This is a genomic window from Nesterenkonia sp. YGD6, from assembly GCF_022565895.1.
Taxonomy (GTDB): domain Bacteria; phylum Actinomycetota; class Actinomycetes; order Actinomycetales; family Micrococcaceae; genus Nesterenkonia.
The window spans coordinates 1-57,671 of record NZ_JAJOYY010000006.1 but is presented as its reverse complement, the minus strand read 5'-3'; the positions used below and the strand labels follow the sequence as shown (position 1 = coordinate 57,671).

49 protein-coding genes and 1 pseudogene (1 of these 50 running past the window's edge) are annotated in these 57,671 nt (G+C 62.1%); 28 read left to right on the top strand and 22 right to left on the bottom strand.

What is annotated here, in order from left to right; translation table 11 throughout:
• Positions 1 to 219: the 5' portion of a winged helix-turn-helix domain-containing protein gene (locus tag LTI14_RS10815; RefSeq protein ID WP_241476516.1), read on the bottom strand. Its footprint begins 126 nt before the window's first position; 219 of the gene's 345 nt are visible here — the first part of the coding sequence; the start codon lies at positions 217 to 219; its stop codon lies beyond the left edge, outside the window.
• A gap of 421 nt (positions 220 to 640) precedes the next feature.
• The gene (locus LTI14_RS10810; RefSeq protein ID WP_241476514.1) at positions 641 to 1,708 is read right to left on the bottom strand and encodes an NAD(P)-dependent alcohol dehydrogenase; all 1,068 of its coding nucleotides are present in this window, start codon (positions 1,706 to 1,708) and stop codon (positions 641 to 643) included.
• A 452-nt stretch (positions 1,709 to 2,160) separates the two neighbouring features.
• Here LTI14_RS10810 and LTI14_RS10805 point away from each other — a divergent pair, with 452 nt between their 5' ends.
• Positions 2,161 to 2,802, top strand: a complete 642-nt coding sequence (locus LTI14_RS10805) for a HigA family addiction module antitoxin (RefSeq protein WP_241476513.1) — start codon at positions 2,161 to 2,163, stop codon at positions 2,800 to 2,802.
• A gap of 581 nt (positions 2,803 to 3,383) precedes the next feature.
• Here LTI14_RS10805 and LTI14_RS10800 read toward each other — a convergent pair.
• The gene (locus LTI14_RS10800; RefSeq protein ID WP_241476512.1) at positions 3,384 to 3,779 is read right to left on the bottom strand and encodes a hypothetical protein; all 396 of its coding nucleotides are present in this window, start codon (positions 3,777 to 3,779) and stop codon (positions 3,384 to 3,386) included.
• A 321-nt stretch (positions 3,780 to 4,100) separates the two neighbouring features.
• Here LTI14_RS10800 and LTI14_RS10795 point away from each other — a divergent pair, with 321 nt between their 5' ends.
• The 6 genes from LTI14_RS10795 (at position 4,101) to LTI14_RS10770 (ending at position 8,539) form a co-directional block, all read left to right on the top strand.
• Positions 4,101 to 4,670, top strand: coding sequence for a DNA-binding protein (locus LTI14_RS10795; RefSeq protein ID WP_241476511.1), 570 nt, complete (start codon positions 4,101 to 4,103; stop codon positions 4,668 to 4,670).
• Positions 4,671 to 4,941: 271 nt separating this feature from the next.
• Positions 4,942 to 5,148, top strand: a complete 207-nt coding sequence (locus LTI14_RS10790; protein WP_241476510.1) for a hypothetical protein — start codon at positions 4,942 to 4,944, stop codon at positions 5,146 to 5,148.
• A 38-nt stretch (positions 5,149 to 5,186) separates the two neighbouring features.
• The gene (locus tag LTI14_RS13355) at positions 5,187 to 5,600 is read left to right on the top strand and encodes a transposase (RefSeq protein ID WP_446740396.1); all 414 of its coding nucleotides are present in this window, start codon (positions 5,187 to 5,189) and stop codon (positions 5,598 to 5,600) included.
• Positions 5,601 to 5,670: 70 nt separating this feature from the next.
• Entirely contained in the window at positions 5,671 to 6,699 is a 1,029-nt protein-coding gene (locus LTI14_RS10780; RefSeq protein ID WP_241476509.1) for a Gfo/Idh/MocA family oxidoreductase, read from the top strand.
• The gene (locus LTI14_RS10775; RefSeq protein ID WP_241476508.1) at positions 6,696 to 7,484 is read left to right on the top strand and encodes a TIM barrel protein; all 789 of its coding nucleotides are present in this window, start codon (positions 6,696 to 6,698) and stop codon (positions 7,482 to 7,484) included. Before LTI14_RS10780 ends, LTI14_RS10775 begins: the two co-directional genes overlap by 4 nt.
• Positions 7,481 to 8,539 carry a LacI family DNA-binding transcriptional regulator gene (locus tag LTI14_RS10770; RefSeq protein WP_241476507.1) on the top strand — a complete coding sequence of 353 codons (1,059 nt, stop codon included), beginning with the start codon at positions 7,481 to 7,483 and terminating at the stop codon, positions 8,537 to 8,539. The genes LTI14_RS10775 and LTI14_RS10770 overlap by 4 nt, the downstream gene beginning before the upstream one ends.
• A gap of 548 nt (positions 8,540 to 9,087) precedes the next feature.
• On the opposite strand, the gene LTI14_RS10765 is transcribed toward LTI14_RS10770, so the two are convergent.
• The 10 genes from LTI14_RS10765 to LTI14_RS10720 all read right to left on the bottom strand — a co-directional run bounded on the left by LTI14_RS10765 (position 9,088) and on the right by LTI14_RS10720 (position 20,514).
• Entirely contained in the window at positions 9,088 to 9,261 is a 174-nt protein-coding gene (locus LTI14_RS10765) for a hypothetical protein (protein ID WP_241476506.1), read from the bottom strand.
• Positions 9,262 to 9,290: 29 nt separating this feature from the next.
• Positions 9,291 to 10,508 (bottom strand): Gfo/Idh/MocA family protein, encoded by a 1,218-nt coding sequence (locus LTI14_RS10760; protein ID WP_241476505.1) that lies wholly within the window; start codon positions 10,506 to 10,508, stop codon positions 9,291 to 9,293.
• Between the two features lie 27 nt (positions 10,509 to 10,535).
• Positions 10,536 to 11,900, bottom strand: coding sequence for a sugar porter family MFS transporter (locus LTI14_RS10755; RefSeq protein WP_342357758.1), 1,365 nt, complete (start codon positions 11,898 to 11,900; stop codon positions 10,536 to 10,538).
• Positions 11,901 to 12,043: 143 nt separating this feature from the next.
• A complete protein-coding gene (locus LTI14_RS10750; protein ID WP_241476504.1) occupies positions 12,044 to 12,919 on the bottom strand; it encodes a sugar phosphate isomerase/epimerase family protein in 876 nt (291 codons plus the stop codon).
• Positions 12,920 to 12,942: 23 nt separating this feature from the next.
• On the bottom strand, positions 12,943 to 13,959 hold the full coding sequence (locus LTI14_RS10745) for a Gfo/Idh/MocA family protein (protein ID WP_241470446.1): 1,017 nt from the start codon (positions 13,957 to 13,959) through the stop codon (positions 12,943 to 12,945).
• A 171-nt stretch (positions 13,960 to 14,130) separates the two neighbouring features.
• A complete protein-coding gene (locus LTI14_RS10740) occupies positions 14,131 to 15,633 on the bottom strand; it encodes a CoA-acylating methylmalonate-semialdehyde dehydrogenase (RefSeq protein WP_241476503.1) in 1,503 nt (500 codons plus the stop codon).
• On the bottom strand, positions 15,630 to 17,609 hold the full coding sequence (gene iolD / locus LTI14_RS10735; RefSeq protein WP_241476502.1) for a 3D-(3,5/4)-trihydroxycyclohexane-1,2-dione acylhydrolase (decyclizing): 1,980 nt from the start codon (positions 17,607 to 17,609) through the stop codon (positions 15,630 to 15,632). The genes LTI14_RS10740 and iolD overlap by 4 nt, the downstream gene beginning before the upstream one ends.
• Positions 17,609 to 18,541, bottom strand: a complete 933-nt coding sequence (locus LTI14_RS10730) for a Cgl0159 family (beta/alpha)8-fold protein (RefSeq protein WP_241476501.1) — start codon at positions 18,539 to 18,541, stop codon at positions 17,609 to 17,611. Before LTI14_RS10730 ends, iolD begins: the two co-directional genes overlap by 1 nt.
• A 10-nt stretch (positions 18,542 to 18,551) precedes the next feature.
• Entirely contained in the window at positions 18,552 to 19,544 is a 993-nt protein-coding gene (gene iolC, locus LTI14_RS10725) for a 5-dehydro-2-deoxygluconokinase (protein WP_241476500.1), read from the bottom strand.
• A 10-nt stretch (positions 19,545 to 19,554) separates the two neighbouring features.
• Entirely contained in the window at positions 19,555 to 20,514 is a 960-nt protein-coding gene (locus LTI14_RS10720) for a sugar phosphate isomerase/epimerase family protein (RefSeq protein WP_241476594.1), read from the bottom strand.
• Between the two features lie 312 nt (positions 20,515 to 20,826).
• Here LTI14_RS10720 and LTI14_RS10715 point away from each other — a divergent pair, with 312 nt between their 5' ends.
• The 6 genes from LTI14_RS10715 (at position 20,827) to LTI14_RS10690 (ending at position 26,455) form a co-directional block, all read left to right on the top strand.
• A complete protein-coding gene (locus LTI14_RS10715; RefSeq protein ID WP_241476499.1) occupies positions 20,827 to 21,561 on the top strand; it encodes a GntR family transcriptional regulator in 735 nt (244 codons plus the stop codon).
• 61 nt (positions 21,562 to 21,622) lie between these two features.
• Positions 21,623 to 22,585 (top strand): 5-deoxy-glucuronate isomerase, encoded by a 963-nt coding sequence (iolB, locus tag LTI14_RS10710; protein ID WP_446740391.1) that lies wholly within the window; start codon positions 21,623 to 21,625, stop codon positions 22,583 to 22,585.
• 211 nt (positions 22,586 to 22,796) lie between these two features.
• On the top strand, positions 22,797 to 23,810 hold the full coding sequence (locus LTI14_RS10705) for a substrate-binding domain-containing protein (RefSeq protein ID WP_241470454.1): 1,014 nt from the start codon (positions 22,797 to 22,799) through the stop codon (positions 23,808 to 23,810).
• Between the two features lie 116 nt (positions 23,811 to 23,926).
• Complete coding sequence (locus LTI14_RS10700) at positions 23,927 to 24,898, top strand: ABC transporter permease (RefSeq protein ID WP_241470667.1); 972 nt, start codon at positions 23,927 to 23,929, stop codon at positions 24,896 to 24,898.
• Between the two features lie 7 nt (positions 24,899 to 24,905).
• Positions 24,906 to 25,841 carry an ATP-binding cassette domain-containing protein gene (locus tag LTI14_RS10695; RefSeq protein WP_446740390.1) on the top strand — a complete coding sequence of 312 codons (936 nt, stop codon included), beginning with the start codon at positions 24,906 to 24,908 and terminating at the stop codon, positions 25,839 to 25,841.
• 224 nt (positions 25,842 to 26,065) lie between these two features.
• On the top strand, positions 26,066 to 26,455 hold the full coding sequence (locus LTI14_RS10690; RefSeq protein WP_241476497.1) for a tautomerase family protein: 390 nt from the start codon (positions 26,066 to 26,068) through the stop codon (positions 26,453 to 26,455).
• Between the two features lie 51 nt (positions 26,456 to 26,506).
• Here the strand turns inward: LTI14_RS10690 and LTI14_RS10685 are convergent.
• A pseudogene (locus LTI14_RS10685) lies at positions 26,507 to 26,680 on the bottom strand (IS3 family transposase); the annotation flags it as partial.
• Positions 26,681 to 27,198: 518 nt separating this feature from the next.
• On the opposite strand from LTI14_RS10685, the gene LTI14_RS10680 reads away from it, so the two are divergent.
• Positions 27,199 to 28,200, top strand: coding sequence for a Gfo/Idh/MocA family protein (locus LTI14_RS10680; RefSeq protein WP_241476496.1), 1,002 nt, complete (start codon positions 27,199 to 27,201; stop codon positions 28,198 to 28,200).
• A 140-nt stretch (positions 28,201 to 28,340) separates the two neighbouring features.
• Here LTI14_RS10680 and LTI14_RS10675 read toward each other — a convergent pair whose 3' ends face one another.
• Both LTI14_RS10675 and LTI14_RS10670 read right to left on the bottom strand, forming a co-directional pair.
• Entirely contained in the window at positions 28,341 to 28,772 is a 432-nt protein-coding gene (locus LTI14_RS10675; RefSeq protein ID WP_241476495.1) for a hypothetical protein, read from the bottom strand.
• Between the two features lie 3 nt (positions 28,773 to 28,775).
• Positions 28,776 to 29,669 carry a dihydrodipicolinate synthase family protein gene (locus LTI14_RS10670; RefSeq protein ID WP_241476494.1) on the bottom strand — a complete coding sequence of 298 codons (894 nt, stop codon included), beginning with the start codon at positions 29,667 to 29,669 and terminating at the stop codon, positions 28,776 to 28,778.
• Between the two features lie 194 nt (positions 29,670 to 29,863).
• On the opposite strand from LTI14_RS10670, the gene LTI14_RS10665 reads away from it, so the two are divergent.
• The 5 genes from LTI14_RS10665 (at position 29,864) to LTI14_RS10645 (ending at position 37,185) form a co-directional block, all read left to right on the top strand.
• The gene (locus LTI14_RS10665; protein WP_241476493.1) at positions 29,864 to 30,469 is read left to right on the top strand and encodes a helix-turn-helix domain-containing protein; all 606 of its coding nucleotides are present in this window, start codon (positions 29,864 to 29,866) and stop codon (positions 30,467 to 30,469) included.
• Positions 30,462 to 31,202, top strand: a complete 741-nt coding sequence (locus LTI14_RS10660) for a B3/B4 domain-containing protein (protein ID WP_241476492.1) — start codon at positions 30,462 to 30,464, stop codon at positions 31,200 to 31,202. The genes LTI14_RS10665 and LTI14_RS10660 overlap by 8 nt, the downstream gene beginning before the upstream one ends.
• 47 nt (positions 31,203 to 31,249) lie before the next feature.
• A complete protein-coding gene (locus tag LTI14_RS10655) occupies positions 31,250 to 32,071 on the top strand; it encodes an EamA family transporter (protein WP_241476491.1) in 822 nt (273 codons plus the stop codon).
• A 2,197-nt stretch (positions 32,072 to 34,268) separates the two neighbouring features.
• Positions 34,269 to 34,919, top strand: coding sequence for a hypothetical protein (locus LTI14_RS10650; RefSeq protein WP_241476490.1), 651 nt, complete (start codon positions 34,269 to 34,271; stop codon positions 34,917 to 34,919).
• A 1,807-nt stretch (positions 34,920 to 36,726) separates the two neighbouring features.
• Positions 36,727 to 37,185 (top strand): hypothetical protein, encoded by a 459-nt coding sequence (locus LTI14_RS10645; protein ID WP_241476489.1) that lies wholly within the window; start codon positions 36,727 to 36,729, stop codon positions 37,183 to 37,185.
• 313 nt (positions 37,186 to 37,498) lie between these two features.
• Here LTI14_RS10645 and LTI14_RS10640 read toward each other — a convergent pair whose 3' ends face one another.
• Complete coding sequence (locus LTI14_RS10640; RefSeq protein ID WP_241476488.1) at positions 37,499 to 41,542, bottom strand: AAA domain-containing protein; 4,044 nt, start codon at positions 41,540 to 41,542, stop codon at positions 37,499 to 37,501.
• A gap of 1,573 nt (positions 41,543 to 43,115) precedes the next feature.
• Here LTI14_RS10640 and LTI14_RS10635 point away from each other — a divergent pair.
• Positions 43,116 to 43,763, top strand: coding sequence for a hypothetical protein (locus LTI14_RS10635; RefSeq protein WP_241476487.1), 648 nt, complete (start codon positions 43,116 to 43,118; stop codon positions 43,761 to 43,763).
• Positions 43,753 to 44,883, top strand: a complete 1,131-nt coding sequence (locus LTI14_RS10630; protein ID WP_241476486.1) for a helix-turn-helix domain-containing protein — start codon at positions 43,753 to 43,755, stop codon at positions 44,881 to 44,883. The genes LTI14_RS10635 and LTI14_RS10630 overlap by 11 nt, the downstream gene beginning before the upstream one ends.
• Positions 44,884 to 45,462: 579 nt before the next feature.
• Here the strand turns inward: LTI14_RS10630 and LTI14_RS10625 are convergent.
• Positions 45,463 to 46,524, bottom strand: a complete 1,062-nt coding sequence (locus LTI14_RS10625; RefSeq protein ID WP_241476485.1) for a hypothetical protein — start codon at positions 46,522 to 46,524, stop codon at positions 45,463 to 45,465.
• Positions 46,525 to 46,824: 300 nt separating this feature from the next.
• Here LTI14_RS10625 and LTI14_RS10620 point away from each other — a divergent pair, with 300 nt between their 5' ends.
• Complete coding sequence (locus tag LTI14_RS10620; protein WP_241476484.1) at positions 46,825 to 48,066, top strand: tyrosine-type recombinase/integrase; 1,242 nt, start codon at positions 46,825 to 46,827, stop codon at positions 48,064 to 48,066.
• 618 nt (positions 48,067 to 48,684) lie between these two features.
• Positions 48,685 to 49,626, top strand: a complete 942-nt coding sequence (locus LTI14_RS10615; protein WP_241476483.1) for a hypothetical protein — start codon at positions 48,685 to 48,687, stop codon at positions 49,624 to 49,626.
• A 32-nt stretch (positions 49,627 to 49,658) separates the two neighbouring features.
• Here the strand turns inward: LTI14_RS10615 and LTI14_RS10610 are convergent, their stop codons facing one another.
• The 3 genes from LTI14_RS10610 to LTI14_RS10600 all read right to left on the bottom strand — a co-directional run bounded on the left by LTI14_RS10610 (position 49,659) and on the right by LTI14_RS10600 (position 51,727).
• A complete protein-coding gene (locus LTI14_RS10610; protein ID WP_241476482.1) occupies positions 49,659 to 50,558 on the bottom strand; it encodes a hypothetical protein in 900 nt (299 codons plus the stop codon).
• A gap of 25 nt (positions 50,559 to 50,583) precedes the next feature.
• The gene (locus LTI14_RS10605; protein ID WP_241476481.1) at positions 50,584 to 51,195 is read right to left on the bottom strand and encodes a Cap15 family cyclic dinucleotide receptor domain-containing protein; all 612 of its coding nucleotides are present in this window, start codon (positions 51,193 to 51,195) and stop codon (positions 50,584 to 50,586) included.
• A gap of 268 nt (positions 51,196 to 51,463) precedes the next feature.
• Positions 51,464 to 51,727: a hypothetical protein gene (locus LTI14_RS10600; protein WP_241476480.1), complete on the bottom strand. Its 264-nt coding sequence runs from the start codon at positions 51,725 to 51,727 to the stop codon at positions 51,464 to 51,466.
• A gap of 907 nt (positions 51,728 to 52,634) precedes the next feature.
• On the opposite strand from LTI14_RS10600, the gene LTI14_RS10595 reads away from it, so the two are divergent.
• The 3 genes from LTI14_RS10595 (at position 52,635) to LTI14_RS10585 (ending at position 54,803) form a co-directional block, all read left to right on the top strand.
• Entirely contained in the window at positions 52,635 to 52,964 is a 330-nt protein-coding gene (locus tag LTI14_RS10595) for a DUF305 domain-containing protein (RefSeq protein ID WP_241476479.1), read from the top strand.
• Positions 52,965 to 53,043: 79 nt separating this feature from the next.
• Complete coding sequence (locus LTI14_RS10590) at positions 53,044 to 53,328, top strand: SHOCT domain-containing protein (protein ID WP_241470492.1); 285 nt, start codon at positions 53,044 to 53,046, stop codon at positions 53,326 to 53,328.
• The gene (locus tag LTI14_RS10585; RefSeq protein ID WP_241470493.1) at positions 53,325 to 54,803 is read left to right on the top strand and encodes a multicopper oxidase family protein; all 1,479 of its coding nucleotides are present in this window, start codon (positions 53,325 to 53,327) and stop codon (positions 54,801 to 54,803) included. The genes LTI14_RS10590 and LTI14_RS10585 overlap by 4 nt, the downstream gene beginning before the upstream one ends.
• A gap of 406 nt (positions 54,804 to 55,209) precedes the next feature.
• Here the strand turns inward: LTI14_RS10585 and LTI14_RS10580 are convergent, their stop codons facing one another.
• Entirely contained in the window at positions 55,210 to 55,437 is a 228-nt protein-coding gene (locus LTI14_RS10580) for a hypothetical protein (RefSeq protein WP_241476607.1), read from the bottom strand.
• Here LTI14_RS10580 and LTI14_RS10575 point away from each other — a divergent pair.
• On the top strand, positions 55,333 to 56,889 hold the full coding sequence (locus LTI14_RS10575; RefSeq protein WP_241476478.1) for a GAF domain-containing sensor histidine kinase: 1,557 nt from the start codon (positions 55,333 to 55,335) through the stop codon (positions 56,887 to 56,889). The genes LTI14_RS10580 and LTI14_RS10575 overlap by 105 nt on opposite strands.
• Positions 56,886 to 57,548, top strand: coding sequence for a response regulator (locus tag LTI14_RS10570; protein ID WP_241476477.1), 663 nt, complete (start codon positions 56,886 to 56,888; stop codon positions 57,546 to 57,548). The genes LTI14_RS10575 and LTI14_RS10570 overlap by 4 nt, the downstream gene beginning before the upstream one ends.
• Positions 57,549 to 57,671: the final 123 nt, after the last annotated feature.

Below are 57,671 nucleotides of genomic sequence, written 5' to 3'. Positions count from 1 at the left end.
GGCGTTGTCGGGGCGCGCGAGTGCGTAGGCGCCCTTCTCAACACGGACAACTTCCTTGACCAGTGGCGGTTGAGAGAGTTGTGCTGCGACTGTCGCGGCGGGGTTCGCTCCCACGCCGGCTCGGAGTCCTTCGACCATTATTCTCTGGGTTATCTCGGTGTAGTGCACGGGCTCGTCGGCGTCCTCCAGCACCTTCTTGATCGCCTCACGCCATTTCATATGAGCCACATCGGTTCCTCATCGTTCTATTCAAGGGCTTTGATCAAGTTCGATATGCCAGGCGCATAACGAACAGTACGTTTCACTGAAGCGCCCCACGCCCTCGGACGGTCGGTCCCTCGCACGGACAGGTCAGGATGCCACCTATTGACGCGGCAGGTCCCGCGGTAGACCGACCCTTTAGAAACCATGCACGCTTCGTCGCCCGAAAGACTTCGTCACGCCGATGGGCGCGGTCGAAAAGACATTCAATGCGGCAGCCCCGGGTTAACGCGCTAAGGTCTCGGTCTCGACCGCGCGTGGCCTCAGGCAGAGTCAGTTGCATCAAGCATGACGTAGAAGTGGCGCTACGCGGCCCTGTCCGCAAACAAGCTCTCATGCGACCCGATTACCCTGGGCCAACTCGCACGGTGGAGGCCCCTCAGGGGCTGACGACGGCCTTCAGCGCTCCAGCGGTGCGGCCGATGGTCAAAGCCGTACCGACGTCGTCCAGGTCGTGCCGGGAGGTCACCAATCCGTCTAAATCGATGACGCCGGAAGCTGCCAGACGGACCGCAGTAGGCCAGGTGTTGGCATAGCGGAAAGTGCCCGTGATCTCCAGCTGGCGGTTCTGCACCAACGGCACCGGCAGCACCAAGGTATCCGTGCCCATTCCCACCATGACAGCTCGCCCGGCAGGAGCTAGGCGATGCAACCCGGAAAGGACCGCCGCCTCGACACCGCTCGCGTCGATGAACACGTCGTAACCGGACCCCGGGAAGGGGTCGGTGGCATCCGGAGCGTTATGGGTCGTGAAGACCTCCGTGGCACCGTAGTCCAGGGCAACTTCCAGGCGCTCTTCACGGACATCAGTGACCACCACGTCGGTGGCGCCAGCGCGACTTGCGCACGCAGCTGCCAGCAAGCCAATCGGACCTGCCCCGGCCACGAGCACCCTCGACCCCAATTGCACCTTCCCGGCGCGTGCAGCTGCGATACCGACCGACAGCGGTTCAAGTAGGGCCGCCGCTTCGTCGGAGACCTCATCCGGGACGGGGTGGCAGAAGGCAGCAGGGTGGACGGCATATTCGGAGAACACCCCATCTACCGGCGGAGTCGCAAAGAACTGCACCGCCGGATCAAGATTGTATCGGCCAGCTAATGTCTCGGCCGAGAACGGCTCCGGTATCCCCGGCTCGAGTGACACACGCTGTCCCACGCGCGCGGGATCTACTCCGGGCCCTACCGCCACAATTCTCCCGGCGGGTTCGTGGCCCAGTACCAGGGGCTTGTCGACCACGAAATCACCGATCCTGCCGTGCTCGTAGTAGTGGGTGTCGGAGCCACACACGCCCACGGCAAGGATGTTGACCAACACCTGTCCCACACCAGGTTCAGGCACCGCGCGTTCCTCTACAACTAACTCCTTTGGCCCATTCAGGACGCTCACGCGCATTGAAGAGGGCAGAGAATTCGCAGAAGGGGTTGATGTCGTGGTTGGGATGTTCATGTCAGTGTGTTCTCCGCTCAATAAGTCGGGGAGGTGATTGCGGTTTCGGCGTCGATACTCAAGTCAGCCGCAGAGAGGTGATCAACTCGGAGGTGCTGGTTATCACGTGGGTGTAGTGCACATCTGGCAGGGTTCACACATCCTGCTCAGCAGACACACACCTAAATATGACGAAGTGACATTCACATTTGGCGTGATCCACACCACTCACGTATGAGATAGTACAGACGCTCACATGAGATTGCCAGGTCGAGGCTTCCCAGTGCCGGACGGTAAGCAGAGCGCAGAGTTCGCAACAGTGGCGGATGGGCGTATCGCCTCGTTCTGGCTGAAATACCAGTGAAACCCTGAAGCCCCGTTGACACCCGTATGTCCTGGCACCCTGAAAAACCCCCTGAGACTGTGCTGACACTCCCCTTCCGGTGGGCGATCCCCCGCGCGATATTGGTCTGATGAAGCGCCCCGAGAACCCCACCGAGCGATGGCTGGCGATGAGCGAGCTGCGCCGGCACATCCTGTCTGCGCAGGTCACCGTCGCGCTGAATGAGCAGCTGGGCCGACCTATCCCGGACACGGTGCGGCGTCTGGTCGAGATGAAAGTCCCCACCGAACGCGATCTGGCACATGCGCAGTACGGGCCGGAGCTTCCTCGGGTGCAGGCGCTGAAACTGTTGCATCGAGACATCCTCACGGCGCAGGTCAGAGTGGCTCTGGACGAGTCCCTGGGCGACACCACCTCGGGCCCCGTGCTGCGCCTGGCGAACATGGAACTCCCCGACCGGGCTGAGTGCGAGCGTGCGCGTGCTTACGACGAGGCCAGCCGTCCGCAGAAAGGCGCCGTGGAACCCTCCACGCATCTGATCCATCCCGGGGTGATCCTGCTGGAGGAGTTCATTGAACCTCTAGGGCTGGCACCGGAGCAGGTGGCCCAAGAACTCGGTCTCAACCCGGCGCAGTTCACCTCGATCATCCAGGGCGCCCAAGACATCACCGCCGAGGTGGCAAGGCTGCTCGCACAGCGCTTCGATCTCTCTGCGCGCTTCTGGGTGAACCTTCAGGCGACGTATGATCGCGCGCTGGCGGCCGATCGCTGATCCAAGAACGCGTCTCTGCCGGGATAGCAGGGAAAGTCTGCCAGCATCGTTCCCCGGAAACCCTTTGAGACCCCCGTGACACCTCCCGACGATGACATGTGACTCACCCTAGAGCAAGCCTCCAAGGTCGTCGGCGTCTCGCTCTCTACCCTGCACCGTCGACGCAAAGACGGGTCCCTCCAAGCCGTGGGCGCTCACCTGGGCACCGACGGGGCATGGAAGATCCCGCGCCAGGGTCTCGCGCGGCTGGGATACGCCGAGCTGGTTCCCCGGGGGGGGGCCGACCAGGATTCTCTGGGTGATGGGTCGACACCCTGAAACAGGTCTCAACACCACTGCCAAAGACACCCTCTGCCACCCAGGAAAAACCCCCGTTTGGCGCCGCATCCCCAGTATGTAGTTCACGCAAGCAACTTTTTTCTGCTTTACATTCTTTACAGATTCTACGAGTTATATAGGTTGCCGGCGACTGTCCCTCGCTGTGGCGTCCACGTCGATCACCCTCGATGCGCAGGATCGTGACTGGATGATGATTGCTGCCGGGTTAAATACGGCAGGGCGCTGAGTGGCACGGGCAAGACTCATAGCTCAGCGAGATCAGCTGCTGCCTTGGTCATGAAGTCGGGGTCTCCGGTGTGCATTGCTGGGGTGTCGCCGTCGAAGCGCGGTGAAGGAGTCGCCGCCCAGAGGGTGAAGGACCTGCCGGTGGTTCCCTCGTTCTCCAGGATCCCCGCCATGGTCGAGACCCATTCCCAGGTCTCTCGATGCACCGTGTCGATCTGGAAGGCGGGGTAGTAGGTCTCCCCAGCGTGCCTGACTGAGATGAGTCGACCCTTGCGCGCTGAGTCCGAGGGCCAGTTGCGGGCCTTGTCGACGTAGTCGGCCATCTCCCCTGCAGTGAGGAGTCGGGCCTGCGGGTTTTGGTTCAGAAGGTCGAGCTTCTCTTGGGCGGAGTCCTTGTGTCGCATCTCCACCATGTCCCGCACCTTCCGTTGCGACCGGGCAAGCCAGTCAACGAATTCTAGTGCTAGGCCTGCAGTCTCACGAGGGCCCTCGACACTCTGCCTGCATCTCTGCGGTGTGCACCGCTCGGGCCGGCGGTCCAGGGTGGGGCGTCAGCTCGTGGAGGGGTCATTCGTAGCAGTGAACAGTGTCAGTAGCGGCGTTGGCCTCGATCGCACTCACTGCGCGGGTCAGCGGCTCGGATTGGGGTCGGTGACTGCGCTCTTCGAAACCAGATAGGAACAACTAGAAACGTTAGGTACGTACTTTGCGTACTTCCATGTTACGCTAGAGGCATGGTCACTGAACAGAACGCATCGAACACACCCACCCCGGCACAGAGCCGTGCCGCCGAGGCTGCCGAGGCGCTGGCCACTGAAGGCCAGCCCGTGACTGCTCGTACAGTAAGGGTGCGTGCCGAGGTTGCAACGAACGTAGCGGCTGAGGCAGCGCGGAAGTGGAACGAGAGCACCGCCTCGGCAGTCCCAGAGACTCCGATCCCGGACAACGTGATGGCCCGCTACGCGGCCGCATGGCGCGAGTCTCAGGCTGAAGCGAGTGCCAAGTTCGCTGCTGAGCGCGATGCTTTCATGGCCAAGCTCCAGGCCTCGAACGATGAGATCCGGGAGCTCACCGGTGACCTCACCGAGGCCGAGGCCAAGATCGAGGAACTCTCGGCGGCCGTCGCCGATGCCAAGGCAGCCCTTGCCGACGCTGAGCGGGCCGCAGCCGTCCGGGCTGACGAGCAGGCTGCGCTGCTGTCCACTGAGCGAACCCGTGCGGATCGGGCAGATGTCTTGCTGGAGGCGGTATCGGCCGAACGTGACCGACTGCTGGAGACTGTGCGTTCGATGACACGCGACTGATGTTGGCCGGCGGTTCGGTCTGGGTGGGTCTCGCCTCACATGGGTGTCTCGGTGCGTGCTGCCGACTATGACCGTATGCCCGCTGTCACGCATGATCACCCGCACCCATGCGTGCGTGCTACCGCCCAGACACGGGCTCCCTGGTGAGGGGGAAGTCCATCTTCGGGTGGACTGCAACGTACGTACGCCGCAGCCCACGCTGCAAGCCAACTTACGCATGTTGCACTCGGGTCTGCCACACCGATAGGTGACAGTTTGACGTGACCTATCGGTGCGGCAGACTCGAGGTCATCTGCGGAACCGGATCAAGAAACACAACCCACGACTGGCCGAACGGGTCACCGTAGAGATCTTCACCGCCGTGGAGTCACAAACCGTGGTGGTCGCTGACACCGAGGCGTCCGCGACGATTGTGCCGATCCTCGCCCAGCAGCTGCAAGACCTGACCCGGCAACAGGCCGGAGCCTCACCCAAGTAGAGGCTGGTGGAGGCCCCCTCTTTACGACCGCGGCCAGGATCCTCACTGAGTTCAAGACCGCAAGCCACCTGGCCTCCTACGCCGGCACTGCGCCCACGACTAGGCGTTCCGGGACTTCCATCCGTGGAGAGTTCGCCGACCGTGGCGGGAACAAGCGACTGAAATCCAGCCTCGACAACTCAGCGTTCGCGGCACTGCACCACCCGCCGTCGAGTGCGTATTACGACCGGAAGATCGAGATGGGGAAGCGGCATAAGCGGGTCATTATTGCGCTGGCGCGCCGCCGTCTGGACACGCTCTACGCCCATGCTGCGCGACGGGACCCTCTACCAAGGCCCAGCCGTGCGGCCGCATCAGAGCACTCCCTGGCCGTACGACGAAAACCACAGAGGCAGCCCCGCCCTGTGTTGCCAATCACACTAATACGTACTAGTGTTCCTGCCAAGAGTTGATCCAGCCGATGCAACACCGGCCACGGACCCCCTTTGCCCACAATCAGCCCCTGACTCCAAGGAGCACTTCATGGCTCAGTCCCGCATTCTGAACATTGGCCTGATCGGTGCTGGCCGCATCGGATCTAGCCACGCCCAGCTGATCGCTCGCGCCGTCCCGAACGCGCGACTGGCCGCCGTGGCCGACCCTGTGGAGGGCGCGGCCGCGCGTCTGGCCGAGGAGCTGAAGGTGGATGCGGCGTACACGGACATCGCTCAGCTGTTAGCTGATCCGGAGATCGACGCGGTCGTGATCACCGCCCCTGCCCGCTTCCACGCCGGATTGGTAGAACAGTCGGCCGCGGTGGGCAAAGCGATCTTCTGTGAGAAGCCGGCCGGAATGACGCTGGATGAGATCGACCGGGTCCGGCGGGCGGTGGAAACTCACGGGGCGTTGTTCCGCATCGGATTCAACCGCCGATTCGCCGACGGCTTCCCGCAGGCCCGCGCAATGATCGACGCCGGCCACATCGGCACCCCCCAGCTGTTGAGATCGACCACCCGGGACCCGGGACTAGCCAACCCCGCGGCAGTCGCACCCTGGACGATCTTCCTCGAGACTCTGATCCACGACTTCGACACGCTGAACTTCCTCAACCCGGGCGCCCGGGCGGTGCAGGTGCACGCGGTAGCCGACGCCCTCGTGGCCCCCGACTTCAAGGACGCCGGGTTGCTGGACACCGCTGTGGTCACGATCCGCTATGACAACGGGGCGATCGCCACCGCCGAGGCCAGCTTTTCGGCCGCCTACGGCTACGACACCCGTGCCGAGGCCTTCGGCTCAGCAGGCATGGTCACCGCGGGAGACCTAGCGGCCTCAAGCCTGCGCTATTACGGCCCCGCGGGCCTCGCCGGAGACACCGTGCGCGCAGACACCCAGTCCATGCGCGGCGCCTACACCGCGGAGCTGCAGGCCTTCACCGACACCGCCCTTGGGCAGCCGACCGACGGGCCGGGAGTCGAGGCGGCCGGAGAAGCGTTGCGGATCGCGCTGGGGTGCATCGAGTCCTGCGGCACCGGGGCGCCCGTGACGCTCGACATCGTCGAGGCCATCCGATGAGCCGTTTCACCCTGGCAGCCAACGCCGAGATGCTCTTCGTCGATATGCCCTTCGAGCAACGTGTCCGTCGACTCCACCAGGCCGGTTTCGAGGTTGAGATCTGGGACTGGAGCAACAAGGACCTTCCGGGCCTTGCGGCCACCGGGGCCAGGTTCGGGTCGATGACCGGCTACCTGCGCGGCACCCTAGTCGACCCGGACGGTGCGACCGAGCTGTTGCGCACGGCCGAGGAATCTCTGGTCGCGGCCGAGGTCATTGACTGCCCCCGGCTCAACGTTCACGGCACCGGTCTGGATCCCTCCGGGATACCCGTGGTGCCTCACCTGGTGGTCACAGGGGCGGACTGGCTTGCCGCGGCGCGTACTCTTGAGCGCCTGGCTGCACTGGGCGAACGCTACGGGCGAATCTTCACTCTGGAGAACCTCAACACCGCCGTCGACCACCCCGGTGTGCCCTTTGGAACGGCTGAGGAAACACTGGCCCTGGTCACGGCCGTGGACAGCCCACACCTCCGATTGAACCTGGACCTCTACCACGCCCAGATCGGGGAAGGGAATCTGGTAGAGCTTTGCGGCCGGGCCCTCGCGTATATTGGGGAGATTCAGGTGGCGGACGTACCAGGACGGTGCGAGCCTGGCACCGGCGAAATTCACTACCCCCGGGTGGCCGCCGCTTTGGCAGAGATCGGATATGAAGGAGTGATCGCGATGGAGGCCTTCGCCGCCACCGACCCCGAGCTGGCCCTGACCCGCTTCCGGGATGCCTTCACCATGTCTGCCGCGTGATCCCAGACGCCCCGGGCCCAGAAGCCCTCCGCCCCCCGACCGGGCGCCGCGTCACCATGCGCGACGTCGCCCGGACGGCCGGAGTATCCCAGCCGCTGGTCTCGATCGTATTCCGGAACGTTCCCGGCGCCAGCGAGGAGACCCGAGCCCACGTGCTGGCCGTGGCGGCCAAGCTGGGCTACCGCCGCGACGAAAGGGCTCGCCTGCTTCGCCAAGGACGCTCCCGACTGCTGGGAGTAGCCTTCGAACCGGTGCAACCGTTCCACGGAGAGATCCTCGATGCCCTTCACACCGCCGCGCAGGAGCGGAACTACGAGGTAGTCCTCTCAGCCGTTACGCCCCACCGGGCCGAGGACGCCGCCCTTGATGCCCTGCTCCGCGATCGGTGCGAGGCGCTAGTCCTGCTTGGCAGTTCCCTGCCACAAACCCGTCTCGAGCAGATCGGTGCTTCTATGCCGATCGTCTCAGTCACCCGCGCCTTCGAGGACTCAGTCTTCGACAGCGTGGCCATCGACGACCACCGCGGGGCGGTCCTGGCAGTGGAGCATCTGTTCGCCCTGGGGCACCGACGCATCGCCTATATCGACGCTGACCGCGAGGCCGGCGGGGCGCGACGCCGAGCCGGCTACCAAGACGCCATGCTCGCCGCAGGCCTCAGCGACCAGATGCTGATCATTCGCGAGGCTGCTTCGGAAATCGGGGGCGCGGCCGCTGTCACCCGGCTCTTGAGCCAGGGGCCCGCTCCGACCGCAGTCATGGCCTTCAACGACCGATGCGCGGTCGGAGTGATCAGCCAAGCCCGGCTCATGGGCCAGCGCGTGCCACAGAACTTGTCGGTGGTCGGTTTCGACGACTCCGAACAGGCATCCCTGCCCTACCTCGATCTCACCACCCTCGCCCAGGACGCCCGTCAGCTCGCCCGCACCGCCGTTGAACTCGCGCTGCGCCGCCTCGAGATCGCGGAGGAGAACAGCGCAGTAGCAGGCGAGCACGTCACGCTCCCCGTCCGACTCATTCCCCGCACCAGCACCGCCCTTGTCCCCGCCGGCCTCTGAGGTCCTGCTTATGATGCTGACCCGGGACCGGACGCGGGACCAACAACGTGCCTCAGGACACCTCGCCCGTCAGCAGTCAGCGCTGCCGTCCGAGGAAGCGCAGGCTTCTCCACGAAGTGAGCGACCGGACTCATCTGGCCGTGCCCAGGACGACGATGTCGTCACCGGGCTCGTGCTCGGCCAGATACCCGGCCCCAGACGAGGGCGCCGACCGCTGCGGCGAAGATCAACGAGCTGACCGCAACACTCATATAGATGAGGTTCAATCCCAAATCTTGGGCCATCGGCCCCTCTGCAACGTCCCACTGGCAGTCGATGACGTCCGATGCCCGTGACGACCAGTCGTTGACGATCCACGAGGTCTGCCGAGTACTCGACTCCGAACCGGGTGGTCCTGGCACGGCCACGACCCTGGTCTGTCAAAGACTTCCGGCGAGCACCTGAGATCCTCCGCGCGCTTCTGACCTGTTCTCTCATCCGGGTGCAGTGGGTTCCCGGTGCAGTTCAGTCCCTGCAAGCTGACCCCCGGCACCGTCGAGCACTGAGAGCTACGTCCGCGCGGCGACGGGATCGTTTTCGAGTTCGACCACCGGAACGTGCGCCGCGGGCAGGAACCTGCCCGTGTTGAGCTTCACGGCGTCGAGGCCGATGTTGGCGACGATCTCGATGGATTCGGCGAGCGCCCTCTTGTGCAGCGGTGCTGTGTACAAACCTGGATGCACGGTCTCCTCCTTTGATGGTTCTAGCGGTCTCAGACCGCCGAGATCTCGTCTACCTGCACACTGACTCCGCTGCGACGAGCGGACTCAGCGACTGCCTCGATGATTTCCATGTTCCGCAGGCCCTCGGCGAATGACGCGTTCCGGGGCCAGGATTCGGATTCCGGAACCCCTGCCACCTCCTCCAGGAATGCGCGCGCCTGGAAGATGAATCCATCGTTCTGACCGAATCCGATGCCGGGAGCCGCCATCGCGTACCCCTCGGCCACGTAGGGGTGCCCGGGTCCGAGCTTCACGGTGCGAAAACCGTTGTTGTGTGCGTTTGGTCCGTCTTCATTGAGGTGGAGGAGGATTTCTGCCGGGCGCTCCTGGTCCCAGACGGCGCTGCCGTTTCGGCAGGCGATCTCCAGGCGCAGCCCGTTGGGGTGGCCGGCTGTGACGCGTGAGGCTTCGAGCGTGCCTGAGGCCGTTCCGTCTACTTTCGCCCCGAATTCTGCCGTGAATCCGGCCCAGTCGTCGTTCGTCACCGGCTCCGTTTCCTCAGAGACTGCCGCGACCGCGTGTCCGACCGTGGCGCCCAGTGGCAAGGATCGTTCCTTGATGACAGTGCGGAAGGAGGCACCTGCCACGCTGCGGATGGGCCCAGCGAGCAGCTCCGCGGCGTAGAGGAGGTGGCTCCCCACATCTGCCAGTGCACCTGAACCTGGTTCTCCGCGATATCGCCAGGTCATCGGCACCTGGGGGGAACGGGCGTAGTCGGCGTAGTATCGCCCGTTCAGATGAAGCACCTCACCAAGCTTCCCACTGTGGACCAGCTCAGCAAGCGCGGCCAGTCCTGGCGCACGCCGGAAGGTGAATCCGATGCGGACCACCGGGTCCGCCGCCGACGCCAGAGCGGCCATTGCTCGCGCATCCTCCAAGGTGCCGCTGAGCGGCTTCTCGCACAAGACATGCTTTCCTGCAGCGACCAGGGCTTCGACGATCTCTCGGTGGAGGTGATTCGCCACCACCACCGAGACGACGTCGACGTCGGCAGCCTCCAGCAGGTTTCTCCAGTCTGACTCCACCCGGTCGTAGCCGTAGCGTCCGGCCACGCTCTCGGCCAGTGGTTGAGCGATGTCGGCGATCGCAACGAGCCTGACCTCCTGGGGGAAAGGGCTGCGCACCGTGGTCGCCGCTCTCCAGGCGGCCGCGTGCGCGGCTCCCGCCATGCCAGCACCGATGACTGCGACTCCGATCGTCTGCGACATGACGGGTCCTTTCGTGGTGAGTCGTAGTTATCCGCGCTTGACGGCTTCTGGGATCACCGGGATGGCCCCGGTGCGGAAGTCCTCTTCGATCTGTTCGAGGCTCCGGCCCTTGGTCTCCGGGACCTTGAGCCAGGTGAAGGCGAAGGCAATGGCACAGATCACGGCGAAGCCTGCGAAGAGGACGCCGACACCGAGGGATTCCAGCAACACAGGGAAGCTGAGCGCGACCAGACCGTTGCCGAACCACAGTGCCGTCGTGGCCAAGCCCATGGCTGCGGCTCGGACTCCCAGTGGGAAGATCTCGCCGAGCATGACCCAGACGATGGAGCCCCAGCTGGCCTGGAAGACGAAGACGTAGACCGCAATGCTGGTGAGCGTCAGCACCCCGATTAGCCCGGACTCGTCTGACTCGGGCAGGAACAGGTTTGTCGCGGCGAGGGCACCGAGGCTGATGGTGGTGCCGGCAGCACCGATGAGAAGCAGCGGCTTGCGCCCGATCCGGTCGGCGCAGAGCAGTGCGACCGCGACTGCAAGGATGTTGACGATGCCGAAGATGAGGTTCGACGCGATAGCCGCCTGATCGGAGAAGCCTACGTTCTGAAGTGTCGTAGGCGCGTAGTACATGATGGTGTTGATACCCATCACCTGTTGCAACACGGCCAGTCCGAGCCCGATGAACAGGATGGGCTTGACCCAGGGCTGCAACAGTGCCTTCAGACCCTTGCTGGCTCCTGCCGCAGCCTCTGCCCGCTGGACTGCATGAATTTCTTCGAGCTCGTGCCGGACTTCCTCCGGGGTGCGGTCATAGTTCAAGATCTTGCGAGCTTCATCTTCGCGGCCGCTCCTGACCAGCCAGCGAGGTGTCTCCCAGACGAAGAAGAGCCCAAGTGCGAAGAGGATCGAAGGGATCACCGAAAGTCCGAGCATCCATCGCCAAGACTCCATCGGAGCGAAGGCAACACCGATGATGAAGCCCAGGAACTGTCCGGAGACAATTGCCAGGGCATAGAAGGCGGTGACTTTACCCCGGATGCGTGCAGGAGCGATCTCCGAGAGATACACCGGCAAGGTCACGGCCGCCAGACCGGCTCCGAGGCCGACCACCAACCTGAAGAGGAAGAGCACTTCAGTATTGGACGCGAAGGCCATACCCAGGGGGGCGATGATGAACACGACGGCTGTAGCGATCAGGACTGACCTGCGACCATATTTGTCGGAGATCCTCCCTCCGACTGCGGCGCCAACGACTGCACCGATGATGAGTCCGGTGACGACCCATCCCTCTTCCCAGGCGCTGAGCTCGAAATCGCGACGCAGATACACCAATGCTGCTGAGATGACGCCGGTGTCATAGCCCCAGTTCAGACCCCCTAGGGCTCCGAAGATGTAGATCAGGGAAGTTCTCTTCTTACGCGCAGGTGCCGGAACGTGTCCGGTTCCGGGCGTGCTAGTTACAGAAATCTGTCTGTCCTTATCTCTCGGTCAGTTCTACGTTGAATCGTCAGTGATTCCTGATGAGGCCGCGCTCATGCTCGTCAGCGACGAGCAGCTTCGGCTCGGGAGCGCATCTCCTTCAATTGGTAGCGGGTGACCTCTTCGTGATTCTCATGCTCGGAAAATACGCTGGTGACCATGACTGAGTCGTCACGGTTCAGGAAACCGTTGCGATTGAGCTCGGAGTAGAAGTTGTCCCAGTCGACATCTCCGTCCCCGATCTTCATGTGCTGGTGCACCCGCGCAGCGGTTTCGGGCGGGTTGGTGATGTAGCGCAAGCCGCCGGATCGGCGATGGTCGAAGGTGTCTGCGACGTGCACGACACGCAGCCGGTCCTGCACGAGGTCAAGAATTTCGTCCATCGGGTCCTGCATATGGAACGAGTGGGCGGCCACGTAGACGAAGCTGAGGTTCTTGGAGTTCACTCCGCGAATGATTCGCCACGCATCGGTTCCACGTTCGACGAAGTCATCAGGGTGGGGGTCGATGGCGATATTGATGCCTTCGCGTTCGATGATCGGAACCAGTTCCTCCATCGAGCGGTAAAAGGATGCCTCCGACTCCTCCGGCTTCTCTGGGCGCCCTGAGAACTCAGTGTTCATCTGGTCCACCCCTAGATCGACAGCGATCTGGATGGCGCGTTTCCAATTGCGCACTGCTGCTTGACGCAGATTGTCATCGGGTGAAGACCATCGCTGGACCGGCAGGATCGATGAGATTCCCACACCGGCACTCTCGCAGGCCTTGCCTAGGGCCCGAACGAGGTCATCATCAGCTCGGGGATGGGAGAAGAACGGGATGAAGTCGGGATGCGGCGTCATCTGGATCCACTCGAAACCGAAATCCGCTGCCACGCGAGGGAACTCCAGCAGGGAATTCGTGTGGTGGAAGGGAACGGGGTCAAACGTGTATTTCATGGGTCTCCTCGAGGTCGAGCCGGTCAGGAGTAGAGATCTGGCTTGGCGGCCATCGTGACGTCGGAAAGACCGCCGTTCTGCTGAGCTTCGACTCCTGCACCACAGACCGCCGCGGTGGCGTATCCATCCCACGCGGATGGCCCGGTCGGTGTCTGCGTTAGCACAGAGTCGACCCATTGCTGAATCTCAGTGTCATAGGCATCGACGAATCGAGTGTGGAAAGTACGGTCGATTGCACTGCCGCTCGAGGCCGCCGAGACGACGGTGGACTGTGCTGATTCACCGATCTTCACGACGCCTTCTTCAAACACCGCCTGAGTCAGGACCTGGTAGCCCAGCTGGGCATTGACGAAGATCTCGACGTCGGCAAGGAGACCTGAGGTGGTCTGCATCGTGACCAGCTGAGGGTCACTGAGCAGATCCGATCCATGCTTGCTCCTACGCCCCCTCCGGACCCCCACGTTGGCAATCTCCTCTCCAGAGAAGAACCTGACCGCATCGAATTCATGGACTACGGAATCATGGATCAGCATCTCTTCCGAGAAGGTCGCAGGCACAGTCGCATTGCGGTGCTGGTGATGCAGCATCAGCAGTTCACCATAGGTGCCAGCGTCGATGATCTCTTTGAGATGACGGTAACCCGCGTCGAATCGACGCATGAAGCCCACCTGAATGAGGCGCTTGCCGATCTCCACCTCCGCTTCCACGACTCGCAGCGAGGAAGCGGGATCCGGCGTCAGTGGCTTCTCACACATGACCGGAATCCGGGCCTCCAGGAGCTTGAACAGCGCCTCCTCGTGAAGAAAGCCTGGCGTGGCGAGGACCACGGCGTCGGCGGCATCCGCGGAGATGAGTGACTCCACGCTGGTGAAGGTCAGGGCCTGGTCGGCCACCTCCGCGGCCGCTCGTGCCCGCTCTGCATCGATGTCGACCACAGCGCTCACATGGGCGCCAATGGTGTGGCGTGTGAGTCGCTGGACGTGATCTGTTCCCATGAGTCCTGTGCCTACTACGGCGACTCGGAGATCCTGAGTTGTCATGATGCTGCGGTTCCTGTCAGTTCGGACAATGTGACTGCCCTCACTGTAGTGCGCATCACAGACTTTGTCCAGACATTAGGACGACTGGTCAACATGGAGCTAAGAGCCTCACCCGTACACAGGTCTGCCCGGGGCCAGATACCTGGTCCCGGGCAGATCCATCGTGAGTTGTCAGGCGTTCGACGGGAAGTTCATCGATGCTCCGGAGATGTCGTTCTCTGCGGGCCACCGCTGGGTGATGACCTTGCCGCGGGTGTAGAAGCGGACGCCGTCGGGGCCGTAGATGTGGAGATCACCGAACAACGAGTCTTTCCATCCGCCGAAGGAGTGCTGCGCAGCGGGAACCGGCACGGGCACGTTGACGCCGATCATTCCGACGGTGACCTGGCGCTGGAAGGTCCGCGCGGCATGCCCAGACGCGGTGAAGATCGCTGTGCCGTTGCCGTATGGGTTGGCGTTGATCACCCGAATGGCATCTTCGAGCGTCTCGACCCGGACCACTGCGAGCACTGGGCCGAAGATCTCTTCCTCATACGCGGTCATGGTGTCTTTGACCCGGTCCAGCACAGTAGGACCGACGAAGAATCCCTCGGCATGGCCCTCGACAGCGAGGTCTCGGCCATCGACGACGACGACGGCGCCGTCCTGCTCAGCCTCCGTGACGATTCGAAGCACACGCTCCTTCGATGCTGGCGTGATCACCGGACCCATGTCGACACCGTCCTGGGTTCCATTGCCCACCGTGATGGCTCGGGCGCGGTCGCCCACATTGGCTACCAGCTTGTCCGCCGCGTCACCGACCGCGACCGCGACGGAGATCGCCATGCAGCGTTCCCCGGCTGAGCCGAAGGCGGCGGCGGAGAGGTGATCGGCCGCCAGGTCGAGGTCGGCGTCCGGCATCACCACGGCGTGGTTCTTCGCTCCACCAAGTGCCTGGACGCGTTTGCCGTGGCGCGTCGCAGTCTCATGGACATGCTTGGCGATTGGCGTCGATCCCACGAAGGAGATGGCGTCGACGAGGTCGTGGGTCAGCAGGCCGTTGACGATCTCCTTGTCGCCGTGGAGCACCTGGAAGACTCCATCGGGGAGGCCTGCGTCTTTCCAGAGCTTGGCCAGTAACATCGAGGCTGAGGGGTCGCGCTCCGAGGGCTTGAGCACGAAGGCATTGCCGGTCGCGATCGCCAGCGGGGCCATCCACAGCGGCACCATGACCGGGAAGTTGAATGGGGTGATGCCAGCCACCACTCCGACAGGCTGGCGGAAGGAATAGACGTCGATTCCGGTGGCGATCTGGTCGGTGTACTCGCCTTTGAGCGTCTGCGGCATGGCGCAGGCGAACTCCACAACCTCGAGTCCCCGCCCCACTTCACCGGCGGCATCGGAGAGCACCTTGCCGTGCTCGGCAGTGATGAGCGCGGCCAGGTCCTGGGTGTGCGCATGGACCAGTTCGCGGAATTTGAAGAGCACGGCCATCCGCTTGGACAGAGACGTCTCACCCCATACATCGGCGGCGGCGCGGGCAGCCTCCAGGGTCTTCTGCAGGTCTTCGGCGTCACCCAGATGCAGGCTGCCGCTTACCTGGCCGGTGGCTGGGTTGAAGACGTCCTGGCGGGCTGATCCGTGGCCGGCAGCTTCGCCGCCGTTGAGCCAGTGGTTGATCTCGGTGATGCTCATGCGTTCTTCCTCTCCTCTCCCAGCAGGAGGCGCTGCCGGGATTTGTGGTCTGCGTAGGTGGTGTAGGCGGTCTGGGTGGACTCGAGCTCGGAGGTCGACGCGACGGGCACGTCCCACCAGGACTCAGAGTCCGGGGCGTCGAGGTACAGGTCCGAATTGATGTGGATCATGACCGGCCCCGAGCTCGCCGGCAGCGCCTTGGCTTCGGCGACGGCCCGTGCGAGGTCATCGATCGAGCTCTTGCCGGGTTCGACTCGGATGACCTTGACCCCGAGGGATTCAGCGTTGGCGGCGATGTCCACCGGGAGAGGGTCTCCCTCTTCGAAGTTGTGGGTCTCTTCCTCCAGGTACCGGTACTTCGTGCCGAAGCGCTGGGAGCCCAGGGACTCTGAGAGGGAGCCTATGGAGGCATAGCCGTGGTTCTGCAGCAGCACTACGATCAGCTTGATCCGCTCGGCCACGGCGGTGACCAGTTCGGTGTGCATCATCAGATAGGAGCCATCACCGACCATGACGACGACGTCGCGACCGTCTTCCGGGTCACGGCCGGCCGCCACAGCCTCGGCCATGGTGGCGCGCTTGACTCCGAGCCCGCCGGCAATCTCATAGCCCATGCAGGAGAAGGCGTACTCCACGTGATAGCCGTGGGAATCCTTGACCCTCCAGAGCTTGTGCAGATCCCCTGGAAGCGATCCCGCCGCACAGATCACGACGTCTTGATCATCCATGGCCTCGTTCACGGTCCCGATGATCTCGGTCTGCGCGGGAAGCGGTTCATTACGGATGCTGAAGGACTCGTCGACGGCGGCGTTCCAGCGCGCGCGTTCCGAACGGATCAGATCAGCGGTGGGTTCTGGCACTCGATACCCGGCGCTGGTCAGACCCGACTGGAGGTACGGAATGGTCTTCCCAGCATCGGCGACGATCTGTACCGAAGCGCCGAGCTTATAGGCGTCCATACTGGTGATGTTGACGTTGACGAACCGCACCGCGGAGTTCTGGAAGACGGTCATCGAGGCCGTGGTGAAGTCCTCATAACGGGTGCCGATGCCGATGACGACATCCGCGTCCTTGGCGTAGGCATTCGACGCCGTCGACCCGGTCGAGCCGAGCGCCCCAAGGCACAGCTCGTGATCCCAGTCCATGCTTCCCACACCGGCCTGAGTATAGGAGACCGGGATCCCAGTGGCTTCGGCGAGGGCACGCAGCTTCTCGGTGGCAAACGCATAGTGCACCCCGCCACCCGCGATGATCAGCGGCTGCTTGGCATCTCGGATCACATCGAGTGCCGCCGCGATGTCAACGTCTTCCGGCTCCGGTCGGCGAATCCGCCATTGGCGCGGCGCAAGGAAAGCGTCGGGCACCACTACTCGCTCAGCCTGCACGTCCTGAGGCAGCGAGATCGTGACGGCTCCGGTCTCGGCGGGGTCCATCAGCACGCGCATCCCATTGAGCAGCGCGGAGAACAGCTGTTCGGGTCGCTGCACGCGGTCGAAGTAGCGGCTGATCGGTCGGAAGATGTCCGCGCAGGTGACGTCATAGGAGTGAGGCAGCTCCAGCTGTTGCAGGACCGGATCGGAGGCACGCGTAGCGAACTCATCCGAAGCGAACAGCAGGGCGGGCAGCCGGTTGGTGGTGGCAAGTGCCGCACCGGTCGCCATGTTGGTTGAGCCTGGGCCGATCGAGGCGGTCACTGCGAAGGTCTGGCGCCTGCGCGTGTGCCGGGCATAGCCAACTGCTTGGTGCACGAGTCCCTGCTCGTTGCGGCCCTGGAAATAAGGCATCAGCCCTGGGGCCTTGACCTGCGACTGCTTGAGCGCCTGTCCGACCCCGGCGAGATTTCCATGGCCGAAGATCCCGTGCATTCCAGGAATCGTGCGGACCTCGCTCCGTTCGCCGTCGACCACGTCGACGGTCCACTGGTTTGCGAGAAACTCCACGGTCGCCTGGGCGACGCTGAGGGTGCGTGTGCTCATCATTTCTCCTGATTGTGGTGGCGAAGCAGCGAGGCCGCGGTCTCCACTGCTGAGGCGACGTCACCGTCGTCGGGGTACAGCAGGGTTCGTCCGACGGTCAGGCCCTGGACCCCGGGCAGCGCCAGTGCGTTGCGCCAGGATTCCAAGACCTCATGGGTCTTGCCCGCCGGCTCTCCGCCCAACAGCACGGTGGGAAGGGTCGTCGCGGCCATGACTCGTTCCATGTCTGGGACCACAGGCAGCTTCATCCAGGTGCGCGCAGAACGGGCACCCAGACCTTGGGCGATGCCGACCGATTGGATGACCGCATCGGCGGTGAGCACGTTGCTGACGCGATCGCCGCTGCTGGTCGAGATGAATGGTTCGACCATGGCGATGAGTCCGCGCTCGTGCAGCGAGTCGATCGCTTCGGCCGTGTTCTGGAGAACTGAGGTGGTGTGTTCGGAGTCGAAGGCGATTCGGGTCAGCATCTTGCCGCCGTCGGCGCCGATCTCTGCCAGGGCCTGGGCTGTGTGACCGGTGAAGCGGTCGTCGATCTCGTTGACCAGCCCTGTCAGGCCCCCTCGGTTCATGGAGCCGAAGACGAGCTTTCCCTCCAGCGCGCCAAGCAGCATCAGATCATCGAGGACATCTGGAGATGCGAGGATGCCATCGACCTTGGGGTTTGCTAGAGCGGTGCGCAGCCGATCCAGCAGGGACCGGCGGTCGGCCATGGCTTGGGCATTCCCTTTGACCGCGAGTGCTCCGCGAGCCGGGTGGTCCGCCGCGATGATGAAGCTTTGCCGGCCGTAGACCAGACCCGGGTGACGGCGCCTGCTGCGACCCGCCCGCAACACCGCGTCTGGATCTTCCAACCGGATCCGAGTGAGTGCTTCGTATCGGTTCGGACTGTCATCGCCCGGTTCGCTGAATGTGATGTCCTCGAAAATCAAGGCAGTGCTCCTATCCTCGCGCAGTGGCGTTTGACGGCACACCGCGACCTCGATCGAGAAGCATCGCGACCAGCTCCTCGGTGGTGGGCATGGCTTCTGAGCAGGCGATCTTGGTCGCCACGTGCGCTCCGGCAGCGTTGGCGAAGTCCAGGACGTTCTCCAGCGGCCATCCGGCAAGCAGGCCGTGGCAGAGGGCGCCGCCGAAGGAGTCCCCGGCGCCCAGCCCATTGACGGTTTCGACCGGCAGCGGCGCGGAGATCACGCGCTCTTCGCGGGTCGCTGCCATGACACCCTCGGGCCCGAGCTTCACCACCGCGAGCTTGACCCCGGCCTCCAGGAGCCGGTCAGCCTGTTCGTCGGCAGTTCCCTCCCCCACTGCCACTGAGCATTCCTCGGAGTTGCCCACCGCCACGGTGACATAGGACAGCAGCTGCTGGACCTGCTCGCGAGCCTGTTCTTTGGACTCCCAGAACATAGGTCGATAGTCGAGGTCGAGGATGGTGTGCTGGTCTGCGGTGAGGCCGTCCCTGGGGCGCGCCTCGTGCATAGCGATCTGCGCTTCGCGGGACGCCTCGCCCACCATCCCTGTCAAGGTGGACCAGAAGACGGAGGCTTCGCGGACGGCTACGTAGTCCACCTCGTCGCGTTTGATCTCCCAGTCAGGCGCCGTCGGTGTGCGGCCGTAGAAGTAGAGCGGGAAGTCTTCAGGGGGCTGGATCGCGCAGAACGTCACGGGTGTCAGCAGTCCGGGCACCGCTGTCGCCCACTGGGCGTCAACTCCATAGCGAACGAGCTCGGTTCTCAGGAAGTCACCGAACGGGTCTTCACCTGTTCGTGTGATGACCGCGGTCCGTCGACCATGTCTCGCGGCCGCGACGGCGACATTCGAGGGGGAACCCCCCAGGTATTTTCCGAAGGTCTGGACATCAGCGAGGCCCACCCCGATGTCATTGGGGTAGATGTCCACGCTGATGCGCCCGGTGGTGATGACGTCGTAGCTCATCTGACTCTCCTCAGCGAATTCGGGTGCGGGAGCCGCAGCCACAGAGATAGCGGCGGGTCCGGGTGGCGATGGGCAGCGGCACATCGAAAGATGCGACTGGGTACATGTCCTGCTCGACGATGCAGTAGAGACTGCGATCGAGCTTTTCCAGTTCGTCGATGACTCCAGCGAGGTCGGGCAGACCGCCGGGGGGCTCGACCATCACTCCGGCCTTGTTCGCCGCGGCCCAGGTGAGGTCGTTCTGACGAACGGTCTCCATGACCTTGGGATCGATCTGCTTCAGATGCAGATACCCCACCCGTTCTGGGTGCTCGCGAATGATCTTCGCTGACGAGGCTCCCCCGTATTCTGCGTGCCCTGTGTCGAGACACAAGGTCACCAGCTCCGGGTCAGTGCCTTGCAGGAATCTCTCGATCTGCTGCTGAGTGCACACGTGAGAGTCGGCGTGAGAGTGGAACTGCTGCTTCAGTCCATACTGCTCCTGCAGGACACGCCCTAGCTCGTTGTGCCCGTCGAAGAGGTTCTGCCACTGGTCCTCGGTCAGGTGCTCGTTCTCCACTGCTTCTCCGGAGACGTCATCTCGCCACATGGCTGGGATCACGACGATGTGCTCGCCCCCTACCGCGGCGGTCAGTTCAGCGACCTCGTGAACCTGTTTCCACACCGCGTCGCGCTCAGCGGGGTCGGTGCGGTGAAAACCGGTGAACACCGTCCCGGCGCTGACGACCAAATCGCGTGAAGCGAGTTCCGCCTTCAGCTTCTCGGGATCCGTTGGGAGATACCCGTAGGGGCCCAGTTCGATGTAGTGGTAACCGGCTTCCGCCGCTTCATCCAGAAAACGACTCCAGGGCGTCTGCTGGGCATCATCTGGGAACCAGACTCCCCAAGAATCTGGGGCCGTCCCAATGAACAGGGGCGCTGCCGTTCCGTCTTGCGCTGACTCTGGTGCGCTGCGAAGTGGCTTCGTCATGGATCCTCCTTGCGGATAGTCCTGCAAGCTGCAGGCACTACGGCGGATGTGTCGTAGACCACTCTTCACCCTTGATGTCCTGTTGTCAAGACAATTGACATTGGGAACAATGGGTCCATGCGCTGACAGAGACAGAGAAGCACGGGCGGACTGGAAAATTCGCCATAGGCCCCAGGATGGGCCATATGCAGCATGACTCCACCGATGCACCGGAAGCCTGCCACTGGGAACCCCGGGGCTGGACACCCTCGACGCACAGCTTGAATTGGTATAATGTCCTGACAAGCTGACATTGTAACGAAGGAGACCGACGTGTCGACTCTAGACATCGCCATAGACCGTTCCTCCCCCGTGCCGCTCTACCATCAGGTGGCCTCTGCCTTCGAGAAGGCGATACGTGAAGGCGACCTGCCGCCCGAGACAAAGCTTGAGAACGAGATCGCTCTCGCCAAGCGCTACAACCTCTCACGGCCCACGATGCGACAGGCCATGGACCACTTGGTCCGTGAGGGGCTCGTCGTGCGGCAGCGCGGAGTCGGCACCCAGGTGGTCGGACCACAGGTCCGTCGCAATCTGAAGCTGTCCAGCTTGTACAACGACCTTCAGGCTGAAGGGTCCACACCGCAGACGACCGTGCTGGGACTCGACGTCGTGACCAGTGATGACTTCCTGCAAGAGAAGCTAGGCCTCAAGTCCGCGGCGGAGGTCTACCACGTGCGCCGGCTTCGTTCTGTGGACGGACGGCCACTGGCATTGATGGAGAACTGGGTTCCCCTCGCCGTGGCCGAGCTATCGATCGAGGAGCTCGAGCGCGACGGACTTTACAACATCCTCCGGCGATCCGGTGTCGACTTTCGGATGGCCCACCAGACTGTCGGAGCCATGGTCGCTGACAAGGATCAGAGCTCGCTCCTGGACATGGACCCTGGGTCCGCTCTAGTCGTGATGAGTAGGACCGCCCTGGACGGCAGCGGATCCCCCATCGAATACGGACACCACGTCTATCGAGCAGACAGATATTCCTTCGACATCACGCTCGTGAGCTGACGACTTCTACCGATCTCTTTCCTGACGAGACAGCGCCACCCGACAGAAAGGCAGACCACCCATGACCGATGCAACACAGGTGACACGGAGAGACCCAACAGAGGACCCGTGGTTCCACCCTTCAGGATCTGTCCGGAGTCAGGGTTGGACCGTCAATCTGGGCACCCCCGACTCCGCCGCGACGCCGCCCGGCTGGGCCCACACAGGTCTTCGCGTGACCACCCTCTCACCGGGAGCATCGGTAGATTTGGACGCACAGGCCGAGGAACGCATCGTGATTCCGCTCGCCGGGTCATTCGAGGTGGACGTTGACGGCTCCAGCTACTCGTTGGCGGGACGCGCCTCGGTTTTTCAGGGTCCGACTGACGTCCTCTACACGGGCATCAACAAGGCTCTGAGCATCAGGTCCCCCGAGGGTGGGCGCGTCGCCGTCGCCTCTGCGCCGGCCGGAACCGAGTACCCGGTACGCCACATTTCTCGGGCCGAGATTCCACTTGAACTGCGCGGGGCTGGAGCGGCTTCTCGACAGGTCCACAACTTCGGAACCCCCGCCGCGTTGGAGGCGGATCGCTTCATCGTGTGCGAGGTGTTGACCCCTGCCGGAAACTGGTCGTCCTACCCGCCACACAAGCACGACGAGGAGAAGGACGGGGAGACCTCGCTGGAAGAGATCTACTACTTCGAGATGCAGGCCTCAGCGGACTCCCCCGTGCCCCCATTGGAGGACGGCGGGCCAGACGTCATCGGCTACCAGCGCGTCTACGCCTCAGATGACCGTCCGATGGACGTCACCGCGGAGGTGCGCAGCGGCGACGTCGTCCTCGTCCCCTACGGTTGGCACGGCCCAGCCATGACTCCTCCGGGACACGACATGTACTACCTGAATGTCATGGCCGGACCCGGCCCAGTCCGACAATGGCTGATCAGTGATGATCCGCACCACGGCTGGATCCGAAAGACCTGGAACGAGTCCGACATCGACCCGCGCCTGCCGTTCACCAGCGAACAGGTTGCATCCGACTGACCTCCTGACAGCACGTAGAACTGGCCCGCTCCATTGAGGACGGGCCAGTTCTATGCGAAACGACGGTCTTGTCACAGGACGCCCTGAGTTACCCCAAAAAAGATTTGTGCGAATGTCAAGACATACTATTGACAATGTGATTCCAATCACGCCATGATGTGTGTCAACCAACTGCACACGGACTCCAGTTGGCGCCGTCAAAGGAGACACCATGGAAAAGCACTCGCACCCTTCCGCCCGTCGGTCAACCCTGCTGCGCACCACCGCGGTCCTCGGGGCCGCCGCCCTGATGCTCACCGCCTGCTCCGAAGGAGGCGGACGCACTGAAGCAGCCGACACCTCCGACCGGGGCGGGGGCGTGGACACTGAAGAGCAGACCTACTACCTGATCACCCACGCGGCAGACGGAGACACGTTCTGGGACTACGTCCGAGCCGGCGCTGAAGAGGCGGCCGCTCAGAAGAACATCAACCTGGTCTACAACAACCACGTTGAAGGAGCTCAGCAGGCGGAGCTCATCCAGTCAGCCATCGATGCCGGAGCCGACGGAATCGCCGTCACCATGGCGAAACCAGAGGCCATGACGCCCAACGTCCAAAGCGCGACGGAGGCGGGCATCCCCGTCGTCTCCCTCAATGCCGGTGAGGAAGAGGCTTTTGACGCCGGGGTGCTGAGCCACTTCGGCCAGGATGAGAATGTCGCAGGTGAGGCACTCGGGCAGCGACTCGCCGACGAGGGAATCGAGCATACGATCTGCGTCATTCAGGAACAGGGGCACGTCGGACTCGAGAATCGATGCGCGGGGATCGCGGAACACGTCCCAGAAACCGAGATCCTCTACGTCGAGGGCACCGACATGACGCAGGTGTCTTCAACGGTTGAGGCAAAGCTACAGACCACTCCTGATGCTGACGCCATCGTGGGCCTAGGCGGCCCGTTCACCGAAACGATTCTTGATGTGGTCGAGAGCTCGGGCTCAGAGATCGAAGTGGCGAGCTTCGACCTCAACGCCACAATCGTGCAGGCCGTGCTGGATGACAATCTGATGTTTGCGGTTGACCAGCAGCCCTGGCTGCAGGGATATCTCTCTGTCGACACGCTCTGGCTGCACCACTACGGCGCCTTCGAGCCCGGTGGAGGACTTCCCGTCTTGACCGGACCGGCGATCATCGACGCTGAGAATGCCGAGGCCGTCCAGTCCTTCGCCGATGAGGGACTGCGATGAGCGCGGCACCCACCGAGGGAACCATCACTTCCGCCAAAGAGGTCAACCTCCCAAGCAGCGACGAAGGCAACACCGTAGACGAGCGGGTATCCACCAAGGGACGCCTGGCTCAGCTCATGTCCCGCCCAGAAGTGGGGGCTGCGATCGGCGCCTTGGCCGTGTTCATGTTCTTCACGGCAGTGGCGCCTCCGTTCACCACGGCCGCAGGTATCTCCACTGTCCTCTATGGTGCATCCACCATTGGGATCATGGTCGTCGGCGTCTCGCTGCTCATGATCGGTGGAGAATTCGATCTGTCCACCGGCGTGGCAGTGGTGTCATCTGCACTGATGGCCTCGCTCTTCAGTTGGCATTTCGCGACGAACGTCTGGGTCGGAGTTGCAATCGCACTCATTGCCTCGCTGGGCATCGGTCTCATCAACGGGCTCATCTTCATCAAGACCAAACTCCCCAGCTTCGTCGTCACGCTGGCGATGTTCCTGATGCTCACCGGATTGAATCTCGCCCTGACTCGCATCATCGGCGGCACGGTGGCGACACCATCGATCTCGAACATGGATGGATTCGAGTCCGCTCGCTCCGTCTTCGCGTCCTCGTTCTCGATATTCGGATTGAACATCAGGATCACGATCGTCTACTGGATACTCCTAGTGGCGATAGCGACGTTCATCCTGCTGCGGACGCAGGTCGGCAACTGGATTTTCGCGGTCGGCGGAGACCCAAACGCCGCGCGAGCAGTCGGCGTACCCGTGACAGCCACGAAGATCGGACTCTTCATGGGAGTCGGATTCTGCGCCTGGGTCTTGGGCATGCACCTGCTGTTTGCCTTCAACTCCGTGCAGTCCGGTGAAGGCATCGGCAACGAGTTCCTGTACATCATCGGCGCCGTCATCGGAGGGTGCCTGCTGACCGGTGGTTATGGCTCAGCGATCGGCGGCGCTCTAGGCGCATTGATCTTCGGAATGGCCTCCCGGGGCATCATCTACGCAGAGTGGAACCCCGACTGGTTCCGTTTCTTCCTCGGACTGATGCTGCTGTTGGCCACCATCGTCAACCTGGTCGTCCGTCGTCGGTTCGAGAAGAGTTAGGAGCGAGATGATGACTGAGAATACGGACAACACCGCTAAGAGCGCACTGACAGCAGCCTCTCCCCATTCAGCGGGAGACAGCTCACGGGCCACGTCCAGCCCACTGATCGAGCTCGAGAAGGCAGGTAAGCGGTACGGCAATGTGATCGCGCTGACGGACGTGACGATGGACGTCCACGCCGGACTCGTCACGTGCGTGCTCGGCGACAACGGCGCAGGCAAGTCGACTCTGATCAAGATTATCGCCGGACTCCACCAGCACACCGATGGAATCATGCGAATCGCCGGCGAGGAGCGTCAATTCAATTCACCACGCGATGCGCTCAACGCAGGCATCGCCACGGTCTATCAGGATCTGGCGGTGGTCCCCCTGATGCCGGTGTGGCGCAACTTCTTCCTCGGCTCGGAGATCAGCCGAGGGGTTGGGCCCTTCCAACGGCTCGATGTGAAGACCATGAAGCGAATCGCCAAAGAAGAACTCTTTGAGATGGGCATCGACCTTCGCGACGTGGACCAGCCGATCGGGACTCTCTCCGGAGGCGAACGGCAATGTGTCGCCATCGCGAGAGCTGTCTACTTCGGAGCAAAAGTCCTGATCCTTGACGAGCCGACCGCTGCGCTAGGCGTTAAACAGTCTGGGGTGGTACTTCGCTACATCATGCAGGCCAAGGCCCGCGGACTGGGCGTCGTCTTCATCACCCACAACCCTCACCACGCCTTCCCGGTGGGTGACCGATTCATGGTCCTGAAGCGTGGAAAGTCCATCGGTTACCACCGGAAGGACAACATCAGGATCGAAGATCTGACCGCCCAGATGGCCGGCGGCGCAGAACTCATGGAACTGACACATGAACTGGAACAACTGGACGGGCTCACGAGTGAGATGCGTCAGGTTCAGAGGGACATGGAAAAGTCGCTTCCCACAGGAGCTACGGAACATTAATCGCGGACCTGTGGGCCGGGGCTGCTGATGCTCCGGCCCACAGGCGTGCTAAGGCGCGCTTCACCACGGTTTAGGCGTGGCTCTCCGCGAAGACGCGTGTTCCCCCCCTAGCTATCACCGCCATACGCCGCGCCCCAGCACGACTCCTAGAAAGGCTAACTCGACCATCCTCGCCACAACGCGCCGGACACCTCTGTGCGTGGATACTCCTCTTAAGGATTCTTATGCCACTGATCAATATCGATGTCATTCGCGGGCGCACCCCTGGAGAGCTTCAGGTGCTGTTGGACTCCGTGCACTCAGCGATGGTCGAAGCCCTGGAAGTTCCCGACACAGACCGATACCAGATCCTGACTCAGCACGACCCGAACGAGATGATCGCCCTGGACACTGGACTGGGAATCGAACGCAGTCAGGCACTCACCGTTCTTCGTTTCATCAGCCGGCAACGTCCCGCGGAAGCAAAGGAGAAACTCTATCGACTTCTCGCGACTCGGCTTCAAGAAAACTGTGGGACCAGCCCCCAGGATCTGATCGTCTCGGTCGCCGAAAACGAGGCTGCGGACTGGTCCTTCGGCAATGGCAGGGCACAGTTCCTCACAGGAGAGCTCTAAGCGTTCGGGCCGAAGTGACGTGCCCCATGGTTTGGTTTCCACTCGCTCTAACTAGCTTCCGGTGGTGAGCGGTTGAATAGTGTGGGCGAGGTCGTAGTCATGCGGTGTGGCGTCAGCGAGGCCGGAGTGGCGGCGTCGGCGGTTGTAGAACACCTCGATGGATTCGAAGATTCCGTTCGCCAGCTCGACCCTGGTCCGCCACTTCTTGCGATTGAGCAACTCGACATGCTTCTGATCAGGCCATCGTGGTGGCCCACGGCCAGCGTCGGCACCCGCAACCAGACGGACAGATCCTGTGAAAGGCACTCCACTTGAAGGTCATGCGGTTCAATCTCCAGCCTTACAGGCGGCTAACTCCCCTTCAAAGTGTTGCAAGTAAAGGCAAAAGTCCCCGTAACTGCCACAAACCAGGCATGGAAGGACCAAGGCTCGACTGACGTTGCGGTGCAGGGCGGGGCGTTGGTATGAGCAACCAGCAAGGAGACCCTCGCTCCCAATTTCCCGGACAACGCCATCGAGCCACAATTGCATTAACAATAAGAGAAGTTTGAGGAAGATTGGTGCTCGACACAGTCCCAGACTTTTTGTGGCACGGGTTCCAACGTGGCCCCGCAGGCATGACTGAAAGACGATCCAATGACTCAGGTACCGGCACCTTCTCCGCGTATTACAGAATCCCGTTCATTCAACGGGACTTGCTGTCCTAAGTCTGAGCAGAATGAATGTCAAAGGAGAAAGAATTCATGACTACCACTGTAGGACTGATCGGTGTCGGACGCATCGGGGCCATGCACGCGACCAATTTGCAGGCTCTGGTTAGCCATGATGTCGATCTAGTAATCACCGATTTCGACACCGCGAGGGCTAACCAGATTGCCGCAAACCTTGGCTGCAGAGCGGTGGAAGACACCGAGGAGCTCTTCGCCCAACAACCGGACGGCGTGGTCATCGCAGTGGGCACCCAACAGCACGCTCCGCTGATCTTGCGCGCCATCAACGCTGGGGTTCCAGTCTTCTGCGAGAAGCCGGTGGCCGAGTCCGTTGAAGCTTCACGACCGGTACTCGAGGAAATTCAACGCCTGGGTGCCACGGTTCAGATCGGACACCAACGTCGCCTCGATGTTGGATACTTAGAGGCTAGACGAGCGTTCCGTTCCGGGGAACTTGGCTGGCTCCACACAATACGTGCGCTGACCGGTGACATGTTTCCACCCCCAACCGACTTCTTGGCAACCTCCGGTGGGCTCTTCCGGGACTGCTCCGTCCACGACTTCGACATTCTGCAGTGGATTACCGGGCGGCAGATCGTCGAAATCTATGCCAGGGGGTCCAACAATGGTGACCCGACCATCGGTGCGGTCGGTGACGTCGACTCTGCCGTCGCATTGGCCACCTTCGACGACGGTACGGTAGCCACGGTCTCAGCTACTCGCTACAACGGGGCCGGACATGATGTGCGCCTTGAGCTACATGGATCGAAGGGGACTATCCAGGCAGGGCTGGATTCCAGCTACGCAGGCAGCAGCGCAGAAACAGACTTCGTTTATCCAGCCGGTCCCACGCATCGTACATTCCACCAACGCTTTGCGGAGGCCTACCGCGAGGAGATGCGATCCTTCGTCCAGCTGATCCGCGGAGAACGGGAGAATCCTTGCGCGGCTGATGAGGCCGTAGATGCCTCCCGAGTGGCCGACGCCGCCCAGCGATCGTTGGAGACGGGAGTTCCGGTTCAGGTTGCCCGCTAAGCGCTCTTCTCGTTCCGCACCGCGAGTTTTCTGCAACCCCAGGCGCTGCGTCAAACATCGTGACCGCCCGTGACAATTACCCGACGCAGACCACAGTCTCCATCAATCCCAGTGCGGTTCACCTAGCCCTGCGCGCGTCGTTAACTGTGGAGATCCGTACCCACGATCCCAGGCAGCCGGCTGCTGATCCCACCGGTCAGGAACGGACCGAAAAGCCCAGACACGCGCAGCAGCGCCGCGGTCAGCATGCTCCATACGGCCGGGTAGAGCAGCACGGCGGCGGCCAGTGTGGCGCCGTGGATCAGGCAGGCGGCGGCGATGACATGTCGGCCGTCGTGGGCGGTATCGAGTCGGCGGGCGATGAACGGACCGAGCAGATGCAGGGCGGTGATGCTGGCGCCGAGCAGCCCAGCCAGCCACCCCGGTGCTCCGCTGGTGGTGACGACGAGGACGATCCCGACGACTGCGCCTCTGTCTGCTGCGCGGGCCAGGGTCGCTGCGGCGACATACCGGCTCAGCCCCCATCGGTGGCGGGGATCCTCCGCTGGGGGTGCGTTGTCATTCTCAGGCATGCATCACTGGGCCAGGTCCAGCTCGGCGAGGACCTGCGCGACGCGCGCCCGATCGGCGCCTCCAAGACCCTGCACCGGGCGAGGAAGAGAATCGACTGCGAACAGACCCAGATGCTCAGCGATCGCGGCGGTGACTCGATAGCTGCCGTGTTCAGCGAAGAGTGCCCAGAGCGGTTCTAGACGGGCCGATTCTGCCAACGCCCCCGCGTGGTCCCCGGCAAGCGCGGCCCGGGTGATCGTCAACGCGGGCGCTGGCAACGTGCCGCCGATGACGGAGTACCAGGCGTCACAGCCGGCATTGAGGCCGGTGGCCGCGGCGTCGTCGCCGGAAACACCGATCGTCACCGTCTCCGGTATGTGCTCACGGATCGTCTGCACGCGTGCAGCCGCTGCGTCGGGCTCCGCGGGGACGCCGGGGATCTTGATCGACGCGACCTGAGGCAGGGCAGCGACCCGGGCGTAGAGCTCATCGGTGAAGTTCACATGGGTGGTGCCGGGGTTGTCATAGACCACCAGCGGGACAGACAACGCTGCGGTGACGTCTTCGAAGAGACCGAAGACCTCGTCATCTCTGAGCCCCTGGTAGGTGACCGGGGCCAGCAGGACGGCACTGGCGCCGGCGTTCTGCGCGTCCTCGGCGAGCCGGTGAACCTGGGAGGTGCGCAGCGCCCCGATGCCCACCATCACCGGCACCTCCCCGGCGTGCTGCACCGCCGTCTGCGCGGCTCGACGCCGCTCTTCACGGTCGAGGTACATGTAGGAACCGGTCGAGCCCAGCGCGGTGATCGAGTCGACTCCTGCTTGGCTCAGCCGTTCGATCAGACGGGCGTAGGCGGGCTCGTCGAAGGCGTCATCACGCAGAGGGGTGTGGGGGAATGCACTGAGGCCGGTAAACATCGGTACTCCGATCATCGGGTGGAACTGCTCGGGTGGGGGGCCACGCACACGCTGACCCCGTGGCACCGGGTGCACCATGGCGCATCGTGGTTCGACGCTGCCGCCGACACGCGGCCGATCTTCTGCGGTGGGTCTTGCAAAAATGTGGACTCTTCATTCGAACGAAGTCCCGAGAGTGCACTATAGTGCTTCTCATGGAATCGAACAAGGACTCTCTCTCGGCCGCTATCGGGGTCCGGGTCCGCCACGAAAGGCTCGGGCGCGGCTGGACGCTGGATGAACTCGCAGAGGCCTCCTCGGTGAGTCGTCGCATGCTGATCAACGTCGAACAAGGCACCGCGAACCCCAGTGTGGGCATCCTGCTGAAACTCAGTGACGCCCTCGACGTGGGCCTGCCGGTGCTGGTCGCGCCTCCAAATCCCAGCGGCACCCGCATCACCCGGAACGGAGACGGCGCGGTGCTCTGGTCCGGAGACCACGGGGGCCAGGGCGTGCTGGTGGCCTCCGTGGACTCCCCCAATGTGCTGGATATGTGGGACTGGAGCCTCCATCCTCAGGAAGAGCATTCCAGCGCCGCCCACACCCCGGGCACCAAGGAGCTGCTCCAGGTGCTAGAAGGTTCGATCGTCGTCGATGTCGGTGGTGAGCTGCAGGAACTGGCCACCGGTGACGCCTTGGTCTTCCCCGGCGATGTGCCCCACGCCTATATGAACCCCCACCCACACCCGGCACGTTTCACCCTGACCGTGTTCGAACCAGGCCGGACCCCGGCCCACCGCGAGAAAGACACCCATGCCTGACTTCGACAACTACGAGAACCTCCTCCCCGCCGCCTGGGTGGATGCGGCCATCTTCGAGCTGCACCCCGACTATCAAGCGGTTCTGCTCGTGGTCGACGGCATCGTGCCCGGAGACTCCGACGAGCACAGTGAAGGTCTGCTCGGCCGCGCCGAACAAGCAGCTACCGAAGCCCTGGCCGAACAGCCTGTCGAGGAGCTTCCCCGTGTCGCATCCTGGCGTGAGGCCTACCGCTCCTTCGGCACTAAGCCACAGAAGACCCGCAACAGCCTCGAAGCACTGCTGCGCCGCAGCGCAGAAGGACTCCCCCGGGTGAATCGACTCACCGATATCTACAACGCCGTCTCCGTGGCGCATCAGATCCCCCTGGGTGGCGAGGATCTCTCCGGCTACACGGGAGCGCCCCGCCTCGTCCGCGCCACAGGCGAAGAGCCCTTCGAAATCATGGCCCAGGGTGAGCCTGGGGTCGAATACCCCAAGCCCGGTGAAGTCGTCTGGTGCGACGAGGAGGGTGTGACCTGCCGGCGCTGGAACTGGCGGCAGAGCCGACGCACCCAACTCACCGCCGACACCACCAGCGCCCTGTTCATCTTGGATGGACTCGACCCGATCACAGCAGATGACCTCAACGCTGCGGCCGATGACCTGGTGGCGCAGCTGTCCGCGTTCAGTCCAGACCTGCGAACAGCACGCCGGCTGATCTCCGCACAGACCGGCGAGGCCACTGGCCCGTGATCTCCCGGCTGCTCACCCGCATTCCGGGGCCGCCGTGGGCTTCAGCCGTGGTTGCGATATTCGCGATACAGCTGAGTTCCGCGTTGTCGGTGGGACTGATCGACATTGTGGGACCGGCAGGCGCGGCCTGGTTGCGGCTGAGCATGGGGGCCGTGTTGCTGCTCCTGCTCGTTCCCCCGCCGCTGCGATCCGTACGACCTGGCGATATCCCCATCCTGCTCACACTCGGAGCCGCGATGGGAGTCACGACCGTGTCCTTCCTAGCTGCTATTGAGCGGATACCGCTTGGGACGGCTGTTGCTATCGAGTTCCTCGGGCCCTTGAGCGTCGCCGCGGCCCGCAGCGGCAGCCTTCGAGCGCTCCGGTGGCCGGTCCTGGCCCTGGGCGGAGTCGTCATGCTCACCGAACCGTGGCGCGGCGATATCAACCTCGCCGGAGTGGGGTTCGCCTTGCTGGCAGCCATCGGGTGGGGCTCATACCTGGTGGTCCTCCAGCGGGTGGGTGATCGATTCACCGGGTCTGGTGTGCTGTCATTTGCCCTGCCTATCGCCGCCCTCGTGACCGGCACCATCGGCTTCCCTCAGGCACTCCCCCATATAGACGTTCAGGTCATGGGCCTCGCTCTCGGTCTGGCGCTGTTGGCTCCGGTGATCCAGTGCATTCTCGTGCTCGCGGCCGTGAGGAAGATGACTGCCACGGCGTTCGGGTCCTTGATGGCGTTGGAACCCGCAGTGGCGCTGTTGCTGGGCTTGATCGTGTTGGCCCAGCTGCCGAGTGCCATCCAAACGGTGGGCATCATTGTGGTGGTCATCGCCGGGGCAGCAGCCCAGCGCGGAGGCCGACGCGAACCACTCCGTCTCGACATCTGATCCCGCAGTGCCGGCATATGCCGTCGAAGTCTGTGGTGGCCCGCTGGCCTTTATAACGCCGCCCGCATTCAACGGTGTCTCAGGTCCTGGCACCACTTCTCCGATTCAAAAACCCCGTTGGGAGCATTTCGCTCCTGGCGGGGTTCTTTTTCTTCTGCACCGTGCTGACGCAAGTCAGTTTCATCGAGCCCATCGCCGCGGGCTCGTCCAGACGCGCTCATTTACGTATTCCAGAGGGGCTCTGAGGACCACACTCCGGTCGCTTGCAGCTGACTCCAGAACGCGGTGCCGACATTACGACCAGATGTTGACCGTGCACGCACCAAAATCTGGCAGTCTCGCGACGGCGCAGAACCAGGCTCGATACGGTCCAGATACGAGATCTACGCAAGATTCTGCATCGATGCTGACAGAATTATCACCAAATTTTGACGGGCTAGTCACCAAATTCGGACAGTCTATGAACCATCGTTCGTCACGATCGCTACGAAATCCTGTGCTGCCACGACGAAGTTTGCACGGCTCTCCGAGGACCGCGGCGGCTATGTCAGCAACTCAGTTCTTTCCGAAGAGCCGTTTCCCATCTAAGGGAGCCCAGTCTTGCGGGTGACGGTTGGTACAGACAGGCAGACGCGGTCGAGGCCGTCTCGCCTCATCTCGTTTCGCAGTCTCACGTCGCCCAACTGCCCTGCCACACCAACTTCATCCAGGTTCCCCCGGGCAGTTCAGTCTCGGCTCCATGGTCCCTCCGAGGTGGACCTACGGGTGAAGAGAACAATCTTCCTTCTGTCAGTCTCGGGCTCTACCAATGAGCACCTCGATACGAACTCACTGCGCCAACGAACGAAACCACGGTCAGGGAAAGTTATCCACAGGATCGAAGCTGGCTCTAAACGAGGAGGGACCGATGGGAGAACAACATCGAGACTGATTCTGATGCTCGATGGTCACAGGATCCGTGACGCGTTCATGGAGGGTCGGACCACTAGAGACATCCAGCATTCTCACCAGAGTTATAGTCACTACCTAGGGCACAGAGAGAGGGCGATGAGCAATGAGAAGGACCGCCCCGAAAACAAGACCAGGGGAAACAGAGAAGACCCCAGGTACCTAGCCCCCTAGAAGCCGCTGAGAGGACCAGGGACGAGGGCAGGTACCAGGGTGTCACGGAGAAGCTGTGCCGGGTCCCGACCCCGAGCCGCTGACCTGGGGGACCTGGTCCCAAAGTACCTGCCACACCCCAGGTCCCAGGCATAAAGGTGCAGGTCCCTAGGGGGTAGTTACCTGCGTTTCCCCTGATACACATGTAGATAACCCCGACTTCATCCGCTAAAGCTCCTAAAGGTCGGAAAGTAAGGCAAGGGCATAAGGGGGAGTGGCACCGCGCTTCGTTTCGGACTCGCTGCGCTCCTCCTCTCCTCACTTGGTGGTCGGCACAGCCGACACTCCTGACTTCGTCCTCTCCGAGCTCGCTTCGCTCCCTCGTTTCGTCCTCCGTCACCCTCGGTCGCTTACGCTCCCTCAGGCCCCTTACTGCGTCGCTGGCGCTCCTTGCTCCTCCCACGGCCCTGTGGGGCCGCGTCAGGGTGCCCTGGCAGGTCTCACCGACTTCGCTTCGCTTACGTCGGATGAGCCCTGTTTTCCACAGCCGCTGAAGCGGCTTCACGCGCGCCCCGGCTACGCCGTGTCTCGTGGAGAAGATCACGCATCTAGACCCCGCCGAGACATGGACGTTCCCACCTGCGTGGTTGCAGGTGATGATGGACGTGGTGACGTGGTCGGCCAAGGCCGACCCGGGGAACGGGATGAAGATCTCGTGTGGATTCCCGAGGCGCGCGCCGCATAGGTTGATGATGTTCGCCTTGACACCGAGAAGGACCGAACAAGTTGCCTATCTCGCCACCGGGCGCCGCGGTTCGTCTAGTCACCTACAGCAGTCCTCTCGATGATCGGCCCCGAGCCATATGCTGTCGCAGTGCTAGCCGACCTCTCCCTTAGCCCTGGACCGAGCTGGCCATGCCGACGAGGCACGCTAATGATTTCCGAAATGATTCCCGCGATATTCAATCACCCCTCTTACCAGTCGTTCCGAACGTGCCCTAGGGACGGCGCAGCTCCCGCGGCGCAGGGTTGACATGGGCTCCTCGGTCTCCACCACTCAGGAAAGACCATGAGCTGGAACTGGAAGACTGGTCACATGATCTCTGACTCCGTGCCGTGGAAAGAGGAACTTCTGAAGGTCGCGACGGCCCTTGAACGGCGGGCCCAAACGGCGCGGTGGACGGAACGCACAGGGTTCCTCGTTGAACGCGACCTCATGATCGGCATGTACACAATCCGACGCCTAATCGAGTCCGCGAAGACATCCTCGCTTCTGCCGCGGGAGCACATCGCACTTGGGATGCATCCGCTCATCGGCCCAGTGCCCCGCTCCTACGATCGATGGTCGTACTACGAGTACTACGATTTGGACTCCAAGCGTCAGGCGAGGCTACCCGTCGAGCGATTGGTCAATCTGTTCATCCATTCCTTCATTCTCGAGTTCTACCCCCCGTCAGAACACGGCCCAGCCAGGATTTGGGTCGTGTCTGACCGCGCCCGAGACAAGGGCTTGTACTCGGTTTCCTTCGAGCGCGTTGTGAGTCTGTTCCACAAAGTCGGAAATGAAGATCTTTTATACGTCGCAATGCAGGGAGGCGAGCCCTGGGGGCAATTGTCGCAGCACGATTTCGTTGAGGCGGGGTTGGCGCAGTATGACCCGTATCCCCACGTCGAGACGCCGGCTCACACCTACGACCAGATCGTCACCGCGTTCCCCTCGGTCCTGGGCGGTCGAGGTCAGGGTTAATCCCGAGTCATCCAGTGAACGAGCACACAACTGCTCATTCGGCCTTGGCGTCCAACCCTCTTACGACGCGTACGCGATAACCGCCCAATGTCGTCAACGTGCCCTGGGCAGCTCCCTCTCTATGCCGTTCGGCGAAATGCGCTTCAGCTCAGGAGCGCATCACACAAGCGTGCACGCGTCCCGGAGCGGAGTTGCCATGGGAGGCGATGCAACCGCGCGTGCACTAATGAGAGAACCCTCCCGTGAGGAGGCAGGTAAGCACAAGGCTTACCCGAAGAGGACTCGGGATTATTCGAGTGGCAGCTCTGGCAACCCGCTGAGAATCCGTTGAGTCTCTAAGCTGCGTGAGACTTAGGCGACTCAGGGGGCACCTTGAAGTGCTCCTTGGCCCGCCGAGGAGGTGCTGGCGAAGCAACACGTCGGACTCGGTGAACTCGTGGAGCCACTACCCCATTGTGGGCAACGATCCATCCCCCTATAAGAACGAAACTATCGAAATCGCCTTCGGTGGCATAGCCCGTTATTCTGAATCTTCCATAAGGATGCTGGTCGAAGGTGGCTGAGATGAATTCACCGTGGACCACTGTGGTGGCATCAACCTTGTCGCCCTCCGGAAACTTGGTGGAGTCGAATTTGAGCACTTTCTTCGGGACCTTGCGTTTTGCGTTTCGCACTCTCCAACCACAGAGAGTGAGTTCCGCGCCTCCCCTGCTCTCGCAGAGGTTTCCATCCACTCGGAATGTGCCGTGGCGGCGGTCCCGAAAGGTAACGGATAGCGCGTCACCGGGACTCAGGCGCATCACTTGGGCGTTCAACTTCTTGAGGTCACGGCGATCGGGTTTAGGCATAGCGACAAGCTAGTGCGCAGATGCCCGGGTAAGAACTGTTGCACTCTCACCTCAATGAGCGTGTCTCTCGTTTACCAGGAGACACGCCTGGGGCTCGTCCGACGGTTATGACGACCCCAGTGAGCGCCAGGCGCTCGTATAACTGACGAGCGTGGCACCGGGGCCCTGTCTGCGAAATACTTCCCGTATGACAGAAGATCGGGAACCAAGCATGGCATGGGAAGGCTTCAATCGGATGCGTCTCGAGATCGTGGAATCTAGGACCATCTTGGAGCGCAATGAGTTTAAGGGGCTCCCGACCGAGCCGCGGGTGCGTCGAATTGCTGAGATGAAGATCCCGACCCACGAAGAGATGATGGAAGCGGCGTACCACGAAGACCGGTCTCCCCTCTCCGATCGTACCGACCCGAAAGTGAAAGCGACTCTGCAGGCAGCGCTACGATACTTCTCAGGGCCTGATCCTAGGGCTTCTCACCGCCGGTAAGGCCTCACATCGAGCTGGCACCGGTGGCGATTGCAGGTGACGAACGGTCGCAACCCACCTCGGTCTCGCGCACCTCCTGCTCCCCGGCAGGGGCTGTCCGCGTCCTGAAGCATGCAGGTCTACGGGCAAGCTGCAGGAATCATCTGGCGAAGCGGAATCGGAATCGACTCTCCCGCGTGCCGGCCTTGGTTCCATTGATGGTGCGAAGGACAACTGTGGCAGGGCGACTACCATCTTGACCGAGTCATTCTCGGTGAGCGCAGGGTGCGTGCTGTGAGGTCTGTATCGACTTTCTCCCGCGTCCTGAATTTCCAAGCACACTGCAGAGCCCCCCTGAGGCAGTCTTGTTTCCGAGACGTAGCTGCGTTTCTTACTCTATTAATTGACGAAAATTCTGGAGCTATATATCCTAGAAATGTATATTCTGTGATTCAAAGAAAGCGAGTGCATTATGTCGGAACCAATCGCCTGGGTCGTGTCTACCGCGAGATACGGAAGGGGAGATGATGCCCAGCTGAAGGTGCGGGTGCTGTGCCCGCTGTGCCACCTGATCCACACCCACGGCGGGGGCACGCTGAAGAACCCCAGCCTCGGCGGCCGTTCCGGACATTGTGGGAACTCCATGCCGCGCACCGGTCCTAGGGGGTACGACATGGCCTGGCCTGATGACGCCGGGGCGCAGCTCCTGAACTCCGAGATGAACCACTGCCACACCATCAGGCCCGCTCACGGCAACCTGTGTTCAAGCAAGGTATCCATGCGACACACCGCAGGCTTCCAGTGCAAATATCATGAGCTCAACGGCGCCGCAGAGACCCGACGAGCCATCGACACCTCGTCGATCGTGGCTGCCAAGCAGGAGAGCATTTACACCCCGAGGTTCGACATCTTGTCCGGCCGTTCCGTTCCGACCTTTGAGCGGATGCCCAAATGAGGGTCGTCCCCTGGGACCCGGACGGTCGCGAGTAGCTCGTCAGTCCCGAGTAGGGGGATGCGGGACGCGCGAGGGATGAGGAGTGATTCAGCTGTCACCCACGCTCAACTCGCACATCGCGGACACGTCGTGCAGTTGCGAGTGCTTGAAGCTGACCCGTTAGTGCTCAACGTGGCCGATCCAGGCATTGTCCGCCGCTGCTACTCCCCCCTAAGAGGGAGCCTCAGCACCCGTCACATCGTCGACCGTCCTTGACACAAAAGTTCCCTACTGGTCCCGTTTCTTGCTACCGGGCCCGATTCGTGGACAGCTATTACGGGTGGCGGTCGCAGATCTCCTGCGCGCGAGAGAGAGCGGCGGCGATTCGTGCGCCGCGTCGACTGAAGCCGAGTTCTACCATGATCAGCCGTTGCTCTTCTTCGGCGGACCTAATCACGTTGTCCGAGCGGACGTAGCGGGTAATTGCCACCAGCTCGTTGACTGAGTACTCGTTGATGCTGGCGTACTGGGGGACATTGGGGCGAGGGAGCTGGTGGTTGAGTGTTCCCTCGCTCCACACTTTGGTCAGTTGCTCATCGACCGCAGGTTTGGCGAGGGGCTCCTTTGAGAGCGCGTCGTTGAATGAGGCGAGCACCTTCCGTACTTCTCCGGGGGCATCGTTGAACCAGTCCGTGCTCCAGATGCGATGGAAACGCCAACCTCGCCGTTCGAGCTCTGTCTGCCGGAGTCGGTCGCGCTCTCGCGCTGTGTGCCCGGAGTGGTAAGCAGCACCATCTGCTTCGATGGCCAGCACGTGTTGCCCGGGCCGCTCGGGATGTCGGGCCGCGAAGTCGATTCGGTAGCCTCCAACACCTACCTGGCTGTCGAGGACAAGCCCTGCGTCCTCCAGCTGTCGTTTCACATCAAGTTCGAAGGCGTTGAGCGCGTGGACTCCACTCGGGCCGCCGGTGAGTTCGGTGCCGCCAGAAGACATGAACCGCAGGAAGTGGTACATCAGGCGGAACCCCGCTGAGGAGTGCCCGTCGGCCGGCACATCGTCCCGACTGAAACTGGTCACCAGCGTCATGCGCTTCTTTGCGCGACTGATGGCGACATTCAATCGTCGCTCGCCGCCGTCACGGAGAAGCGGTCCCCAGAAGTAGCGGAGCTTGCCGTCGAGGCTCTTGCCATAGCCGACTGTCAGGATGATGGCGTCGCGCTCGTCGCCCTGCACTCGCTCAATGGCTTTGATGAACCAGGATTCTTCGCCCTGTGTGTTCAGTGCCCGTTCGAATGCGGGGTCCGCTTGCATCGCCTGATCTAACGCCCGCTCGATTCTTGCCTCGTGCTTGACGCCGAAAGTGATGATGCCGATGCTCTCGCCCGGGTATGCAGTCACATGCTCACGGACCAGCTCAACCACCCGGTTTACCTCGGCCTCGGGGCTGTTGAAGGTGCCGTTGACGCCGATGCTCGGTGGCACCTCAACGTGCCGAACGGAGTCGAGAGCGTCAACTGCAGGGAACGTCGTCAGGCTACGGGAGTAAACGTGCTCGTTGGACACGGCAATGAGTCGCTCATCGCGTGACCTGTAGTGCCATTGCAGGCTTCGGCTCTGCCCGGCAAGCAACCGGTCCAGAGCGAAGAGGATGCTCTCCGCATCCCGAGTGAAGCTCCCAGCTCGCGCGCGGATGCGCTCTGCAGCGGCCTCCGGCGTCTCGTCGAGCAGAGCAGATTCGCCCTCGTACTCATCCTCGTTGATGTCGTCCTCTAGTACTTTCGAGAAGAACTCGGTCGGCGGCAGCTGACGACTGTCGCCCGCGACGATAACCTGTGCGCCCCGGAGCAACGCCGGGATCGCGTCCGCTGGCTTGACCTGACTGGCTTCGTCGAAGATCACAACATCAAAGCAGGGGGCCGCTGGCAGCAGCCGGGAGACCTGCAGGGGGCTCATAGCCCACACAGGCTTGGCCGGGAGAAGCACGTTGGGAGCTTCCTCGAAGAGGCGGCGCACGGGTCGGAAGTTCCTTTTCCTGGTGACCTCGGTCTTTAGTTGTGCGTACTCGTCAACGTGTTCGTCAATGGCGCGTTTGAAGTGCTCTGCGGCTCGGCGACGCACTCGGGCGGCGTTCGCCTCAAGGTGGGCGACGTCGGCCGCACGAAATGCATTCGCCGCCTCGTTCAGGTCCGCGCCTCGTAGTCCTGCAAGCTCCGGGGACCGCAGTTCCGCGTCTTCGAGAATGGACCGAATCGTGACCCATCGGAGAACTTCGCTGGGCTTGGCGCCAGGAGCCCTTTGATCGACGAGCAGGGACAGCACTCGCGACAGCCCCGCCTCATTCAACTCCTGAGTCAGGTCGTTGGCTCGGACGATGACAGCAGCCTGATCCGTGCTCGTGAGCTGCGCGAGCCGACGAGGCAACTCATCCAAGCTCGCTTGATCCAGATCCAGCCCCTGCGTCACTCCTGCGAGCTCCTTGACCAGCGCATGCACCTCTGCCAGGGCCTCACTTGCGGTTGTCACGTCAGCGGATATTGGGGCGGTCGTAACCTTCCACGCTGCGCGGAGCTGCTGGGCTTGGACCAGGGTGCCGATTCGCTCTTTTCGAGGCACGTTGGTCAGGAACTCTCGCGCCCGCCGCTTTCCCTCACGTCGCGCAGCCCACGAGACCCCCATCCGGTGATCCCGGCTGATCGCGGCAAGCATCTGATCAATGTCTGGCGCCTCGATGAGCCCTGGCGCTTTCAGCGCCAGATCCGAGACGTCGGTGTGAAGCTGGACGAGCCGAGTTCCCTGGTCCAGCGTCTCGGGTGCCCCGTAGCCCGCGGTCCACGCCAACTTAGGAAGTTCTTGTGACAAGACGCTCAGTCGATCCTGTAGCAGCAGTACACGTTCGCGCAGCCTTTGTGCTTCAGCCAACGAAGGGAGCGCCACTGGAAGCCATCCCACAGTCCGGTGCCACTTGGGGGTGAGTGCGCCTATACGGTGCAGCTCATCGACGGCAGATGCCAGAGTGTCGAGGGTCGCCGGCTCCCATGAGCGGAAAGTCGATGCCGGTATGCGAAGCTCCGTCTGGGCGACAGCGGGGATACTCACGGACGCGACGCGCAAGTCCCGGACGCTTACACCCCACCCGTGATCGGGTCGGAACAGGGCGTCCTTATGTTGTACGAGTCGGTCACGCGCCGCCGTTAGCGTGTGGTGCAGATTCGCGACTTCTGGTTCGGCGGCACGTGCCTGGCGTTCGAGGGTGGTGCGCAGCTGCTCAGCGACGAAGCGTCGAGAGCCGTCGGCCGCGAACAAATCCAGCAACAAGTGGGAGAGGTCTACCTGTTCGAGCCGGTCAAGGACCGCGGTGATGGCCGCACGTTTCTGGGCGACAAACAGCACATGCTTACCCGAGGCGGTGAACGCAGAGATGATGTTGGCGATGGTCTGGCTCTTGCCTGTTCCCGGAGGGCCCTGGACGACGAGGTTCCGCCCCGATAGCGCAGCGTTGACGACATAGGACTGGCTGGCGTCAGCGTCGAGCACCGAGTATTCCGAGTCCACGGGCATGTAATCGGGGTCTGTCTCATCGACGGTTGAGTCTTGGGCAGTCGCGCGCACACGTCGGGCAGCGGCTTGGTCCCCGGCAAGCGCCGAAACAAGATCGGATGCGGCTAATGCACCGAGGTTCTCGACGTCCCGAACCATCGGCTGCTTCTGATAGGAGAAGGCGCCGAGCACGGGCCCTCCAGTAATCGAGAAGCTGGTGACACTGGTGCACGCGTCCTTCAGCCGGTCGAAACATGCTTCGACCCCGTCGTCGAGTACATGAAGCAGATGTTCCTCATCAATGTCGGTTCCCGCGTGGTTCAGGACATGGAGCAGTACGCTGTTGACCTGGAAATCATCGACCAAAGTCAGTTGCCAGGAGTCCTGAGTGCCGCGTCGCCGCTCGACATGCACCGGACGCAGAAGCACCGGGGCGTTCGGACGACCGGTGGGCCGCCCACCCGTCTCTTCTTCTTCTGCGTCGCTCAATCCTTCGTTCTCGTCCACCGACCACGATGCGAACCCCACAGCGAGGTGAGTGACGGATACCCCGTACTCCTCGGTCGCTTCCCGTTGCCGACGGTGGAGTGCTGCGCATGCTCGCTGTGCTTTGCTCAGGCGCTCGGGTCCCGGGAACAGGCTACTGAGCCTCACGGTCTGCCCGGTTAGCAGTCTCTCGTACGCCGATTCTTCGGCCGTCTCCAGATCGATGACGGCTGCGGTTTTCTTGAAATGCAGGAGTCGATTGGTCCCGCCAACGTCGATGAGTGAACTCTTCCACTCCTGGGATGCACGCGAAAGAACGGCTACAGTCTCTCTATCGAGGGCATCAACACTCATCCGCCCAGACTACCTGGCACCACAGACCGCAAGCGGCGTTGACGTGGGCGGTCAACTTGGCGACGTAGCCATCCCATCACACGCCGAAGACGTTCTCGAGGGCCTTCTGTAGTTCGCGCGCGCCACCACCTCTATGACTCCAAGTGGCCGGAACGTTGACACGAGCTGCTGATCAGGTAGTCGCAGAGGTAGCTCACGTTGCTAGCCGGTATGAGTCGGTCGCCCGGGCCGCCGCTGAGGCGATGACCCGGTGCGCACATGAGGGGGCAGCGGTCCATCGCAGTGCAGACAGTACTCGATGTATGACGGCGACTGATCAATGCTCGTGGGTATGGGGGCGGCGCACTGTGGGCAGGTGTTCATGGTTCATCATGGCATGAAGCGGACTCACCAGTTCGTGAGCCAGAACTCCGATGCCCTGCTGATGCTCCTTTTCCCTACATCAGCCCCTGATCGGATCATCCGGAAACATCGTCAAGACCTGGCGGCAAGACGTCCGAGACTCAGCCATCGCAGCCGCAGAGAACGCCGGCTGACAAGCCACTCTGCGGATCCAATGCGGTCGACACCACCTGCTACCTGGCGCGCCCGAAGGCCACTAGAGGATCGAGCGCGACGCAGACCCCGCCTTCCACACCACGAAACCCGATAAGGACAAGCTCGAGCGAGCGACCAATGAGGCGCTCACCAGCTCATGGGTCATCATCGACGACTCCAACAGCGTCGGAAGCTCCACTTGGAAGCAATCTGCAGACGGCCGCACAACAGGCGCCCACGTCGTCGTCCAAGCCCTGCAGGAGCGCACAGCCTGAGCACCGCCGCCCTGATTACCAGCACCGCCAACTGGCTGCTCGAAGCACACGACCCGCTGACCGAGCTCCGCCCCAAAGGAATCCCCCGCGCCTGGAAACAGACAGACCTCACCGTCGAGCAGCGGGCACGGGCCGACGCCGAGGTCCTCGCCGAGTGGGCCGACCCGAACCTGGGGTCGCTACCGCCCCCCCCCGGTCCACATCGACATCCTCGACAACCAGAAGTGCAACACCCGCAGCATCGGCAGCAGCATCGCCGCCACCCTCAGCGACCACACCATGCACGTTCCAGCTCACCCGGCATCCCGACACCCTTACCGAAATACTGCGCTACATCCGGTCCGCAGCACCCCGGATCGACCCCGACCCGCACGCCGAGGTCCTCGCCACCACCGCAGCAAGGCTCGACCAGATGAAGACCTCCACCGCCCGCCACATGACCGAGGTCACCCAGGGCCCGAGGCTCAAGACCAGGTGCGCCTGGTGCACCGGCTAGCAGCTACGGCTCCGCACCATTGGCACCGATTGGAGCCCGGGGTGGTGATCCGTTGCAAGTCCGGGACCTGCCAACCAACCCCGACGACTGTGGTGCCTGGCACCACGGGATGCCCTGCTGGCCCTATACGAATGGGACTGGCTCGCCCGCATGCTCGACTGGGCGTTCCCCGCGGCGCCAACACCAAAGTAAGGTGCTCTCGAGCCACCGAAGAGTCTTGCATTCGTGCTAATATTATTAGCAATCGACTCGGAAGGCTTGATTTATGAGCATCAAAGAAACCGTCATCAGTCACGCGGGGGCACTTGGCCCGGACCTCCAAGACACGATGGCAAGAGCTATGGCAAGTGCAAGTCGCGACATTTCAAGTCTTCCTCACGACAAGTACCCGCACTTGCGCCCGCACATAACCCGCGCCTACTGGCGCGAAGAGCTTGAGAAGACCACACTCCCGATGGGTTGGACACTTGGCGGCAACCCCCGCCGGAACGGTCAAACCAGCCTTATCCATCCCGAACTCAACGCTGAGATGCGAATCATGAAGGAGCGGCGACGGACCTACCCTGGCGGCGTCCCGACTGCGGGGCTTAGCCCTTCTCGCCGCAAGTATTGGGACGGGACGGGAACCCCGCCGATGGAAGGGCTAGAGATCCCCGCCGGCTCATTGCCTCAGTTTGAGCCACTAAACTTGCTGCTTTGCTGGGATTACGCAACCTCCGAGAATCAGACCGACTTCAAGCTGCGCGTAGTACACACCCTGGAGCCTGGGCACTATGGCGAAGCAGTGAAGTGCGACATCATCATCGACATCCAACAAGACGGTGGACTCCACCGGTACAGCCGCTTTGAGGGATCTGAGGACCATGAAGATTTCTTCAACTTCGACTTCCGCAAGGAGGAAAATGCCACATGAGCAGTCCCTCAACGGACAACGCTTCACCAGCCTGCGGAGGATCTTCTCGCTGACACAGAAAGACCTGGCCCAGCAACTCGACGTCGGCCAGTCCTTTCTGTCTCAGGTGGAACGCGGGTTGCGCCCCGCCCCCGCCAACCTGGCCCATACCGCCAGTAGCCTGTTCAGCCTCCCACTCACATTCTTCTTGGTTAGATCGACACCGCTTGAGAGCGGCCCAGCTACGTTCCGCAAAACTTCGCGTGCCCTAGGCCGGGAGGACGAAAGAATCGGGGAGCTCTATAACGAGGCATCGCGGTTGTTCCGTCTTGCATCTCAAGAATCTGGGTACAGATCAGCAGAACTTCCAGATCCGGAAGACTACGAAGACGATCCCGAGCAAGTCGCAGTGGCAATGCGGGCTGCCGCGGGCCTCGACGATGAGTCGCCGGTGCCGAACGCCACCCGCGCGCTCGAGCGACTCGGCTTTGGGGTCGTCGATCAGTTGGATTCGGAGCGCGAGGGTTCCGAGCACTCTGGAATTACTCGGCCCTCCCCCTGGATGGAGCGCCCCCTCGTCGCCTTGACTAACAATGCACCTGGCGGAGTGAAGCGCCTGACGTTGCTACACGAGGCGTACCACCACGTTGCCGACCGTAACCTCCAAGGCTTGATCACCAGCAGCAGAAGCCCGGAGGAGCAAAGAGCCTTCCGTTTTGCAGGCGCCTTCCTGCTGCCAGCCGCCGTGGTTCACCAACGTGTTACGGAGGCCCTTCCTCTGCATGGCTACTTGGCGATTAAAGCGGACTACGGGATTACCGCGAGCGCAACTATTCGCCGCGCGAAAGACCTCGGAGTTATCTCCAACAACCGATACAAGAGTCTCTCTATCCAGTCTTCCTCAGCGGGATGGCGCAAGAACGAGCCGGTTGATATCCCGGATGAGCGACCAATGTTATTTTCGCAAGCATTGCGCCGTGTCTACGGGGCGCAGCCCGCCCACGCGGCGGCAGAAGCGGTTGGAACAAGCCCCATATGGGTCAGGCGGTGGGCAAGGCTCGACGATGAAACACCCGCACCGGCGGTGGCGGCCGAGGTTGTCGACTTCCAGGCCGCGCGGCGCCGGCGACAATTCACATGAGCTGAAGGCGTACACGCCGCGCGGGCCGACCCGAACCTGGGGTCGTTCCGGACCGCCCCCACCCCGGTCCACATCGACATCCTCGACGACCCCACCGAACAACAACGCACCGCAGCGGGATCGGCAACAGCGCATTGCCGGTGTCCTCGACGGCCACGCCATGCACGTCCAGCAGATCCGGCAAGCCGACACCCCCACCGAAATACTGCGCTGCATCCCCGCGGCAGCACTACGGCTCGACCACGACCAGCACGCCGAGGCTCTCGCAAAACCACCGCGACCAACCTGCGCCGGATGAAGACCGCCACCGCCCGACACATGACCGAGGGCCAGCGGCTCTAGACCGAGCACCCCTGGTGCCGAGGCGAGCAGCTAATGACCCGCAGCGGCGGGCCCTAAAGTAACCCGGAGGTCGTCATCCACCGTGAGTCCGACACCTGCGAGTCCACACCAGGAGACTGCGGCGCCTGGCACCACGGCATGCCGTGCTGGCACTTCCCTAAATGGAAAGGGCTAGCCCAAACGGTCAACTGGTCCAACGATTGAGACGGCGATAGAGCGGAGGAGCATCAGTCATGTTCAGGGCAGGAAGCCCTCTTCCGTCAAGTCCACGTTCCAGGGCCACAGGCCGATTGGGCTGAAAGGAGCCGGGAACAACGAACTATTGTCGGGCATTGACGCGATTTCGCCCGATTGATCGAAGATGGTGGAACAAAGCCGGTCTCCATCGAAGATCGCCTCGAGCGGAACCTGCCAAGCGGACGCCAAGACCTCTGCCAAGTGCCGCGTTTCGGTTACCCCCTCGAAGGGTGGCTGGGGATCGTAGGTGACAGTAGCTCGTTCAGGACCTCCGACAACAAGGTGTCCGTTATTCCGCCAAAAGGCCTTCGTCATATAACTGAGACGAGAATAGACCTCGCGGAATTGGGTCGCGTGCAACATCACCTCTCTCGCGGCCACAAGGTGACCTTCCTGCGCTCCCTCCGAACGACCCCAGTCCTGAAGTACACAAATGATGCCGATGCGACCCAGCCTGAGTCCGAGCATGGGGACATAAAGATCGTCCATATAGTCGAAGCGCCATTCTGGTATCTCGCTATCAAGGCACTCAAAAAAATGGAAGCTCGCGGGACCCGGAGACGGCGGAGCCCAGGCAACGCGGTCAGCGACTGTCTGGAGAAGAAAGTGGTGGAAGGCAATGCTCTCAAGATGCTCGTTGGGGACCAGCCGCTCACCCTTCTGTTCCTCAACGAATCTTGGTTCCAGGCTCTCTCGGTAGACGAGGCCGTAGTAGATCTTTCCCAGCCATATAAAGAGGTCACGACGATCGAGCTGCTTGAAGGCATCGAACCCTTCGAAATAGGCCGCTTTCACGCGGGCCTCGACGCCACTCAAGTCAACCCCATTGCACGGCTGACAACACGGGACAACGAGCCGACGGTAGCGAATCAGACGTCCATTCAGCTGAGTTACCGACCGGTTCCACAAATCGAGATCTCTTAACAGCCACTTCGGAAAGACGTGCTCTTCCGTTCTGAGCTTGGAGCCCGGGGGGATATCGACACCACACATGAAGCAGCCGTCCGGCCCAAATTTTTGCAGGCGGTCGCCGAGGATCTTCAGGTGGAGATTATCGTGCACGGAATGCCCTCCTGGGTAGCGAGTCGTTCGACCATACAACTCCAAGTCTGGTGACGAGTCCCAGGGCTCATGTGAACCCAGCAACAAGGCTAGACAGGCCTGGGCCAAGCGGCGCGCCATCCGGGACCTTCAGGGAGCTGCCCCTGGGAAGGGAGTTCGGAGGCCGGTGCCGCGCCGCGGTGGTTTCCCGTGAGATATCCCAGAACGTGGGTCCCCTCTACACTGCGCGAGCGTTCCACGGCGACCAAGCAACAAGGCGCTTGCTTGACTTGCACCATAAGTAAGAAATACGTTCTAAGCATGAGCAAGATGCGCGCGGCCACGACGAGACTGGAACCAGGACAACACTCGATCGACCGTGTCCAGCCGAGGATGAAGGATAGTGTGTGGCTCCTCGACTGGAGTCTTCGACTCCCGGACGGCAGGCTGGTCACTAAGCGCACTCAGGGGTCCAGCAAGGGCGAGGTCCGACGGCGCGCGCGGCAGACTTCGAACGAACTCCTCAGCAGCGCGAGCAGCACCTGGAAGACCACAGACTCATTGGTCGATTACATCGCTGCGGTTTCGAAACCGGCCATCGATAACGCCCGTCTCCGTGAGAGCAGCCAGAAGCGATACTCCCTCGTCCTCAAGCAACTCGTCGGCGACTGCCAAACTCACCGCCACCGTGACAGCCTTCGGGGCCACAGCATCGCGTCGGGAACCAGCTTCCGAGTCATGGAGAACGCCCTGCGCGAGATCGCAGAACTTCACGGACCGGAGACCGCACACCAAGCACGAAGCGTGTTATCGAAGTACGTGGTGGCGCAGCTCAAGCGCGACAATCTCATCATTGCAGACCCAATCAAGGGTGAGTCCCTAGACCTTGGACCCAAGCAGCTCCCGCAACGGGGAGGAAAAGCACTTAGCCGCGAGGACTACAACCGCGTCCTGGATCATCTCCTGAGCATTGATCCATCCGAGGGGGTAGAGAGCCCGAAGCGGGGGCGTTGGAAACTCGCAGACCGCGTTGCCAAGCGGCGGAACGCCATTGATCTAACGCTGCTACAGGCGGCCACCGGCCTCCGCATCGGCGAAGCTACAAGCATCACGTGGCGCGACGTTGAGATTTCGGATGACGGGGCGATGCAAGTGGAGGTCACTGCAGCGATCTCGAAAACTCACCGGGGTCGCCATGTCCCAGTCCTGGACGGCAGGGTGGCGGCAAGGATCCTCGAAAGACGAAATTCATCCCACGACCAGGACGAGCGAGTCATAGGCTCCCCAGCAGACCCGGCAGCCGCATGGGATGGACGCAATTGCACTGCCGCTGTCGCCGATCTCTACCTGGTACTCGCGGAACAACTGGATATCGCACTACTGAAGACCGCACGATCACATGTATGGCGGGCGACGTTAAACAGCCTTCTACTGGACTCCGTCCCCGAGGTTGTCCGGACGGCCTTCTTCGGCCACAACGCGGCCACGTCCCGCGCGCACTACACAGACCTTTCTGACACGTCTGGAATGCGTGCCGCCGCTCGACAACTCCGGGCGGTTTAACTACGTTCTAGATTGGGAACTCCCAGGCATTCACAGATACCTCTGGATACGGGAATGCGCTACACGACGGCCTGAACTGGAATTTCTACCGCAAATAACCGGAACTTAAAACATGTAAGAAATGTAAGAATAGTTTTCGCCGGTTCGATTTCGGCAGCCGGCTCCATTGAACCCTTTGAACTGCGGTTTAGTGTGAGTTTGAGGATTCTGGACCCCGTTCGTACAGCCGACTACGGTCAAACCTCCAGAAACCCGACACTGACACGTCCGCAAGCTGAACAGTCCGCCAGTCCAACGCCCGCTCCCTGGCGACGGCACGCCTTGGATACGCCCTAATCTAGGGGGCCACCGGGTCGATGTCCCTAGTTTAGAAATTCACGTGGCCTCGGTAATACTCAAACTCGTTATGTGATTGCCCCGCCCTATTGCGCCCAGATCCCTGCCGTATAGGTCCACTCACGAAGATGGACTTGGAGGAGCGCCAGCTTCGCCTTGGAATTCGGGCTAAATTCCCCTGCTACACCACAGCCACTCAGGCAGGCTGAGACCCAGCCGTTCAATTAACACGGTGATAATGTCTCGCATGTGGACACTTTCCTTAGACAGTCGAGAAGCTTCATGCAAGCCATCACGGACTCCTTCGACCTGATTAATACCGCGCGGGCCGGCTTCAACTTACTTGCAGACCAGGTGAACCCGTTAGTAGCTGCGGGAGCCAATGATCGTGTCATCGAAGCGCTCTACTCCATGCCAGATGGCGCCACCGGGCAAAACCTCCGGTCGTACGCAACCAGGACCGCAGAAGAACGGGAACGTGACCTCGCGCGAATGTGGCTAACGACGGTCATATCGCACTATGAGTCTTGGGCCGCAAGCCTCGAAGTGGACTACGGCATTGCCAACAGCGCTCGTGGCGCCCAGTTCCCTTCAGTCGGTCACGGATCGGGTTACACGGAAGTCTTCTCGCAACTAACCCCCAGTTCCGTGATGCACGAGATCTACGAGTCTTCGGTCTTGGTTCATCGGCATTGGATACCGTCCGACCCAGACGTCCAAAGCGCTCTCAAGCTCTATCGCTACTACAAGGAAATCCGCAATTCGCTAGTTCACTCTGACGGTCACGCAGACGAACGTATTTCAGCTGCCTCGAAATCGGCTGCCCAAGAAGTCGTGAGCCTGCAAGAGCGAACGTCGATTCGATCAACGTCCGTGATGGTTCTCGAGGTCGGCGACCCAATCAATATAACTATGACACTTGTCAAGGATTTAATAGATATTCTGCAAAGACTGGTATCTACTATCGATTCGCAAATTCTTCTCAGCACTGTCGGACTTGCGGAACTCACAAACCGCTGGCGCCAGCACCACGGTTCGAGTCCTTTGAAAGTTTCAGAAAAGAAATCACAAAGACCGGGATGGTTCACTAAAAACATCTCGGAGGACCTGAAGATGCCACAACCGCTCGGAACTACTCCCCAAGAGTCGACATGGTCGCAATCGTCGAGAGAAGCGGCCATCGATTACTGCACACGGAACAACCTGGTGGTTGTCCGTGGATGAGGCCTACTGGCAACAGTTATTGCCCGCGGGTTTCACTCAAACCCCATGTGTTTCCAAGCCACGTCTGCCATGCGATGAGCGTCTCGGCGCGTAAAACCATCATGAAAGAGGTACATCAGGCCGTGAACATGGGTCCAGCTACTCGCAGTCTCACTGGGCAGAGTCTCGTTAAAAATTTGCCTAAGGACCTCTCGCATATCAGCGAGGTAGGCGGAGTGTCCGAAGGCATCGTCCGAAACGTTGAAGACGAGGGACTCGGTGAAGTAGGACGACAGTTCCGAGTCCAACTTGCCCTCAACGACTAACTGGGTCTGTAGCTTCTTAAGAGCCCTGACTGCAAATTTGTAGCGACGCCCAGTCGCAATGTTTTTCGCCACCCCCTTCTGCTGTTGAATTCTTGGAAAGTTAGTCTTCCAGCCGCCACTCGACGGGTACACCCGCGATCCGACGTGCTCTATGGGTTGACCGTTCTGGAAGCCGTCGTACCGTCGGTACTCCCAACAAGGGACAACGTCTGCCGGCAACGTGGTTTGCTTCTCTCTGACCCGATAAGCAATCTTCCCAGCAGTAACTGCCGACTCGCCGAATTCCCCAGTCAAGGCTTCCCAAATGTCGTTCTTGAATTGCGTCCGCGTGTACTGGTCACTCGAATCGACGACACCGACTAGTGAGTGGTCTTTCCCCTCGAGCTCGAAAGACATCTCAGAATAGAAGTAACCGTGGTACTCGACCGCCACATCTACGTCGTAGTTGAGGCGGACGTTCGTGTTGTTCGCGTGTGAACCCTTGACGTAGACCCGGTAGGCACGGCCGCGCAGAGGTTCGTGATTGTCTAGAGCTCTCTCGATTTGCAGTCGTGTCGAACGGGTCCTCGCCTCTTCGCTATCGCTCGGTGGCTTGCCCGCCGTTCGCAGCCAGTTTTCCCAGTCCATTAGCTCTCCCGTCGGCCTCATCGTTCTACAAATCGCTTACTGCCCCAAAACTATTGACGCGCTTCGATGACCGCCAAGTCAGCTTGATTCCCCCACGGCTCATCCTGTTGGTCCAGTACTCGCCGTCAAGTTGCCTGCCGCGGGCGCTCGGTACAGTCAGTTGGGCCGAGCCAAGGTGCTCCAATAACCGTGCTCTGTGTGCGACGTACGGCTTGTTCGCGTAGTTGTAGTGCACTCGGAAATCGCCGGATGGGAGTTTCTCTACGGAGTGATTCAGAGAGTAAGACGTACTTGATTCGGTCTGAAGCGTCAGCGATAGCCAGGTGAAGTTCTGGCGGACATAAAGAAGGGCGGGTGTGACGCTATCGTGCTTGTTATTGTCAGCGTCGAGCCACTCTGACCTAAGTTCACCAGTCCAAGTACCGTTCAAATCAGGCCTAGCTGACGCGTGCAGAAAAACCTTCCATCTCCACGCCCAGCGATCCCAAATATAGAACAGGCCGACGAGGATAAGTGGGAGCACACTCAACAGCCTCTTGGAGTTGTCCTCAAACTGGAAACCAGCGAGGGCAGTAACGATAGACCAAGCGCCGGACACCAAATAGGCGGTGTTGCGGATGATAGAGCTTGGCTTCATCGCTCAAGTATTCCAGACTGCAAAATACCGAGCAAACATCCGGCGGTTTGGAGACCCGGGTTCGTCCCCTGCCCTCCCCAACTACGCCAAACCGACCTCTACGCAAATCACAGACCTTCACGGACTCGAGACCGCGCACCAGGCCCGGACTGTTCCGTTAAAGTACGTAGTCTCCCAGCTCAAACGCGACAACCGAGTCAGCGCAGACCCAATCAAGAGCGAGTCGTTGAACTTAGGGCCCAAGAGGGTTCCCACGCGTGGCGGAAAGTCACTGAGCCGGGAAAATTACGATCGCGTCTTGGAACATCTCCTTGACCTCGACCCGTCCGAGGGTATCGAAAGCCCTAAGCGCGGACGGTGGACGCTGAAAGATAGCGTCGCCAAGCGCAGGAAAACAATTGACCCGACGCTCTTGCAGGCAGCCACCAGCCTCCGCATCAGTGGGGCTACTGGCATCACTTGGAAAGAATTTGAGATAGCCGATGACGGAACTATGCAGATGGAAGTCACTGCCGAGATTTCCAAAACTCACCGAAGTCGCCATGTCCCTGTACCGGACAGTCGCGTAGCGGCAAGAATGCTAGAACAACGAAACTCATTCGTACGCGAGAGCGGACGGGTCATCGGTTCTCCTAAAGACCCTCCTTTGCAATGGGACGTGAGGAACGGTACCGCCGCTGTCGCTCACCTCTACCTTGCACTTGCTGAAGAACTCGACATCGCACTACTTAGAACCGCACGCTCCCATGTCTGGCGCGCGACGCTGAACAGTCTCCTACTGGATTCCGTCCGGGGGCCGTCCGCACAGCCTTCTTCGGCCACAACGCGGCCACGTCCTACACCGACCTCTCAGACACGTCCGGAATGCGTGCCGCCGCTCGACAACTCCGGGCGGTCTAACTACGGGCAAGACTACGGTCTAGATCGGGAATCTCGAGGTATCGACGGATACCTCTGGGTATGAGGGTTTCTCTAGAGTTCGCCTGAACAGGGGCTTTACGATGGTTTGACCTGCAGGAACTGTATATAAGTCATGTAATGAATAGGTCGCCGGTTCGATTCCGGCAGGCGGCTCCGATGAGCCCTCTGACCTACAGTTATATTCAGTTCGGAGGGTTTTTCCCTGTCCGGACGCTGAACCTGGGCTTCAGACAAGGGTCAACATTCGGGCGGGAGGCACGGCTCTCCCGCCCGAATTCTGTTTTCGTGGCTCGGAGTCGGGCGGAGCCCACCCGCTGACCCCGCTTAGGACTGCACCTTCGCCCCATGACCGGCCATACGCTCGGCGAAATCGATGAATGCCCCGGCACCGACGTGGCCCTCGGATCCCCCGGAATCATCCTGGCGAGCATCGCAGAGATCGCCGACCACAGGACGTAGAGCGAACCGGTGCCTCCGGTCCAGTCCCGAAGCTGCCGAGCTCACCCAGGAGGTCATCAATGCCCGGGGCCGAGCGCACGAATGCCCTGCGCGACACATGTGGGGCAGACCCTGGTGTCACAGAGGACCTGGATCATGGCTCCCGGGCCGGGATGAGCGGGATGATGAGCGAGGCGGACATATCCACCCTCAAAGGCACGGAAGCCGCCCGGCTGCACCTGGAACACATGATCGTCCATGACGAGGGTCAGGTCGAAATGGCTCATCGGCAGGTCGCGCAGGGACAGAATCTGGAGGGCGTCGAGCTGGCCCGCCACGTGGTCGAGGACCAGGAGGCGGAGATAGCCGAGATCGAGCGGATGCTTCAAGAGCTGCCGGAGGGTTCCTGACCGCTCCGGCGTCTGGCATCGTCGCACTCGTGCGGCAGCCGATGGAGAGCAGCAATCCGAGCCACGAAGGAGGACCGTGATGATGTGGGACAGCGGAATGGGAGGGGGCATGGGCTGGATGTGGTTCTTCTGGCTCCTGCTGATCGTGGGAACGGTCGTGATCGTGATCGTGCTTGTGCTTGTGCTTCTGAAAGCTCTCACCGGCAGTTCCGGCGACGGGAGCCGCCAGGGCGGTTCGGCTCCGCCGACCGGTGCGCGCCCGCGCCGGTCCCGGGAGATCCTCGAGGAGCGCTACGCGCGCGGGGAGATCAGCACCGAGGAGTTCAGCGAACGGCTGCGGACCCTGGAGGATGGTGACCGGTGAGCCCGCTGACACGACGGCAGCTGCTGGCCCTGGGTGCGGTCGGGGTCGGCGCTGCGGCCGCGGGTGCAGGCGGGCTGTGGTGGACCAGCGGCGGCGGCGTGACCCGCGGCGGCGGCCGGGGGCTGGTGCAGCCCGAGGTGCTGGCCAGCCGGGACGGGGTCCTGGACCTGGCCTTGGAGGCCGCCCCCGCCCGGGTGCGGATCGGGGCGCGTGAGGCGAGCGTGCAGGCTTTCAACGGGTCGCTGCCCGGACCCACCCTTCGGGTCCGGGGTGGGGACACGGTCCGGGTGGCGATGACCAACGGTCTGGAGACCCCGACGAACCTGCACGTGCACGGGTTGCACGTGTCTCCTGAGAACAACGGGGACAACCCCTTCGTGAGCATCGAATCAGGGGAGTCCTTCGACTACGAGTACGTCCTGCCGCAGGACCACCCACCCGGCACATACTGGTACCACCCGCACAAACACGGGCACGTGGCCGACCAGATCGCTGCCGGGCTCTACGGGACCATCGTCGTCGAGGACCCCGATCCCGTCCCGGTGGCCCGTGAGCGCGTCCTGGTCGTCTCCGACATCACCCTGGACGGCTCCGGCAACCTCGCCGAGGTCTCCCCACGGCAACGAATGATCGGCCGGGAGGGTGAGACCGTGCTGGTCAACGGTCAGGTCCGACCTGAGGCCGACGCAGCCCCCGGGGAGCGGGAGCTGTGGCGGGTCGTCAACGCCTGTCCCTCCCGGTACCTGAGCCTGACCCTGGACGGGCAGGACCTGCGACTGCTGGCCCGCGACGTCGGCCGGCTGCCCGAGCCGGTGGACGTCACCGAAGTGACACTGGCCCCCGGCAACCGCGTGGAGCTGCTGGTGGACACCCGCGAGGGCACCTCCACGCTTCGCGCCACCCCACTGGAACGCGGGAGCATGGACACCATGATGGGCGGGGCCACGCCCGGAGACGGCCCCGGCAACGACGAGCCGATCGACCTGCTCATCCTCGAGGTCGCCGGGGACCCGGCCGGGGAGGCCGGGCCCGTGCCCGCGGGTCCGGCCCTGCGGGACCTGCGCGACGAGCCGGTCGCGGCCCGGCGCACCATTGACTTCGCCATGGGCATGGGCGGCAGGATGGGCCGGATGCGCGGTCCCGGGCAGATGATGTCCTTCACGATCGACGGGCGCGAGTTCGACGCTGAACGCACCGACCAGCGGGGCCGGGTGGGCACCGTGGAGGAGTGGATCCTGACCAACTCCAGCCCCATGGACCACCCGATGCACCTGCATGTGTGGCCCATGCAGGTCGTGATCGACGGCGGCAGCGACGTCTCCGTGCCGCGGTGGCAGGACGTGGTCAACATCCCGGCCTTCGGAGAGGTGACGGTCCGGGTGGCCTTCGAAGACTTCGACGGCCGCACCGTCTACCACTGCCACATCCTCGACCACGAGGACCTCGGCATGATGGGCACCATCGAGGTCCGCTGACACCGGTGCATACCGCACCGGCCAACGAAGGAGCAGCACGACCCACGACGATGCCCACGCGCACGGGACAGACGGGCAGCGACAAGGGAGCGGAAGCTGACCTTGATGTGACTTCTCGCCCCCATGGTCGAGGCGTTCAGCTCATATCCTGACCTCCGCTGTTCGGCTGCCCGCCCGTCCAAGACTTGATGCTCGGCCTGATTCACGACTCGTTCCACCAACAGTGTCGAGTACCTGTCGACAGGTCAGTACGGCGCTCGCGGCGTGACCAGACCTGTCACCGATTGTTTCGGCTAACCCACCCGTGTCTGCTCGTGGAGTTTGGAGACCAAGGCTCCCCTGCCAGTGATATCCGACATATGCTGAGATCTATCTACCATCGGGGGCAGACGTGGAGACTCCAGCTTCAGATTTTCGCGACCTCTACGCTCCCGACGTGACCACACCAAGCCGAGCCGAAATGGTGCGAAGCAACCACTTCCTGACAGATCAGCACGGATTGCTGAGCCTGCTCCAAGCAAGTCAACTCGTGACTGGGGATCTTGATCTCGATCAGGTCCTCCACAACCTTGCAGAATCGGCGCGAACTCTGGTGGACGCGCGATTCGGAGCCCTCGGGGTCGTTGATGACCATGGCACCATGGAGCGATTCATCCACGTCGGGATGTCCCCCGAGCTCGTCAAGCAGATGGGATCCCCTCCCCGCGGACTCGGCGTTCTAGGTGCTGTTCTGACCGGTGGCGCGCCGATCCGGCTGCGGAATCTGACAGAGGATCCTCGTTCCGTGGGCGCACCGCTGGCACACCCCGCCATGAAGGCGTTTCTCGGTGTCCCCATCACGATCCGGGGAAGCACCTACGGCGCCCTCTACCTCACCAACCCCTCCGAGAAGGCGTTCACCTCACATGATGAGGCTCTGGTCAAAGCTCTGGCGGCGACCGCGGCGACAGCGATCGACAACGCACGCGTCTACGAACGATCCCGTCGCGCTCAGGAACTCAGTGCAGCGCTGAGCGAGGTCGCGGCGAAGCTGTTGGCGGCGGAGGGCGGCGAAGTTTTCGGTGTGCTTGCAGAGAGCGTCGTCTCTCTCACCGGCGCGCAGCTGGTCAGCGTCGTGGTCTCTGAAGCAGTGGGCCGTGATTTCTATGTCCACACTGCTCGAGGAGACCGTGCCACACAGATCGAATGTTCCTCAGTTCCTTGGATGGATTGCGTCCTCGCCCGAGCCATGGATGGGGAGCCCGGCATCACGCCGGAGGGGGGAGGCGAACCAGTTCCGTTCGCCGATGACATTCCGAGCGCCTCGATGGTTGCGGTGCCTCTCGTCGTGGATGGTGACCGCGTGGCGGCACTATGCGCCACCCGGTCAGCCGACGAATCACCGTTCACCGACGATGATCTTGAGCTGCTCGAGGAGTTTGCCGCCCAGGCCGGTCTCGCTATCGCCCTTGCCTGGGCCCGGGCGGATCGGCAACGACTGGAAATCGTCGACGAGCGCGCCCGCATCGCGCAGGATCTCCACGACCATGTCATCCAGCGACTCTTCGGCACCGGGCTGGGGCTGGAGGCGCTGGCGTCGGCACACCCTCAACTCAGCGACAGCATTGAAGCACACGTGACACAGATCGATGCGGCGATAGGTGACATTCGAACCGCCATCTTCACCCTGCAGACACGCACCGGCGCTGAGGCCACCCGTCACCGTCTCCTCAGGATCCTCACGGAGCTCTCCGACACGTTGTCTGCACAGCCGCGAATCACCTTCGTCGGAACCATCGACCTCATCATCGTCGGTTCCCTGGCTGACGACGTCGCAGCAGCCCTGCGCGAGACGCTCTGCAATGTCGCACGGCACGCCGACGCCACAACGATTGAGGTGGAGATCACCGCGACTCCCCACACCGTGACTCTCAGAGTCGATGACGACGGCGTAGGGCTCTCCTCCGACACATCCCGACGCAGCGGCACCGACAACCTGCGGGCCAGGGCTCGGGCTCACGGCGGCGACTTCACGCTCTCCCCGCGCGGCGCCGGAGGCACCCGCGCGCTCTGGTGGGCACCCGTCAAATCTCCGGGGCTCCCATGATCCGGGTCTTCCTCGTCGATGATCACGAGGTCGTGCGACGTGGCATCGCTCAGCTCATCGATATCGAACCAGGTATGGAAGTGGTAGGGGAATCTGCCACCGCGCGTGGCTCCCTTGGCCGAGTCGCGGCGACGCTGCCCGACGTTGCGGTGCTGGACGTACAGCTTCCCGACGGCAGTGGCATCGAACTGTGCCGCCGCATCCGTTCAGCTCATCCCGAGATCCCGTGCCTGATCCTCACCGCCTACGACGACGACGCGGCCAGCATCGCGGCTGTCGTGGCGGGCGCGTCTGGGTATGTGCTCAAGAATATCCACGGCCGACACCTGATCAAGTCCATCCTCCGAGTCTCCCAAGGGGAGAACCTTGTCACCCCCGATCTTGCCCGGAGGGTCCACGCTTCCCTCAGTGCCAAGACCGCGCAGGCACAGGAGCAGGCCGCGGAAACGGCGCGAATGGATCTCACCCTTCGTGAGACCCAGATCCTGAAGCTCATCACTGAAGGGCTCACCAACCGGCAGATCGGGGATCGGCTGAGCCTGAAGGAGAAGACCGTGAAGAACTACGTCTCGGGACTTCTGGCGAAGCTCGGAATGGACCGCCGCACCCAGGTCGCCGTCTACGGGGCGAGGATGAGCGTCGGGGACTCCGCCGACTAGGTGTACTCAGCCACGACCTTGTTGACACGTGAGAAGAGGACGGAGACCTCTTAGGTTGGTGGTTACCACACGCAGCCAACTGATCTAAGAGGTCTCCATGTCCCACCGTACCGCCCGGATTCC

Bases quoted from the DNA above. Each gene is read 5' to 3' on its own strand.
- LTI14_RS10810 (WP_241476514.1), bottom strand. From the start codon at position 1,708: ATGAACATCCCAACCACGACATCAACCCCTTCTGCGAATTCTCTGCCC.
- LTI14_RS10805 (WP_241476513.1), top strand. From the start codon at position 2,161: ATGAAGCGCCCCGAGAACCCCACCGAGCGATGGCTGGCGATGAGCGAG.
- LTI14_RS10800 (WP_241476512.1), bottom strand. From the start codon at position 3,779: ATGGTGGAGATGCGACACAAGGACTCCGCCCAAGAGAAGCTCGACCTT.
- LTI14_RS10795 (WP_241476511.1), top strand. From the start codon at position 4,101: ATGGTCACTGAACAGAACGCATCGAACACACCCACCCCGGCACAGAGC.
- LTI14_RS10780 (WP_241476509.1), top strand. From the start codon at position 5,671: ATGGCTCAGTCCCGCATTCTGAACATTGGCCTGATCGGTGCTGGCCGC.
- LTI14_RS10775 (WP_241476508.1), top strand. From the start codon at position 6,696: ATGAGCCGTTTCACCCTGGCAGCCAACGCCGAGATGCTCTTCGTCGAT.
- LTI14_RS10760 (WP_241476505.1), bottom strand. From the start codon at position 10,508: ATGTCGCAGACGATCGGAGTCGCAGTCATCGGTGCTGGCATGGCGGGA.
- LTI14_RS10750 (WP_241476504.1), bottom strand. From the start codon at position 12,919: ATGAAATACACGTTTGACCCCGTTCCCTTCCACCACACGAATTCCCTG.
- LTI14_RS10745 (WP_241470446.1), bottom strand. From the start codon at position 13,959: ATGACAACTCAGGATCTCCGAGTCGCCGTAGTAGGCACAGGACTCATG.
- LTI14_RS10740 (WP_241476503.1), bottom strand. From the start codon at position 15,633: ATGAGCATCACCGAGATCAACCACTGGCTCAACGGCGGCGAAGCTGCC.
- iolD (WP_241476502.1), bottom strand. From the start codon at position 17,609: ATGAGCACACGCACCCTCAGCGTCGCCCAGGCGACCGTGGAGTTTCTC.
- iolC (WP_241476500.1), bottom strand. From the start codon at position 19,544: ATGAGCTACGACGTCATCACCACCGGGCGCATCAGCGTGGACATCTAC.
- LTI14_RS10720 (WP_241476594.1), bottom strand. From the start codon at position 20,514: ATGACGAAGCCACTTCGCAGCGCACCAGAGTCAGCGCAAGACGGAACG.
- iolB (WP_446740391.1), top strand. From the start codon at position 21,623: ATGACCGATGCAACACAGGTGACACGGAGAGACCCAACAGAGGACCCG.
- LTI14_RS10705 (WP_241470454.1), top strand. From the start codon at position 22,797: ATGGAAAAGCACTCGCACCCTTCCGCCCGTCGGTCAACCCTGCTGCGC.
- LTI14_RS10700 (WP_241470667.1), top strand. From the start codon at position 23,927: ATGTCCCGCCCAGAAGTGGGGGCTGCGATCGGCGCCTTGGCCGTGTTC.
- LTI14_RS10695 (WP_446740390.1), top strand. From the start codon at position 24,906: ATGATGACTGAGAATACGGACAACACCGCTAAGAGCGCACTGACAGCA.
- LTI14_RS10690 (WP_241476497.1), top strand. From the start codon at position 26,066: ATGCCACTGATCAATATCGATGTCATTCGCGGGCGCACCCCTGGAGAG.
- LTI14_RS10680 (WP_241476496.1), top strand. From the start codon at position 27,199: ATGACTACCACTGTAGGACTGATCGGTGTCGGACGCATCGGGGCCATG.
- LTI14_RS10675 (WP_241476495.1), bottom strand. From the start codon at position 28,772: ATGCCTGAGAATGACAACGCACCCCCAGCGGAGGATCCCCGCCACCGA.
- LTI14_RS10670 (WP_241476494.1), bottom strand. From the start codon at position 29,669: ATGTTTACCGGCCTCAGTGCATTCCCCCACACCCCTCTGCGTGATGAC.
- LTI14_RS10665 (WP_241476493.1), top strand. From the start codon at position 29,864: ATGGAATCGAACAAGGACTCTCTCTCGGCCGCTATCGGGGTCCGGGTC.
- LTI14_RS10660 (WP_241476492.1), top strand. From the start codon at position 30,462: ATGCCTGACTTCGACAACTACGAGAACCTCCTCCCCGCCGCCTGGGTG.
- LTI14_RS10650 (WP_241476490.1), top strand. From the start codon at position 34,269: ATGATCTCTGACTCCGTGCCGTGGAAAGAGGAACTTCTGAAGGTCGCG.
- LTI14_RS10640 (WP_241476488.1), bottom strand. From the start codon at position 41,542: ATGAGTGTTGATGCCCTCGATAGAGAGACTGTAGCCGTTCTTTCGCGT.
- LTI14_RS10635 (WP_241476487.1), top strand. From the start codon at position 43,116: ATGAGCATCAAAGAAACCGTCATCAGTCACGCGGGGGCACTTGGCCCG.
- LTI14_RS10630 (WP_241476486.1), top strand. From the start codon at position 43,753: ATGCCACATGAGCAGTCCCTCAACGGACAACGCTTCACCAGCCTGCGG.
- LTI14_RS10620 (WP_241476484.1), top strand. From the start codon at position 46,825: ATGAGCAAGATGCGCGCGGCCACGACGAGACTGGAACCAGGACAACAC.
- LTI14_RS10615 (WP_241476483.1), top strand. From the start codon at position 48,685: ATGCAAGCCATCACGGACTCCTTCGACCTGATTAATACCGCGCGGGCC.
- LTI14_RS10610 (WP_241476482.1), bottom strand. From the start codon at position 50,558: ATGGACTGGGAAAACTGGCTGCGAACGGCGGGCAAGCCACCGAGCGAT.
- LTI14_RS10605 (WP_241476481.1), bottom strand. From the start codon at position 51,195: ATGAAGCCAAGCTCTATCATCCGCAACACCGCCTATTTGGTGTCCGGC.
- LTI14_RS10595 (WP_241476479.1), top strand. From the start codon at position 52,635: ATGCCCGGGGCCGAGCGCACGAATGCCCTGCGCGACACATGTGGGGCA.
- LTI14_RS10590 (WP_241470492.1), top strand. From the start codon at position 53,044: ATGATGTGGGACAGCGGAATGGGAGGGGGCATGGGCTGGATGTGGTTC.
- LTI14_RS10580 (WP_241476607.1), bottom strand. From the start codon at position 55,437: ATGGTCATCAACGACCCCGAGGGCTCCGAATCGCGCGTCCACCAGAGT.
- LTI14_RS10570 (WP_241476477.1), top strand. From the start codon at position 56,886: ATGATCCGGGTCTTCCTCGTCGATGATCACGAGGTCGTGCGACGTGGC.